Source organism: Streptomyces sp. NPDC090108 (genome assembly GCF_044747185.1).
Classification (GTDB): domain Bacteria; phylum Actinomycetota; class Actinomycetes; order Streptomycetales; family Streptomycetaceae; genus Streptomyces.
The window spans coordinates 55565-102079 of record NZ_JBIVDQ010000012.1; the positions used below are offsets into that span (position 1 = coordinate 55565).

Consider the following 46515-nt stretch of genomic DNA (forward strand, 5'->3'; position numbering starts at 1 on the left):
GGGGGCGGCGGCCAGGGATCGAGGTCGGACGAGTCGGAGCCTGGAGTCGCGCGGGATACGGGACGTCACGGGTGCAGTCTTCCGGTTGACGGTCCGAAAACCCAAACGGAATGTCACGGGCGGCTACAGAGGTGGCCAACGCACGGGGTCCGGAACGGGTGGGAAGGCATGATCAGGCCAGCCCCGCGACCGCCGACGGCCTGAGCGGAACGACGGGCGGCGGCGGGGAACGGGCGGGCGGACGGTGTCCCGGCGGACCGGCACGACCGGTGCGGCCAGTGCGGCCAGTGCGACCGGTGCGGCCGGTGCCGCCGGCACAACAGGCACGACCGGTGCGGCCGGTGCAGCCGGCACAACAGGCGGTACAGGCACGGCGGCCGCGACCGTATGCCGCCGTGCCTGCGGCAGGGCCTCACATCAGCGGGATCAGGAAGCGCCGCAGGCGTTCCTCGTACTCCTCGGGGTCGACGTTCCACATCGCCGCGTGCGGGGCCTTCGGCACGGTGTGCAGGGACACGAGGTCGGGACGGCTCTCCGCGAGGCGGCGGGAGTACTCCCAGGGGGCCACCTGGTCGTCCGGACCGTGGAAGATCAGCGTGGGCACGTCGAGCAGCTCGGGGTCGGTGTTCTCGGTGATCTGCTCGGCCGTCAGCCCCGCGCGGCCCTGCGCCGCCCGCACCGCCAGCGGCAGCAGCGGGCCCGGGGTGTGGCGGGCCCGGGCGAGGGCGCGGAGCGTGGCCTCCCAGTCGAGCACCGGCGAGTCGAGGACGAGGCCGGCGATGCGGTCGCGCACGGGAGAGTGCTCGGCGGCGCGCAGGGCCATGGTGGCGCCGGTGGACCAGCCGAGCAGGACGACGCGGCGGGCGCCGTAGCGGACGGCGTAGCGGATCGCCGCGTCCACGTCGCGCCACTCGGTCTCGCCGAGGTGGCTCAGGCCGTCCGGCGGCGCTGGGGCGCCGAGGTCACCGCGGTAGGCGAGGGCGAGGACCGGCACATGGCGCTCGTGCAGGAAGCGCATGACGTTCATGGCCTGCTCGCGGGTGGTGCCCAGACCGTGCACCGCGATCACCCAGGTGTCGCGCGCCCCGGGGACGAACCAGGCGGGCAGCGCGCCCAGCTCGCCGGGCACGTCGATGTCGGCGTGGTCGAGGCCGAGGGCGGTGCCCGGGTTGCCGACGTACACGTTCGGGGTGAGCCAGACGTCGTCGCCGGCGGCCAGGGATCCGTGGGTGACGCGTTCGAGCCGCCGTACGACGGTGTCGGCGGTCTGTCCCGCCTCGGGCACCACGGGGCCGACGACCGCGTGGGAGCCGTCGCCGGCCAGGCCGTAGGTGCCGGGGCGCAGGGAGGCCAGGTCGCGGGTGAGCGTGATCCGGCCGGGCGCCGTCGCGTGCACGGTGAGCCGTGGCTCGGTGGGCAGCGGGCGTCCCGCGGGCGCCTTCAGCGCGGCGGCGCTCGCCAGCCGTCCGGCGGCCACGGACGCCGCCCCGGCGGCCAGCACGGTGGTGAGCGCGGCGGCGGCCGCTCTGGCTGTACGCACCCGTCCAGTGTCGTGGCGCTCGCCGGTCCCGGCCAGCGGAGGGGACGGGCGGGGCCGCGGGAGGACCGGGCGGGGCGGCCCGGTGGGCGGAACGGACCGGCGGGCGGAACGGACCGGCGGGCGGAACGGACCGGCGGGCGGAACGGACCGGCGGGCGGGCCGGTGTCAGGGGCGCTGCCCGTACCCCTTGAGGCGCTCGGCGGCCTGTGCCAGCTGCTCCCCGGTCAGCAGGGACGGGGTGAGGCCCGGCACCGAGGAGGCGGTGAGCCACAGGCGGCACATCCACTCCAGCTGGGCGGTGTGGTCGTAGGCGCGGCCGAGGCCGTCCGCGTGGGTGATGGTGCCGTGGTTCTGCAGGAGGCAGGCGGAGCGGCCGGCGAGGGCGCGCAGCATGTTCCCGGCCAGTTCGGCGGTGCCGTACGTGGCGTAGGGGGCGACCCGTACGGGGCCGCCGAGGGCGGCGGTCATGTAGTGGACCGCGGGCAGCTCGGTGACGAGGGTGGAGACGGCGGTGGCGTGCACGGCGTGGGTGTGGACGACCGCGCGGGCGTCGGTGGTGCGGTAGACGGCGAGGTGCAGGGGCAGTTCGCTGGTCGGCACGAGCGTGCCGAGCACCTGGCGGCCGTCGAGATCCACGCCGGTGATGTCCGCGGGGGTCAGCCGGTCGTACGGCACGCCCGAGGGCGTGACCAGCACGGTGTCCCCGACGCGCGCCGAGACGTTCCCGGAGGTGCCGACCACCAGGCCGTCGGCGACGGTCCGCCGGGCGGTCCCGACCAGTTCCGCCCAGACCCGCCTGAGCTCCCCGCCCAAGCCCTCGGCGTCCACGCCGTCCACGCCGTCCACGGCCCCGGCGTTGGCGCCGTCCATGTCCCCGGCGTTCGGGGCGTCCGGGGCGTCCGCGACTTGCCGGGCACCCCGCTCCTCTTCGGTTTCCTCGTCCGCGTGCCACCGCTGTTCGGCCATGCGGCGATCCTGCCAGGCGCCCCGCCCGGCGGGGAGGGGTCCGCCCGCCCGACCCGGCCCGCCGCCGTGCCCGGCGGGCCCCCTGCCGCGGCACGGCCCCGCCGCCCCGACGGTCGGCGGCCCTCGCGGCACGGCCCGCCCCCGCTCAAGGGGCCACATGTGCGACGGCCGTACCACCGAACGAGCGGACACGGTCACGGAGCAGGCGGAAATCGGCCACCCCGCGCACGCTCGCGCGTTCAATGATCCTTCTCGCCCGCTGGACCCCGCTCCGCCGCCGCCCCGGGGGGACGCATGGCCCGTGACCGCACACCGTCCCGCCGCCGCGTGGCGCTCCTCGCGGCGGCCACCGCGGTGCTCGCCCTCGCGGGTCCCCGCACGGCCGCCGCCGGACCGCCGGCCGCCCTCGCGGGTTCAGGCGCGGCCGCTTCCGGGCCGCCGGCCGCCCTCGCGGGCCTTCCCCGGGGGCACGACGTGTCGTCCCACCAGGAGCGGGTCGACTGGGACGCCGTCCGGTCCCTGGGCGCGCGGTTCGTCTACGTCAAGGCGACCGAGTCCACGGACTACCGCAACCCCTACTTCGGCCGGCAGTACGGCGGCGCGCACGAGGCGGGCCTGATCCGGGGCGCGTACCACTTCGCCCGGCCGGACCGGTCCTCCGGCGCCCGCCAGGCCGCCTTCTTCCTGCGGCACGGCGGCCGAGGGCGGGCGGACGGGCGGACCCTGCCGCCCGCGCTCGACATCGAATACAACCCGTACGACGAGCACCACAAGTGCTATGGCCTGAACCGGACGCGGATGGTGCGCTGGATCCGGTCCTTCACCGACGAGGTCAGGCGGGAGACGGGCCGCGACCCCGTCGTCTACACGACCGCCCACTGGTGGCGGGCGTGCACCGGCGACAGCCACGACTTCGCCCGGGACACCGCGCTCTGGATCGCCAGCCACGGCACACCGGACCCGGGAGAACTGCCCGGCGGCTGGCGGGACTGGACGTTCTGGCAGTACGGCACCGAGGGCGCCCTGCCGGGTGACCAGAATCTCTTCAACGGCTCCCCCGACCGGCTGCGGGCCCTCGCGCACGGGCGCGGGCCAAGGGGCGACTGAGGAGTCAGGCCCCAGCGGAATGCCGGCCACCCGATCCGGACACCACCATGCCCGCCCCAGTTCACCTTCCGTTCACTCAGGTTGCCTACGGTCCAACAGCCAACGACCTCGAACGATTGCCTGGGTAAATGGAAAACTTCTCGCTGATCCTCGCGATTGTGGTGGTAACCGCACTCGCGTTCGATTTCACGAACGGTTTTCACGACACCGCCAACGCGATGGCCACGACCATCTCGACCGGTGCACTCAAGCCCAAGGTCGCGGTGGCCATGTCCGCCGCACTCAACCTTGTGGGCGCTTTCCTCTCCGTGGAGGTCGCCAACACGATCTCCAAGGGTCTCGTCGATGAGAACGGCATCCGTCCCGAGGTCATCTTCGCGGCCCTGACCGGCGCGATCCTCTGGAACCTGGTGACCTGGCTGGTGGGCCTGCCCTCCAGTTCCTCGCACGCCCTGATGGGCGGCCTGATCGGCGCCACCGTGGCCTCCGCCGGCTTCGGCGCCGTCCACGGCGACATCCTCGTCACCAAGGTGCTGCTCCCCGCGGTCGCCGCGCCGATCGTGGCCGGGCTCGCCGCGATGCTCTCCACCCGCTTCTCCTACGGCATCGGCAAGAACGCCGACGGCGAGGCCACCCGCAAGGGCTACCGCGCCGGGCAGATAGCCTCCGCCGGCCTGGTCTCGCTGGCCCACGGCACCAACGACGCCCAGAAGACGATGGGCATCATCACCCTCGCGCTGGTCGCGGGCGGTGCCGTCGCTCCCGGCTCGAACCCTCCCACCTGGGTGATCCTCTCCGCCGGCCTGGCCATCGCGCTCGGCACCTACATCGGCGGCTGGCGGATCATCCGCACCATGGGCAAGGGCCTGACCGACCTGGAGCCGCGCCAGGGCTTCGCCGCGCAGACCAGCGCCGCCACCGCCATCCTGGCCTCCTCCCACCTCGGCTTCTCGCTCTCCACCACCCACGTCGTCTCCGGCGCGGTGATGGGCGCGGGCGTCGGCCGCAAGGGCGGCGTGGTCCGCTGGTCCACCGCGACCCGCATGTTCGTCGCCTGGGCGCTGACCCTGCCGGCCGCCGCGCTGGTCGGCGCGGGCGCCGAGTCCGTGACGGATCTGGGCGACTGGGGCACCGCGCTCGTCGCCGTCTTCCTGATCGGGTCCAGCGCCGCGATCTGGAAGTACTCCCGCCGCGAGGTCGTCGACCACACCCACGTCACCTCCGACGAGGCCACCGAGCCGGTCGGCGCGGTCACCGCCGCCATCGCCGCGGTCGCCCCGCCGCCCACCGGCGCGGTCATCGAGGACCTGGCCGTCACCATCCCGGCCCAGACCCTCACCGAAGCGGCCCCCGTGACGCCGGCGGCCCCGCCGACCGCCGCGGCCTGACACCCGCGCCCCGGCAACTGAAGGAAGCATCCTCATGAAGATCGACTGGGCGTCCATCGGCTCCGTCTTCGGTGTCAGCCTCGCGGTGACCGTCGGCCTGGTGGCCCTCTTCACCCTCGGGGTCAACGGCCTGGCCCGCCGCGAGAAGGCCGCGGCGCAGGGCGGCTCCGCCGCACTCGCGGTGGCCGGCGCGTACGTCTGCTTCGCGGCCTGCGCGGCGGCGGTGGCCTACGGCATCAGCCTGATCGTGGTGAAGGCCTGACCCGCCCCCGCACCACCCGGCCCGCTCCGACGCGGGCCCGCACCACCTGAGACCGGCCCATGGCGCTCGCCATGGGCCGGTCTCGTCGTACCGCCCCGCCCCCTCGCCGGACCGCGCGCCGCCTCCGGAGCCACGCCAGGAGCCACGCCGGAGCCGCCCCAGGAGCCACCCCGGAGCCACGCCTGAGTCGCCCCACGAGTCACCCCGGAGTCACCCGTGGAACAGGCGTGCCCCTCGGTGCCCCTGTGGCGACTGTGGCCCAAGAAATTTCTCCGTGACGCGGCCGGTCCCACAGGAAACTCCGTGCTCCGGCGTCCCACCCGCAACTTCTGCACTCGCCCCCGCAAGGCCTTCTGCGCTGCTTGCGCGGTTTTGCCTGCATTCGACACAGCGGTGCGCGCCTGCCCAAAAGACACATGTCATACTGACGCACGCTAGCCGCCGTGGTCTAAGTCACCTACTCTCATGGGTAGTTACTGTTCCGATGGTGGCAGGCCGACGAGTCAACAACGACATGCGGCAGGGAGCACCATGCCAAGAGACACCGACCCGAGCCTCAACCGGCGAAGGCTGCGCATCGAACTGCGCAAGGCCCGTGAGAACGCCGGGATGACCCAGCGGGACGCCACGAAGGCGCTCGAATGGTCGCTCTCCAAGCTGATCAGGATCGAGGCCGGGACGGTCAGCCTGGGCGTCACCGACCTGCGGGCCCTGCTGCAGCTGTACGAGGTCACGGATCCCGCGGTGGTCGCGGAGCTCGAGGACGCGGCGCGCGGCTCGAAGGGGCAGTCGTGGTGGGCGCAGTACAGCGATGTGGTGAATCCGCAGTACGCGCTGTACCTGGGGTACGAGGGATCGGCCGACACCATCAGGATGTACAACCCGGTCATCATGCCGGGTCTCATCCAGACGGAGGACTACGCGACCGCGCTGGTGTCGGCGCAGGGGTCACCGCAGACCCTGCGCCAGATGGTGGACCTCCGGCTCACCCGGCAGGAGCGCTACTTCGACGGCGACGACGGCCCCGAGGTCGACATCGTGCTGGACGAGGCGGCTCTGCTGCGCCAGATCGGCGGACCGGCGGTGGCGCGCCGGCAGACCGACCACCTGCTGAACCTGATGGAGCTGCCGCGCGTCACGCTGCGCGTGCTGCCGCTCTCCGCGGGGGCGCACTTCAGCGTCACCGCGCCGTTCATCCTGCTCAGCTTCAAGGATGACGACGACCTGCTCTACGTGGAGGGTCCGGGCGGCGGTCTGTCGAGCCGCGACGACCTGAACCTGATGGTCCGTTACCAGGAATGCTTCGAAGAGATCAGCGCGATCGCTTACGAGGGCGACCGGGCGCGCGAACTGCTCGTCGCGGTGAGAGAGAGTCTGGACAACAGCTGACCCCGGGGTCGGACGACCCGGGCGGGAACGGGGGTGGGCCCATGGCGGTCTACGGGATACGGGCGTGGTGGCAGCGGCTGCGCGCGGTGGACGCCGGGCCGGAGAACCCGCTCGCGCCGGACGACAACGCCATCAAGATCGAGGCCATGAAGCAGCCGGAGTGGGTCCAGCGGCTCATCCAGCTGGAGCAGGCCAGGGCCTCGAACGAGATCCGGCTGCTGTCCGTGCGGCTGCTCCTGGGCACGGCGTGCGGCAGCTTCCTGCTGCTCAGCATCGCCCTGGCCGCACGGGTCGCGCCCGGCTTCACCTTCAGCGCCGGCACACCGCTGACCACCGCGGTGACCGGCGCCGTGGGCGCCTCCCTCGTCACGGCGGTGGGCGCCGGACTGGGCCGGGCGCTGCGCCGCCGTACGGAGGGTTCGGGAACGGGCGGGGTCAGCGATGAGGCGCGCTCCGGGGCTGAGCCGCCGCAAGGACACGGTTCAGGACCCGGAGCCGCTCCGTGACCGGGGCCAGCCCCCACCACAGGCCCGCCGCCAGGGCCACCAGCGTGGTGACCGCCAGCCAGACCACGCCCCGCATCGCACCGCCCGGCACCAGGAGGGCACCCAGCGCGCCCAGCCCCACCGCGACGGCTCCGCTGGCCGAGGAGAAGAGGATCAGCGGGCGCGCCCCCGAGGTGCGGCGCCCTGTCGCATCCGTGCTCCCCGTGCCGGCCGAGGTCGTACCTTCGGCTCGGTCTCGCATGTGCGTACCTCCCGTCCCCCCGGGCGGATCACGAGCCGCCCGCTCCCGGCTCCACAAGCTCCGTCAGAAAACCACACCACGCCTCCCGGCAAAAGACGAGCACGCGGTCGCCGCCGGGGCGCTTCGAATCACGCACCAGCACGCGCTCCTCCCCGAGGAACGCCTCCACGCATTCTCCCCCGCCGCCGCCGGAGTGACTGCTTCTCACCCACACGCGTCCGGACGGCTCCCTGCTTGCCAACGCCCGCCTCCTTCTGACTCGCGCACCCCCACGGGCTGCGTCGTCGGCGCCGGGCCGCCACCGATCGTGCTCGCGCTCGCCGTCTCAGGCGCGCATCCGGCCGCATCAAGGATCCTTCCCCGCCAGGCCGATCGCGAAGAGCCGAAAAGAAGTCGTTTCAAGTCACCGGTCCCACACCATCGCTATGAGCCTCGGCACACCGGCCCGCCGCAGGTCAACGGCAGGTTGACGGCCCTTCCGGGCGCGTGGTGGACTTCCGGAGCCATGTACGGCGGCAGCAGAGGAAGTCCGGTGCGAATCCGGCGCGGTCCCGCCACTGTCACCGGGGTAGTGATCCCCGGGAGCCAGGAACTCTCGCCGCCGGTCTCGTCGAACCAGGGCGTGGACACCCTGAGTGAGGACAAACCGCCATGCTCGGCTGCCCGTTGAGGACCAGTACCAGGACCGCCCCCGCGCCCACGGCCGGCTGAGCCGATGGGTGCCGACCGCACCTACGCGTACGGCGCCGCCGCCGGCCTCCTGGGCGACCTGCTCCTCGGCGATCCGCGCCGCGGGCATCCCGTCGCCGCGTTCGGCCGGGCCGCCGGAGCGGTGGAGCGCGTGCTGTGGCACGACCACCGCGGCTGGGGCGCGCTGCACACCGCCGTGTGCGCCGGTGGCGCCGTCGCGCTGGGCGCCGCGGCCGAACACGCCGTACGCCGCTCCCCCGCCGCCCGGCTCGCGCTGACCGCCGCCGCCGTCTGGTCCGTCGTCGGCGGAACCTCGCTGGTCAGGGAGGCCGAGGCCGTCGGACGCGCCCTGGAGGCGGGTGACGTGCCCGCCGCCCGTGCCCGGCTGCCGCATCTGTGCGGCCGCGATCCCGAGGCCCTGGACGCCGACGGGATCGCCCGCGCGGTCGTCGAGTCGGTCGCCGAGAACACCTCCGACGCCGTCGTGGGCGCGCTGGTGTGGGGCGCCGTGGCCGGGGTGCCGGGGCTGCTGGGTTTCCGCGCGGTCAACACCCTCGACGCGATGGTGGGCCACAGGTCGCCCCGCCACCGCCGCTACGGCTGGGCCTCCGCCCGCCTGGACGACGTGGCCGGCTGGCCCGGCGCCCGGCTGACCGCCGTGCTCGCCACGCTCGCCGGGCCCGACCCGCGCGGCGCCGTGCGGGCCTGGCGCGCGGACGCGGGGCGGCACCCGAGCCCCAACGCCGGTCCGGTCGAGGCCTCGTTCGCGGGCGCCCTCGGCGTGCGGCTCGGCGGAACGCTGTCCTACGGCGGCCGCGTCGAGCACCGGCCGGTGCTCAACGGGGCCGGCGGCCGGCCCGTCCGCGTGGCCGACATCGACCGGGCCGCACGGCTCTCCCGCCGTGTCGGTCTGCTCGCGCTCGGCGTGACGGCCGCCGCGCGCCTCCTTCTGAAGGGACAGGGCAAGTGAACGGTGGTCTTCTCGTCGCCGGCACCACCTCCGACGCCGGCAAGAGCGTCGTGACGGCCGGGATCTGCCGGTGGCTGGTGCGCCAGGGCGTGAAGGTGGCGCCCTTCAAGGCGCAGAACATGTCCCTCAACTCCTTCGTCACCCGCGAGGGCGCGGAGATCGGGCGGGCGCAGGCCATGCAGGCCCAGGCGTGCCGGACCGAGCCGACCGCGCTGATGAACCCGGTGCTGCTCAAGCCGGGCGGCGAGCAGAGCAGCCAAGTGGTGCTGCTGGGCCGGGCGGTGGGCGAGATGAGCGCGCGCGGCTACCACGGAGGACGGCAGCAGCGGCTGCTCGGCACGGTGCTGGACTGCCTGGCCGAACTGCGGAGCACGTACGACGCGGTGATCTGCGAAGGGGCCGGTTCGCCGGCCGAGATCAATCTGCGGCGCACCGACATCGTCAACATGGGCGTCGCGCGCGGGGCGCGGCTGCCCGTGCTCGTCGTCGGCGACATCGACCGCGGCGGCGTCTTCGCCTCCTTCTACGGCACGCTCGCCCTGCTCTCGCCCGAGGACCAGGAGCTGGTCGCCGGGTTCCTGGTGAACAAGTTCCGCGGGGACGTCTCGCTGCTGGAGCCCGGCCTGGACATGCTGCACGGGCTCACCGGCCGCGGCACCTACGGCGTGCTGCCGTTCCGGCACGGCCTCGGCATCGACGAGGAGGACGGCCTCAGGGTCTCCCTGCGCGGCACGGTACGGGAGTCGACGGTGGCTCCCCCGCACGGCGAGGACGTGCTGCGGGTCGCGGTCTGCGCGATCCCGCTGATGTCGAACTTCACCGACGTGGACGCGCTGGCCGCCGAACCGGGCGTGGTCGTGCGGTTCGTGGACCGGCCCGAGGAACTCGCCGACGCCGACCTCGTGGTGGTGCCGGGCACCCGCGGGACCGTTCGGGCCCTTCAGTGGCTGCGCGAGCGGGGCCTCGCCGACGCGCTCGTGCGCAGGGCCGCCGAGGGGCGCCCGGTGCTGGGCGTCTGCGGCGGCTATCAGCTGCTCGGCGAGCACATCGACGACGAGGTCGAGTCGCGCGCCGGCGCGGTCCCCGGGCTCGGCGTCCTTCCCGTGCGGGTGCGCTTCGCCCGCGAGAAGACCCTGGCCCGGCCGGCCGGTCTCGCCCTCGGCGAGCGGGTCGAGGGGTACGAGATCCACCACGGGGTCGCCGAGGTCCTCGGCGGCGAGGGGTTCATGACCGACGACCGGGGGCGGAGCCTGGACGGCTGCCGGGTGGGCCACACCTGGGGCACGCACTGGCACGGCTCCCTGGAGTCGGACGGCTTCCGCCGGGCCTTCCTGCGCGAGGTGGCCGCCGCCGCGGGGCGCCGCTTCGTACCGGCCCCCGACACCTCCTTCGCCGCGCTGCGCGAGGAGCAGCTCGACCGGCTCGGCGACCTGATCGAACAGCACGCGGACACCGGCGCGCTCTGGCGGCTCATCGAGTCGGGCGCGCCGCAAGGACTGCCTTTCATCCCACCGGGAGCGCCCGCATGAGCACAGTGTTGTTGTTGTCGACCGCCGACACCGATCTGCTGGCGGCCCGGGCCTCCGGCGCCGGATACCGCATCGGCAACCCGGTCCGGGTGGACGTCGCCGCCGAACTGCCCGGCCTGGTCGAGGGCGCGGACATCGCGGTCGTACGGCTGCTGGGCGGCAAGCGCGCCTGGGAGGACGGTCTGGCCGCGCTGCGCGCGTCCGGCGTGCCGACCGTGCTGCTGGGCGGCGAGAGCGTGCCGGACGCCGAGCTGATGGCCGAGTCGTCGGTGCCCGCCGGCGTGGTGGCCGAGGCGCTGAGGTACCTGGTCGAGGGCGGCCCGGGCAATCTGCTGGAGCTGTCCCGGTTCCTGTCCGACACCGTGCTGCTGACCGGCGAGGGCTTCGAGGAGCCGCGCCAAATGCCGGAGTTCGGGGTGCGCGGCGAGCGGGCGCTCGTGCCGGGCCGGCCGACCGTGGGCGTGCTCTTCTACCGGGCCCACCAGCTCGGCGGCAACACCGCCTTCGTGGACACCCTGTGCGACGCGATCGAGGCGCGCGGCGCCAACGCCCTTCCCGTGTACTGCGGTTCGCTGCGCGGCGCGGACGCCGGACTGTACGAGCTGCTGGGGCGGGCGGACGTCCTGGTCGCCACCGTGCTGGCCGCGGGCGGCACGCACGCCTCGCAGGCCTCGGCGGGCGGTGACGAGGAGGCGTGGGACATCGGGGCGCTCGCCGACCTCGGCGTCCCGGTGCTGCAGGGGCTCTGTCTCACCTCCTCGCGTGCCGCGTGGCAGGAGTCGGACGCCGCGCTGTCCCCCATGGACGCGGCGATGCAGGTCGCGATCCCGGAGTTCGACGGACGGCTGATCACCGTGCCGTTCTCCTTCAAGGAGCAGGGCCCCGACGAGGTCCCGGTGTACGTCGCCGACCCCGAGCGGGCCGCACGGGTGGCCGGGATCGCCGTACGGCACGCCGTGCTGCGGCACAAGCCGAACGCGGAGAAGCGGATCGCGCTGGTCTTCACCGCCTACCCGACGAAGCACTCCCGGGTCGGCAACGCGGTCGGCCTGGACACGCCCGCCTCGGCGGTCCGGGTGCTGGACGCGCTGCGGGACGCCGGGTACGGGGTCACCGGGCACCCCGCCGAGGGCGACGAGCTGATCCACCGGCTCATCGCCGCCGGCGGCCACGACGTCGAGTGGCTGACCGAGGAGCAGCTCGCGGCGGCGCCCGCGCGGGTGCCGCTCGCGGACTACCGGGCCTGGTTCGACCGGCTCGACCCCGCGCTGCGGGACGCCATGCTGGAGGCCTGGGGCGAACCGCCGGGCGGTCTCTACGTGGACGGCGACGACATCGTCCTCGCCTCGCTGCGGTTCGGGAACGCCGTCGTGATGATCCAGCCGCCGCGCGGCTTCGGCGAGAACCCGATCGCGATCTACCACGACCCCGACATGCCGCCCTCCCACCACTACATGGCCGCCTACCGCTGGCTGGAGAACAGCTTCGGCGCGGACGCGATCGTGCACATGGGCAAGCACGGCACCATGGAGTGGCTGCCCGGCAAGGGGCTGGGGCTGTCCCGCGGGTGCGCCCCGGACGCCGTGCAGGGCGAACTCCCCCTCGTCTACCCGTTCATCGTCAACGACCCCGGCGAGGGCACCCAGGCCAAGCGGCGCGGGCACGCCACCGTGGTGGACCACCTGGTGCCGCCGATGGCACGCGCCGACACCTACGGGGACCTGGCCAAGCTGGAGCAGCTCCTCGACGAGTACGCGCTCGTCTCCGACCTGGACCCGGCGAAGGCACCGGCCGTGCGCGCCCAGATCTGGACGCTGGTCAAGGCCGCCGAGCTCCACCACGACCTGCACGTGGCCGAGCAGCCGGACGACGGCGACTTCGACGAGTTCGTCATGCACATCGACGGCTATCTGTGCGAGATCAAGGACGTGCAGATCCGGGACGGCCTGCACATCCTGGGCGGCGGCCCGGTGGGCGAGCCGCGGGTGAACCTGGTGCTGGCGGTGCTGCGCGCCTCGCAGGTGTGGGGCGGACAGGCGAACGCGCTGCCGGGTCTGCGGGCCTCGCTCGCGGAGCGTTTCGGGCTGGTGGAGAAGGAGTTGCTGGCCGAGCCGGGCGCGCCGGTGAAGGTGCCGGTGGAGCTGACGGACCTGGCGCCGGGCCCCTCGCGTACGGCGTCCGACGCGATCGACCTGCTGGAACACCTGTGCCGGCGGATCGCGGAGGCCATGGAGGCGCGGGAGTGGGACGGTTCGGCGGTGCCGGGCGTCCTGCGCGAGGTGCTCGGCTTCGGGCTCGCCGACGCGGAGGCGGTGCTGGACTTCGCCTGCGCGGAGGTCGTGCCCCGGCTCGCGCGGACCACCGACGAGATCGGGCACATCCTGCGCGCGCTGGACGGCGGTTACGTCCCGGCGGGTCCGTCGGGATCCCCGACGCGCGGGCTCGTCAACGTGCTGCCGACGGGGCGCAACTTCTACTCGGTCGACCCCAAGGCCATTCCCTCCCGGCTGAGCTGGGAGGTCGGGCAGGCCCTCGCGGACTCGCTCGTGCGGCGTCATCTGAAGGACACCGGGTCCTACCCGAAGTCGGTCGGCCTGACCGTGTGGGGCACCTCGGCCATGCGCACCCAGGGCGACGACATCGCCGAGATCCTCGCGCTGCTGGGCTGCCGCCCGGTCTGGGACGACGCCTCGCGCCGGGTGACCGGGTTCGAGGTGGTCCCCCTGGCGGAGCTGGGCCGCCCGCGCATCGACGTCACGGTCCGCATCTCCGGCTTCTTCCGGGACGCGTTCCCGCACGTGGTCGCGCTGATCGACGACGCGGTGCGGGCGGTGGCGGAGCTGGAGGAGCCGGCCGGGTCCAACTACGTGCGGGCGCACGTGGAGGAGGACACCGCCGGGCACGGCGACCGGCGGCGGGCGACCGCCCGCATCTTCGGCTCCAAGCCGGGGGCGTACGGCGCGGGCCTGCTGCCGCTGATCGACGCCCGCAACTGGCGCTCCGACGCCGACCTCGCCGAGGTGTACGCGGTGTGGGGCGGCTACGCCTACGGGCGCGGGCTCGACGGGCGGGCGGCGCGCGGGGACATGGAGACGGCGTTCCGGCGGATCGCGGTGGCGGCGAAGAACGTGGACACCAGAGAGCATGACATCGCGGATGCCGACGACTATTTCCAGTACCACGGCGGCATGGTCGCCATGGTGCGGCATCTGACCGGGGACAACCCCGAGGCATACGTGGGTGATTCGGCCGTGCCGGATCAGGTGAGGACGAGGACTCTCGGCGAGGAGACCCACCGCGTTTTCCGAGCCCGCGTGGTCAACCCCCGCTGGATGGCGGCGATGCGCAGACACGGCTACAAGGGCGCCTTCGAGATGGCGGCGACCGTGGACTACCTGTTCGGGTACGACGCGACCGCGGGCGTGGTCGACGACTGGATGTACGAGAAGCTCAGCGCCGAGTACGTGTTCTCGCCGGAGAACCAGGACTTCATGCGGAAGTCCAACCCCTGGGCGCTGCGCGGCATCACCGAACGCCTGCTGGAGGCGGCGGACCGGGGCCTGTGGGCGGAGCCGGACCCGGACACGCTGGAACGGCTGCGCGCCACCTATCTGGAACTCGAAGGCGACCTGGAGGGCGACGAGAAGTGACCACCCCCTTTCCGTTCACGGCCGTCGTCGGCCAGGACGACCTGCGGCTCGCGCTGCTGCTGAACGCCGTGTCCCCGGCGGTCGGTGGTGTACTGGTGCGCGGCGAGAAGGGCACCGCCAAGTCGACCGCGGTGCGGGCGCTGTCCGCGCTGCTGCCGGCCGTGGACGTCGTCTCCGGCTGCCGGTTCTCCTGCGATCCCGGCGCCCCCGACCCGGCCTGCCCGGACGGCCCGCACGCGCCGGAGGCCTCCGGTTCCCGTCCGGCGCGGCTGGTCGAACTCCCCGTCGGCGCCTCCGAGGACCGGCTCGTCGGGTCGCTCGACATCGAACGCGCCCTGGCCGACGGCGTGAAGTCCTTCGAGCCGGGCCTCCTGGCACAGGCCCACCGGGGCATCCTCTACGTCGACGAGGTCAACCTCCTCCACGACCACCTCATTGACGCTCTGCTGGACGCGGCCGCCATGGGCGCCTCCTATGTGGAGCGCGAGGGCGTGTCCGTACGGCACGCGGCGCGGTTCCTGCTGGTCGGGACCATGAACCCCGAGGAGGGCGAGCTGCGGCCGCAACTGCTGGACCGGTTCGGTCTGACGGTGGAGGTCGCGGCCTCGCGCGAACCGGACCAGCGGGTGGAGGTGGTGCGGCGCAGGCTGGCGTACGACGACGACCCGGCGGGCTTCGCCGCGCGGTGGGCCGCCGAGGAGGCCGCCGTACGGCAGCGGATCGCGGCGGCGCGGGCGGTGCTGCCGCGGGTGCGGCTGGGCGACGCGGCGCTCAGGCAGATCGCGGCGACCTGCGCGGCCTTCGAGGTCGACGGCATGCGGGCCGACATCGTGATGGCGCGGACCGCCACCGCGCTGGCCGCGTGGGCGGGGCGGACCGACGTGCTCGCCGAGGACGTGCGGCAGGCCGCGCTGCTGGCGCTGCCGCACCGGCGGCGGCGCAACCCGTTCGACGCGCCGGGGCTGGACGAGGACAAGCTGGACGAGACGCTGGAGGAGTTCTCCGGGGACGACGACCCCGACCCTGACGGCCCTGACGGCGGTGGCGGGCAGCCGTCGCCGGACGAGGGACCGGCCGGCGGTGACACGGGCGCCCCGGACGGGACCGGCGAAAACGGTGAGGGCGGCGAGGGCGGCGAGCCGCAGGCGGCCGGTGCCGGCGCGGGCGAGCAGGCGCCCGTACGGGCGGCCGAGCCGTTCCGGGCCCGGGTGCTGAGCGTGCCGGGTCTCGGCGAGGGAGCCGCCGGGCGGCGCTCACGGGCGCGCACCGAGCACGGGCGGACCACGGGGGCCCGGCGTCCCCAGGGCGCGCTGACCAGGCTGCACCTGGCCGCCACCGTGCAGGCCGCCGCACCGCACCAGCGGGCGCGCGGGCGCTCGGGTCCGGGGCTGGTGCTGCGCCGGGACGATCTGCGGCAGGCGACGCGCGAGGGCCGCGAGTCCAACCTCGTGCTGTTCGTGGTCGACGCCTCCGGGTCGATGGCGGCGCGGCAGCGGATGAGCGCCGTGAAGGGTGCCGTGCTGTCGCTGCTCCTCGACGCCTACCAGCGGCGGGACAAGGTGGGGCTGGTGACCTTCCGGGGGGCCTCGGCCGAGGTCGCGCTGCCGCCGACCTCCTCCGTGGACGCCGCGGCCGCGCGCCTGGAGTCGCTGCCGACCGGTGGCCGTACCCCGCTCGCGGCGGGGCTGCTCAAGGCGCACGAGGTGCTGCGGGTGGAGCGGCTGCGGGATCCGGCGCGGCGGGCGCTGCTCGTGGTGGTGACCGACGGGCGGGCCACCGGTGGCCCGGAGCCGGTCGCGCTGGCCGGGCGGGCGGCGGGGCTGTTCGCGGCCGGGGACACGGCCTCCGTGGTCGTGGACTGCGAGTCGGGTCCGGTGCGGCTCGGGCTCGCGGGGCGGCTCGCGGACGGGCTGGGCGGCACGGCGGTGACGCTGGAGGAGCTGCGGGCGGACGCGATCGCCGGGCTGGTCAGGGATGTGCAGGGGACGTCGAGGAGGGCCGCGTGATGCCGCAGGGACAGCCGAGTGTCGTACCCGACGACGGACTGACGACACGCCAGCGGCGCAACCGGCCGCTCGTGGTCGTGCACACGGGCGTCGGCAAGGGCAAGTCGACCGCCGCGTTCGGTCTCGCGCTCAGGGCGTGGAACCAGGGGTGGCCGGTCGGGGTGTTCCAGTTCGTCAAGTCGGCGAAGTGGAAGGTCGGCGAGGAACGGGCGCTGCGGGTGCTCGGGGACTCCGGCGAGGGCGGCAGCGTCGCCTGGCACAAGATGGGCGAGGGCTGGTCCTGGGTCCAGCGTGATCTCCAGGGCGACAACGCGACCAACGAGGAGAAGGCCCGGGAGGGCTGGGAGCAGGTCAAGCGGGACCTGGCCGCCGAGACCTACCGGCTCTACGTGCTGGACGAGTTCGCGTACCCGATGCACTGGGGATGGATCGACACCGACGAGGTGGTCTCGGTGCTGCGGGACCGGCCGGGCACCCAGCACGTGGTGATCACCGGGCGGAACGCGCCGGAGAAGCTGGTGGACTTCGCGGACCTCGTGACGGACATGTCCAAGGTGAAGCACCCCATGGACACGGGCCAGAAGGGCCAGAGGGGCATCGAGTGGTGAGCACCTCCGCCTCCGTGCCCCGGCTGGTCGTCGCCGCGCCGTCGTCCGGCAGCGGCAAGACCACCGTCGCGACCGGGCTGATGGCCGCGTTCGCCGCGCGGGGGCTCGCCGTGTCCCCGCACAAGGTCGGGCCGGACTACATCGACCCGGGCTACCACGCGCTCGCCACGGGCCGTACGGGCCGCAATCTCGACGCGTACCTGTGCGGCCCCGGGCTGGTCGCCCCGCTGTTCCTGCACGGGGCGCGGGGCTGCGACATCGCCGTCGTCGAGGGCGTGATGGGGCTGTACGACGGGGCCGCGGGCGAGGGGGAACTCGCGTCCACGGCGCATGTCGCCAAGCTGCTGCGGGCACCGGTGGTGCTGGTCGTGGACGCCTCCTCGCAGTCGCGGTCGGTCGCGGCGCTGGTGCACGGGTTCGCCTCGTGGGACCCGCAGGTGCGGGTCGGGGGCGTGATCCTGAACAAGGTCGGGTCGGACCGGCACGAGTCCCTGCTCAGGGAGGCGCTGGACTCGGCCGGGGTGCCGGTGCTGGGTGTGCTGCGGCGCACGGCCCAGGTGGACACGCCGTCGCGGCACCTGGGGCTGGTGCCGGTGGCCGAGCGGCGCTCCTCCGCGGTCGACGCCGTCGCGGCGATGGCCGCGCAGGTCGAGGCGGGCTGCGACCTGGAGGCGCTGGCCGCGCTGGCGCGCGGCGCCGGCACGCTGACCGGTCCCGCCTGGGACCCGGCCGAGGCCCTCGCGGCCCTGCCCGGGCCGCCGTCCCAGGCGGGGCCGCGGCCGGTCGTCGCGGTCGCCGGCGGTCCCGCCTTCACGTTCTCCTACGCCGAGCACGCCGAGCTGCTCGCCGCGGCCGGTGCCGAGGTCGTCACGTTCGACCCGCTGCGGGACGAGGGGCTGCCGGAGGGCACGGCGGGGCTGGTCGTCGGCGGCGGGTTCCCCGAGGTGTACGCCGGTGAGCTGTCCGCCAACAAGGCGCTGCGGGAGGAGATCGCCGCGCTGGCCCTCGGCGGGTCCCCCGTGGCCGCCGAGTGCGCCGGGCTGCTCTATCTGTGCCGGGAGCTGGACGGGCGCCCCATGTGCGGGGTGCTGGACGCCACCGCGCGGATGACCGAGCGGCTGACGCTCGGCTACCGGGACGCCGTGGCGGTCGGGGACAGCGTGCTGGCCGCCGCCGGGACCCGGACGCGGGGCCACGAGTTCCACCGCACGGTCGTGGAGCCCGGCGCCGGTGCCGCTCCCGCCTGGGGGCTGACGGCGCCGGAGCGGCGGGTCGAGGGGTTCGTGCAGGGGGGCGTGCACGCGAGTTATCTGCACACGCACTGGGCGGCCGAGCCCGGTGCGGCCCGAAGGTTCGTGGAGAGGTGCCGGACGTCATGAGCAGCAGGCTGGTCGGAGTCGGGATGGGTCCCGGTGACCCGGAGCTGGTGACCGTGAAGGGGGTCGGGGCGCTGCGCGCGGCCGAGGTCGTCGTCGTCCCGGTGATGGACACCGGCGAGCGGGGCCGGGCCGAGGCGACGGTGGCGCACTACGTGGCGCCGGAGAAGATCGTCCGGGTGGTGTTCGCGCTGAACGAGCGGACGGACCGGGCGCGCCGGGAGGCCGCGTGGGACGCGGCGGGCGCCCGGGTCGCCGCGCTGCTCACCGAACACCGGTCGGTGGCCTTCGCGACCATCGGGGACCCCAACGTGTACTCGACGTTCACGTACCTGGCGCAGACCGTCGCGGAGCTGGTGCCGGACGCGGTGATCGAGACGGTGCCCGGGATCACCGCGATGCAGGATCTCGCGGCGCGGTCGGGCGCCGTGCTGACCGAGGGGACCGAGCCGCTGACCCTGGTGCCGGTGACGGCGGGCGCGGCGGCGCTCAAGGAGGCGCTGGCCGGGCCGGGGACGGTGGTGGCGTACAAGTTCGGGCGGCAGGCCGCCGAGGTCGCCGAGGCGCTGCGGGAGACCGGGCGGATCGACGACGCGGTGTGGGGGTCGGCGCTCGGCCTCGCGGAGGAGTCGGTGCGTCCGGCGGCGGAGCTGGACGGGGCGCCCCTGCCGTACCTCTCCACGCTGATCGCGCCCCCGCGGCGCGAGGGCGGACGGGGCGGGAAGCTGTGAGGCGGACGCGGGGCTCAGCCGCCGGAGACGCCGACCACCAGCCAGATGAACGCGGCGCCGGCGATCGTGAACAACAGGGTGGAGCGGGCCGGGTGCTCGTGGTGGGCCTCGGGGAGGATCTCGGCGGCCGCCAGGTAGAGCAGCACGCCCCCGAAGAGGCCGAGATAGCCGCCGAGCAGCGCTTCCGGGATGTGGAAGAAGATCGTCGACAGGGCGCCCAGCAGGGGGGCGACGGCGTCGGCCAGCAGCATCGCCAGGGCCCGGCGGCGGTCGTTGCCGTACAGGCTCGTGAGCGTGAAGGTGTTGAAGCCGTCGGCGAAGTCGTGCGCGATCACGGCGAGCGCGACGGACGCGCCCATGCCGCCGCCCACCTGGAAGGCCGCGCCGATCGCCACGCCGTCCATGGCGCTGTGGCCCACCATCGCCGCGGCGGCCGTCAGGCCCACTTCGGGCGCCCGGTGGTCGTGCTCGTCCCCGCCGTGCGCGGCCTGGCGTGCGGCCAGGGTGCGTTCGACGAGGTGGGCCAGGAGGAATCCGGCCACGAAGAGCAGCAGGGCGGCGGGTACGCCGAAGATCTCGTCGCCGGCCGCGCGCAGCGCCTCCGGCAGCAGGTCGAGGCCGACCACGCCCAGCATCAGGCCGCCCGCGAGGCCCAGGACCAGGTGGCGACGGTCGGTCACACGCTGTGCCGTCCAGCCGCCGGCCAGCGTCATCAGGAACGCGCCGAGCGCGACGAAGACCGCCATAGGGACTTGCTATCCGATGGAGGCCCCTTTGCGCACATCCAGCGCCTCACAAAACACACCAGATTCTGACTTTCCTCCCATCCCATCACCGTATTCACGCCATCCCCGAGGTGCCGTCCGGCACCCCACGTCCCCCTTCCGAGAGGACCTTCTTCCCATGGCCGATGCCCCCACCGGCAAGGTGACGTTCGTCGGTGCCGGTCCCGGCGCCGCCGATCTGCTGACGTTCCGTGCCGCGCGCGCGATCGCCGAGGCGGACGTGGTGATCTGGGCGGCCAGCCTGGTGCAGGCGGACGTGCTCGACCACGCGCGCGAGGGCGCCGAGATCCTCGACTCGGCGGTGATGTCCCTGGAGGACGTCGTGGCCGTCTACCGGCGGGCGCACGACACGGGCCTGCGGGTGGCGCGGATCCACTCCGGCGACCCGGCGCTGTGGGGCGGGACGCAGGAGCAGGTGGACCGGTGCGCGGAGATCGGGATCGCCACGGAGATCGTGCCGGGCGTCTCCTCCTTCTCCGCCGTCGCGGCGCTCGCCCAGCGGGAGCTGACCGTCCCGGAGGTGGCCCAGTCCGTGATCCTCACCCGGCTCGGCGGCGGCAAGACGCCGATGCCGCCCGGTGAGGAGGTGCGGGAGTTCGCCCGGCACGGCACCACCATGGCGGTCTTCCTCTCGGCGGCGCGCAGCGGCCAGCTGGTGCGCGAGCTGCTGGAGGGCGGCTACCCGACCTCCACCCCCGTCGTCGTCGCCCACCAGGCGACCTGGCCGGAGGAGCTGATCGTGCGGTGCACGGTCGGGACGCTGGAGGAGACGGTCAAGGAGCACAAGCTCTGGAAGCACACCCTCTTCCTGGTCGGCGCGGCCCTGGACGCCCACGGCACCCGTTCGCACCTCTACCACCCCGGTCACTTCCACGGCCATCGCAAGGCCGACCCCGAGGCGCGGCGGGCGCTGCGCGAGCGGGGGGCGAGCAGTTGATCACGGTCGTCGGCACGGGGACGGGCGCGCCGGTTCCCGGTGACGCGCTCGCCGGGGCCGCGCTGGTGGTCGGCGGGCGGCGGCATCTGGACGCCGCGGAGCTGCCCGCGGGTGCGGAGCGGATCGTGCTCGGTCCGCTGGCGCCGGCCCTGGACGCGATCGCGGAGCGGGTGGCCGAGAAGCGGCCGGTGACCGTGCTGGCCTCCGGCGATCCCGGGTTCTTCGGGATCGTGCGGGCGCTGGCCGAACGGTTCGGGGCGGGGCTGCTGGACGTGCGGCCGGGGGTGTCGTCGGTGTCCGGCGCGTTCGCGCGGATCGGGCTGCCCTGGGACGACGCGGTCGTGGTCAGCGCGCACGGGCGCGCGCTGCGGACGGCCGTCAACCTGTGCCGGGCGCACCCGAAGGTGGCCGTGCTGACCGGGCCCGGCTCCGGCCCGGCCGAGCTGGGCGCCGCGCTGGCCGCCGACACGGAGGACACGGGACCGGGGCCGGGCACGGGCACCGGGACCGGGACCGGGACCGACATGGGCGTCGGCACGGACACGGACACGGACACGGACACGGACAGCGGCACCGGAACCGGCAGGGGCGTCGGTGCCAACACCGGCACCGGCATAGGCGTCGGCATGGGCACAGGCACCAGCACAGGCACAGGCACAGGCACCCACACCGGCACCGGCACCGGCGCGGACATCAGCGCGGGCACCGGCGTCGGTCACGACGGCGGTGGGGGCGCGCACGGCCCTGCGCGGCGGACGCTCGTCGTGGTGCGCGCGCTCGGCGATCCGGAGCACGAGCGGGTGGAGCGGGTGACGCCCGCCGAGGCCGCCGCCCGCGACTGGGGCACGGCGGTGAGCGTCGTGCTCTGCCTGGACGAGGCACGGGAGGCGGACGGCATGCGCACGGTCGCCGGGCTTCCCGGCCGGCCCTCCCGCTGGGCCCTGGAGGAGAGCGCGTTCGCGCACCGGGACTCGATGATCACGAAGTTCGAGGTGCGGGCGCTGGCGCTGGCCCGGCTCGGGCCCGGCCCGGGCGACCTGGTGTGGGACGTCGGCGCGGGCTCGGGCTCGGTGGCCGTGGAGTGCGCGCGGCTCGGCGCGGCCGTGGTCGCCGTGGAGAAGGCCCCGGACGGCGTGGAGCGGATCAGCGCCAACGCGCGGGCGCACGGCGTCGGCGTGCGCGTGGTGCACGGCACCGCGCCGGACGCGCTGTCCGGCCTCGCCGACGACCCCGACGCCGTGTTCGTCGGCGGCGGCGGACGCGAGCTGCCCGCCGTGGTCGGCGCGTGCGCGCGGCGGGCCCGGCGGACCGTGGTCGTCGCCATGGCCGCGCTGGACCGGGTGCCCGCGGCGCGCGAGGCGCTGACCCGCGCCGGGTTCACCTGCGACGGCGTGCTGCTGCAGTCGTCGCGGCTGGCGCCGCTGCCCGGGGACGTGACCCGGCTGGCCGCCACCAATCCCGTTTTCCTGCTGTGGGGCGTGAGAACCCCCGCACCCGATGAAGGAGTTGCCCAGTGATCGGCCTCATTTCCGCCACCGCGGCGGGGGCGGCGGCGCGCGACCGGCTGGCCGCGGCCTGGCCGGACCGGACCCGTGTGTACGACGCTCCCGTCGGGGAGGCCGTGCGGCTCGCCTTCGCGGAGTGCGAGCAGCTGGTGTGCTTCCTGGCGACGGGCGCGGTGGTACGGCTGCTCGCGCCACTGCTCGCCGGCAAGGCGTCCGACCCGGGCGTGGTGTGCGTGGACGAGTCCGGCCGGTTCGCGGTGTCGCTGCTCGGCGGGCACGGCGGCGGGGCCAACGAACTCGCCCGTGAGGTGGGCGCGTTGCTCGGCGCCGAGCCGGTGGTGACGACCGCGACGGACGCCGTGGGCCTGCCGGGTCTGGACACCCTCGGATTCCCCTTCGAAGGCGCGGTCGCCACGGTGTCGCGTGCCCTGCTGGACGGCGAACCCGTCGCCCTGGAGGCCGACTTCGCGTGGCCGCTGCCCGCGCTGCCGGTCTCGGAGCACGGGTCGTACACCGTCCGGCTCACCGACCGGGCCGTCGAACCGGGTGCGCGCGAGGTGCTGTTGCGGCCGCCGTCGCTGGTCGTCGGGGTGGGCGCCTCCAAGGGGGCGCCGGCCGAGGAGGTGCTCGCGCTGATCGAGGAGGCGCTGCGGGACGCCGGCCTGTCGGCCGCGTCGGTGGCCGAACTCGCCACCGTGGAGGCCAAGTCGGAGGAGCCGGGCATCGTGTCGGCGGCCGCACGGCTGGGGGTTCCCCTGGTGGTGCACCCGGCGCGGGAGCTGGCGGCCGTCGAGGTGCCGAACCCGTCCGGGGCGCCCCTCGCGGCCGTCGGGACGCCGTCGGTGGCGGAGGCCGCGGCGCTCGCGCGCGGCGGTGAACTCCTCGTGCCCAAGCGGAAGTCCGCGCGTGCCGACGGCCGGCCCGCGATGGCGACCTGTGCCGTCGTACGGCGTCCGGGGCGCGGGCGGCTCGCGGTGGTGGGGCTCGGGCCGGGCGCCCGGGACCTGCTGACCCCGCGCGCGGCCGGCGAACTGCGGCGGGCCTCGGTGGTGGTGGGGCTCGACCAGTACGTCGACCAGATCCGCGATCTGCTGCGGCCGGGCACCCGGGTGCTGGAGTCCGGGCTGGGGGCCGAGGAGGAACGGGCCCGTACGGCGGTCGCGGAGGCCCGCGCGGGCCACGCGGTGGCGCTGATCGGCAGCGGGGACGCGGGGGTGTACGCGATGGCGTCGCCCGCGCTCGCGGAGGCCTCGGACGACATCGACGTGGTCGGGGTGCCGGGCGTGACGGCGGCGCTGGCCGCCGGGGCGGTCCTGGGCGCGCCGCTGGGCCACGACCACGTGTCGATCAGCCTGTCCGACCTGCACACGCCGTGGGAGGTCATCGAGCGGCGGGTACGGGCGGCGGCCGAGGCGGACATCGTCGTCACCTTCTACAACCCGCGTTCCCGGGGCCGCGACTGGCAGTTGCCGAAGGCGCTCGCGATCCTCGCGGAGCACCGGGAGCCGGAGACCCCGGCCGGGGTCGTGCGCAACGCCTCGCGCCCCGACGAGTCGAGCCGGCTGACCACACTGGCCGCGCTGGACCCGGCGACCGTCGACATGATGACGGTGGTCACCGTGGGCAACACCGCGACCCGGAACATCGCCGGGCGGATGGTGACCCCGCGCGGCTACCGCTGGCAGGCGAGCGGCACACGGGAGGACGCCCGATGAACCCCGCGATCCCTCCGAGCCCCGCGCCTGCGGCGGCCGCGCCCGGGTTCTCGGACCCCGCGGACCGTGTGGTCCACCCCATCGAGCAGGAGTCGTTCCGGCGGCTGCGCGCCCGCCTGGACACCTCGCACCTGCCGCCGCTCACCCGGGCCGTGGTGGAGCGGGTCATCCACTCCGCGGCCGACCTGGAGTACGCGGACGACCTCGTCCTGGCCGAGGGCGACCTGGAGCGGGCGCACGCCGCGCTGCACGCCGGGGCGCCGGTGGTCGTGGACGTGGAGATGGTCGCGGCCGGCATCACCCGCCGCCGGACCGTGTGCCGGCTGAAGGACGCCCGGTCGGGACCCGGGCTGACCCGCTCGGCCCACGCGGTCCGGCTCGCCCATGAGCAGGTCGGGCCCGGCGCCCTGTGGGTGATCGGCTGTGCGCCGACCGCCCTGGAGGAACTGCTGACCCTGGACGCCTCCCCCGCGCTCGTCATCGGTCTGCCCGTCGGCTTCGTCGGCGCGGCCGAGTCCAAGGAGGCGCTGCGCGCGAGCGGGCTGCCCGCCGTGAGCAACGTCTCCGAGAAGGGCGGTTCGGCGGTCGCCGCCGCCGCGCTCAACGCCCTGCTGTACCACCCGATCACTCCGAAGGAGACCCCGTGACCCCCCAGCCGCCCGCCCTGCTCGTCGCCGGCCACGGCACCCGGGACGAGGCCGGAGCCGAGGCGTTCCGCGACTTCGTACGGGAACTCGGCCGCCGCAATCCCCAGCTGCCCGTCGCGGGAGGCTTCATCGAGCTGTCCCCGCCGCCGCTCGGCGACGCCGTCGCCGAGCTGGTCGAACGGGGTGTGCGGCGGTTCGCCGCGGTCCCGCTGATGCTGGTGTCCGCCGGGCACGCCAAGGGCGACATACCGGCGGCGCTGTCCCGCGAGAAGGACCGGCACCCGGGCATCTCGTACACCTACGGCCGGCCGCTGGGCCCGCATCCGGCGCTGCTGAGCGTGCTGGAGCGGCGCCTCGACGAGGCCCTCGGTTCCGCCGCCACGCCCGAGGAGCGCGCGGAGGTGACGGTGCTGCTGGTGGGGCGCGGTTCCACCGACCCGGACGCCAACGCCGAGGTGCACAAGGCGGCCCGGCTGCTGTGGGAGGGGCGCGGGTACGCCGGTGTGGAGACGGCGTTCGTGTCGCTGGCGGCACCGGACGTGCCGAGCGGACTGGACCGCTGCGCGCGGCTCGGGGCGCGGCGGATCGTGGTGCTGCCGTACTTCCTGTTCACCGGGATCCTGCCGGAGCGGGTGCGGCGGCAGACGGAGGAGTGGGCCGCCGCGCACCCGGAGACCGAGGTGCGCTCGGCGGACGTCATCGGTCCGGAGCCGGAGCTGCTGGACCTGGTGATGGAGCGGTACGAGGAGGCCGTCAAGGGCGACGTACGCATGAACTGCGACTCGTGCGTGTACCGGATCGCGCTGCCGGGGTTCGCGGACAAGGTGGGGCTGCCGCAGCAGCCGCACTTCCACCCCGACGACGACGGCCACCACCACGGGTCCGGGCACGGGCACCACCCTCACGGGGGGCACTCGCACAGCCATGCGCACTGATCGCACCGGGCGCGGAGCGGACGGCGGACACGGCCAGGACGGCGCGGGAGACGGCGTGGCGGACTGCGTGGGGGACTGCGTGGGGGGCGGGGACGGCGGCCCGGACCTGCGGCACCACGGGGACGCCGAGGTGCGGGACGACGGCGCCGCGCTGACCGATCTCGCCGTCAACGTCCGCGCGGACACGCCGCCGGCCTGGCTGCGGGACCGGATCGCCGCGTCGCTGTCCTCGCTCGCCGCCTACCCGGACGGGCGGGCGGCCCGCGCGGCGGTGGCGGCGCGGCACGGGCTGCCGGTGGAGCGGGTGCTGCTGACGGCGGGGGCGGCGGAGGCGTTCGTCCTGCTGGCGCGGGCGCTGAAGGTGCGCCGGCCGGTCGTCGTGCACCCGCAGTTCACCGAGCCCGAGGCGGCGCTGCGGGACGCCGGGCACACGGTGGACCGGGTGCTGCTGCGGGCGGAGGACGGCTTCCGGCTGGACCCGGCGGCCGTGCCCGGGGACGCGGACCTGGTGGTGGCCGGCAACCCGACGAACCCCACCTCCGTGCTGCATCCCGCGAAGAGCCTGGTCCGGCTCGCCCGTCCCGGGCGGACGCTCGTGGTCGACGAGGCGTTCATGGACGCGGTGCCCGGCGAGCGGGAGTCGCTGGCCGGGCGGACGGACGTGCCCGGCCTCGTGGTGCTCCGCAGTCTGACCAAGACGTGGGGGCTGGCGGGGCTGCGCATCGGGTACGTGCTGGCCGCCCCCGAGACCGTCGCGGCACTGGAGCGGGCGCAGCCGCTGTGGCCCGTCTCCACGCCCGCCCTGGCCGCCGCCGAGGCGTGCGTGGCGCCGCGCGCGCTGGCGGAGGCGGCGCACGCGGCGCACCGGATCGCGGCGGACCGGGACCGGCTGGTCGCCGGGCTCGCCGCGTTCGCGCCGTACGGGGTGCGGGTGGCGGAGCCGGCGCGGGGGCCGTTCGTGCTCGTGCGGATCCCCGGGGCCGCCTCGGTGCGGCGGCGGCTGCGCGAGCTGGGCTACGCGGTGCGGCGCGGGGACACGTTCCCGGGACTGGGCGAGGAGTGGGTACGGATCGCGGTGCGGGACAGGGCCACGGTCAGGGGCTTCCTGCGGGCCCTGTCCGCCGTGCTGACCTGACCGGGGCTCAGCTCCTGCGCCTGCGCATCACCGTGAGCACTCCCCCGCCGACCAGCAGCAGGGCCAGCGCGCCGCCCGCGAGGTAGGGGGTCGCCGAGGGGGAACCGGTGTCCGCGAGGCCGGCGTTCGCCGCCTGGGGCCTGAGGTCGGGGGCCGCGTCGGGAGTTGCGTCGGGAGCCGCGTCGGCGGCCGGCGCCGGGGAGGCGGCTCCGGCCTCCTCCTGGAGCGGGGAGGCCGCCGGGTCGTGGCTCGGCACCGGATGGCCGGCGGGGCGGTGCCCCGGGGACTCGCAGGTGGCCCGGGCGAGGGTCAGGGTGCCCTCGACGTCCGCCACGTTGAGCTTCAGCGGGTCGACGGACACCTTGAGTTCGAGGGCGGTCGCGGCGGCCGTGCGGCTCGTCGTGCGGTGCTCGGCGTAGGCGACGGCGACCTCGCCCACCCCGGGGACCCTCACCCGGGTCGGGCCGCCCGCGGTGAGGGTGACGCGCTTGCCGAGGACGGTGACCGCGCCGAGGACGTTCGCGGCGGCGGTGGGTGCCTTGCCGGCCTCGCAGGTGGCGTCGGCGGTGACCGTGCCGATCTCGACGAGGGAGAGCAGCGGCAGCCCCGGCATGTGGACGCGGGCGTCGACGAGGCGGACCGATCCCTGGGCGCGCGCGGCGGTCGCCGTGGCCTTCGCGGAGGCGACGTCCGCCGCCAGCATGGCGAAGGGCCTGCCCCCGTTCACACCGTCCAGCCGGGCCGAGAGGGCCGTGCGGTCGGCGCTGTCCGGGGCATGGACCTCGTTGAGGGAGGCCGTGAGCGGGACGTGCACGGTCTTGTCGAGCAGGGAGACGTCGAGCCCGGCGCGCAGGACGACGGCGGAGGCTCGGCCCTTCTCCCCGGACGGCTCACCGGCGGCCTTCCCGGTCGCGTGCGCCGCGCTCGCGCCGAGGAGCAGAGGAGCCGCGGTGAGCGCGGCGACGGTCGCGAGGGTGACGGGACGGCGTGCGGGCATGCGGAAGTTGTTGCTGTTCAAGGCGGTGGGACCCCCAGACGGGACTGCTTGGGACCCGACCACCCTTACGCACTGTGGGTGAACGGTCAGCGATCCTGAGTTACTTCACTCGTTCGTGAATATTCCGCACGCCTCTTCGAATCAGCAGGCACACGCGTTCCAGCCACTCCGCCTTGCGCCGGGGTCCTCTGCTCCCTCTACTCCACCACGCGCCCGTTCAGCACCACCCGCCGCGGCGCCGCCAGGACGCGTACGTCCGCCCGGGGGTCGGACTCGTAGACGACGAGGTCGGCCGGTGCGCCCTCCTCCAGGCCGGGGCGGCCGAGCCAGGCGCGGGCCGCCCAGGTGGTGGCCGCGAGCGCGTCCACCGGGGGGATGCCCGCGGTGACCAGTTCGGCGACCTCGGCCGCGACCAGGCCGTGGGCCAGTGAGCCGCCGGCGTCCGTGCCGACGTACACCGGGATCCCGGCGTCGTAGGCCCCGCGGACGGTGTCGTAGCGGCGTTCGTGCAGCCGGCGCATGTGGGCGGACCAGCGGGGGAACTTGCTGTCGCCGCCGGCCGCGAGCCGCGGGAAGGTGGCGATGTTGACCAGGGTCGGGACGATCGCCACGCCCCGGTCCGCGAAGAGCGGGACGAGGTCCTCGGTCAGGCCGGTGGCGTGTTCCACGCAGTCGATGCCCGCCTCGACCAGGTCGCGCAGCGAGCTCTCGGCGAAGCAGTGCGCGGTGACGCGGGCGCCGAGCCGGTGGGCCTCGGCGATGGCGGCCTCGACCGACTCGCGGGGCCAGCAGGGCGACAGGTCGCCGAGGTCGCGGTCGATCCAGTCGCCGACGAGCTTGACCCAGCCGTCACCGCGCCGGGCCTCCTGGGCGACGTGGCGGACGAGGTCGTCCGGTTCGACCTCGTGGGCGTAGTTGCGGATGTAGCGGCGGGGGCGGGCGATGTGCCGGCCGGCCCGGATGATCTTCGGGAGGTCCTCGCGGCTGTCGGTCCAGCGGGTGTCGGAGGGCGAGCCCGCGTCGCGGATGAGCAGGGTGCCGGCCTCCCGGTCGGTCAGCGCCTGCTTCTCGGCGGTGTCCGCGTCGACCGGGCCGTGCGCGTCGAGCCCGACGTGGCAGTGGGCGTCGACGAGGCCGGGCAGCGCCCAGCCCTCGACGGTACGGACGTCGCCGGCGCCGGCGGGGCGGTCGTAGGAGATCCGGCCCCCGACCACCCACAGCTCGTCGCGGACGTCCTCGGGTCCCGCCAGGACCCGGCCCCTCACGTGCAGCACCGCGTGATCGCTCATGCACCGCACCTTAGTGAGCGGCCGGGCGGCACCGACAGGGCACCGGGGGACGTTCCCTAGGGCTTCTTCTCCGGGGAGCCGGGAGTGCCGGGGGCGCCCTCCTCCACCTCGGCCATGGCCGGGTCGAGGACGCGGGAGAGGAAGTGACGGGTGCGCTCGTGCCGCGGGTCGCCGATGACCTGCTCGGGGCTGCCCTCCTCGACGATCACGCCGCCGTCCATGAAGACGACCCGGTCGGCGACCTCGCGGGCGAAGCTCATCTCGTGCGTGACGACCATCATGGTCATGCCCTCCTCGGCGAGCCCGCGCATGACCGCGAGGACGTCGCCGACGAGTTCCGGGTCGAGCGCGGAGGTCGGCTCGTCGAACAGCATGACCTCGGGCCCCATGGCGAGCGCGCGGGCGATGGCCACGCGCTGCTGCTGGCCGCCGGAGAGCGAGCCGGGGTGGGCGTCGGCCTTCTCGGACAGGCCCACGCGGGCCAGGTTCTCGGCGGCGATCCGCCCGGCCGTCGCCTTGTCCCGCCCGAGGACCCGGCGCTGCGGGAGCGTGAGGTTCTCGGTGACGCTGAGGTGCGGGAAGAGGTTGAACTGCTGGAAGACCATGCCGATGCGGCGGCGTACGGCGTCGATGTCGACGTTGGGGTCGGTCACCTCGGTGCCGCCGACGAACACCTTGCCGCCGGTGGGCTCCTCCAGGAGGTTCACGCAGCGCAGCAGGGTGGACTTGCCGGAACCGGACGGGCCGATCACACAGACGACCTCGCCCTGGCGGATCTCCAGGTCGATGCCGCGCAGGACCTGGTTGTCGCCGAAGGACTTGTGCAGACCCTCGACCTGGATTTCGGGGCGGCTCACCGGATCTCCTTCCGGGCCTTGGCCTCCATGCGGCGCGCGAGGAAACCGAGCGGGATCGTGATCAGCAGGTAGCACAGGCCCGCGACCAGGATCGGCGTGGAGTTGGCGGTGGTGCTGGCCAGGTCGTTGCCGAACTTGGACAGTTCGCGCTCCTCCAGCGTGACACCGAGGAAGAGCACGAGCGAGGAGTCCTTGACGAGCTGGACGAGTTCGTTGGTCAGGGGCGGCAGGATGATGCGGAAGGCCTGCGGGATGACGACGGAGACCATGGCGCGGGCGGGTGAGAAGCCCAGCGAACGGGCCGCCTCCATCTGCCCCTTGGGCACCGCCTGGATGCCGGCGCGGATCGTCTCGGCCATGTAGGCGGCGGAGACGAGGCCGAGCGCGACGGCGACCTTGCCGTAGGTGCCGCCCGGGTACTCGATGTCCGGGAAGGCCAGGGGTACGCCCACGCCGACGAAGATGAAGATCAGCAGGGCGGGCAGGCCGCGGAAGATCTCGATGTAGATGCCGGCGACCCAGCGGTAGGGCCCCACGGACGACAGCCGCATCAGGGCGACGACCATGCCGAGCGCCAGACCGACGGCGAAGCCGGACACCGTGTAGAGGACGGTGTTCTTCAGCGCCAGGGTGATGACGTCCGGGAACATCTGCCCGGCGATGGAGACCTGGGCGAACTGGTTCTTCAGGCGTCCCCAGTCGGCCGAGGCGGCGAAGGCGGCCACGGCGGCGATGAAGACGGCGTACTGCGCCCCGCGGGACAGCCTGCGCCGCTGCCGGCGTGTCAGGCCTGTCTTCCTGGGCTGTATGCGGGTGTCGGTGTCGGTCATCTGGTCAGGGTGTCCGTAGGGGTCGGGTGCGTGGGGGGAAGTGAACGGAACCGCACGGGAACGGCCGGAACCGGCCCACCGGGGGGACACCCCCGGGGGCCGGGGAGGCCGGTCCCCGCGGGTGTCAGGAGGCCGGGGAGGCCGCGGCGGCGTCGTACGGGCCGATCCACTGCTCGTAGATCTTCTTGTACGTGCCGTCGGCCTTGGCGGTCTTCAGGGCCTTGTCGATCGCGGCGAGGAGCTTGGTGTTGCCCTTCTTCACCGTGAAGCCGTACTGCTCGCCGGTCTTCATGTTGTCGACGACCGTGAAGGCGCTGGAGTTGGCCTTGTCCTTCAGCCAGCCCTGGACCACCGGGTAGTCGATGATGATCCCCTGGACCTGGCCGGTGCGCAGGCCGTTGAGCAGCGCGTCGGAGGAGTGGAAGGAGACCGGGTCGAGGCCCTTGCTCTTGGCGAAGTCCTCCCCCGTGGTCTGCGCCTGGGCGCCGAGCTTCTTGCCCTTGGCCTTGAGGTCGGCCAGGGAGTGGATGCCGCTCTTCTTGTCCACGAGGACGGCCTGGGTGGCCTCGAAGTACGGGTCGGAGAAGTCGACGTTCTTCTTGCGCTCGGGGGTGATCGTCATGCCCGCGGCGGCCAGGTCGCACTGGCCGGAGTTGAGGAACGCGCCGGTCTTGAAGTTCTCGAACGGCGTGTCGAGGGTCTGCTGCTTGACGCCCAGGTCCTTCGCGACGAGGTCGATCAGGGAGACGTCGAAGCCCTGCACCTTGCCGCCGATCTCCGACTGGAACGGCGGGTAGGGCAGGTGGGTGCAGACGGTGAGCTGGCCGGCCTTGACGAGGTGGACCCCGCCCGCGGTGGTCTTGCCGCCTCCGCCGCCCGACGAGCAGCCGGCCACGAGCGCGAGCCCGCCCGTCACGGCGACTGCGACGAGCAGACGGGTCCTGCGTCCGAGGATCGTGTTCATGGGCGGATCTCCCTGTGGGGGGAATGCGGCGACTGTGGGGGACTGCGTGGAACTGCGGGTCCGATTATAAGGAGATGTTTGAGGCTCTCAAATCAAACCCATGGCCCCAGGGCCGTCCGGCCTAAGAAGTCGCCGGTCCAGGGCGTCCGGAGGGCGGGAGTTACTCTCGTCTCGGCCGGCCGTCCGGACCGGCCTCCGTGGCCCCTCGTGAGCGAAGAGAGCACCGCCGTGACCCACCCCCTCCTCGATCTGCCCCCGCTGGACGCCGCGCGGTTCGCCGCGATCGAGGACCGGGTGGCCCGGCTGCTGGACACCCGGCAGGACGTCGTGATCACCCAGGGCGAGGCGCTGCTGCCCCTGGAGGGCGCGATCCGCGCCGCGGCGGGCCCCGGGACCGTGGCCCTGAACGTGATCACCGGCCCCTACGGGCAGACCTTCGGCGACTGGCTGCGGGACTGCGGCGCGACCGTGCACGATCTGGCCGTCCCCTTCCACACGGCCGTGACGGCCGCGCAGATCCGGCAGGCGTTCGCCGAGCACCCGGAGATCGACTTCGTCTCGCTCGTCCACGCGGAGGCCGCGACCGGCAACACCAACCCGGTCGCGGAGATCGGCGAGGCGGTCCGGGAGCAGGGCGCGCTGTTCTACCTGGACGCGGTCGCCTCGGTCGGGGCGGAGCCGGTGCTGCCGGACGCGTGGGGCGTGGACCTGTGCGTGATCGGGGCGCAGAAGGCGATGGGCGGCCCGGCGGGCGTGTCGGCGATCTCGGTGAGCGAGCGGGCCTGGGCCCGGATGGCGGCGAACCCGCACGCCCCGCGCCGCTCCTACCTGTCCCTGCTGGACTGGAAGGAGCGCTGGATCGACGGCGGCCGCAGGGCGCTGCTGCACGCTCCGGCGCAGTTGGAGATGCTGGCGCTGGAGGCGTGCCTGGAGCGCATCGAGGCGGCGGGCCTTCCGGCCGTGATGGACCGGCACCGCTCCGCCGCGCTGGCGGTGCGCGCGGGCACCTCGGCCCTGGGCGGCGGCCTGGAGCCCTATGTGTACGAGGAGCGGGACGCGGCGCCGGTCGCGACGACCCTGCGGGTGCCGTCCGGTCTGGTGGCCTCCGAGCTGGTGGCGCGGGCCCTGGCGAGCGACCCCTCGGCGCCGCTGACGGCCGGGGGCGGGGCGCTGGCCAAGGAGATGATCCGGGTCAACCACTACGGGCCCGAAGCGAGCCCGGAGACCGTGCACCGCTGCCTGGCGGCCCTCGGCACCGCGCTCGCCGGGCACGGCCTGACGGTGGACCCGGAGGCGGCGCGCCGCGCGGCGGACGGCGCGTGGCGCTGACGGCGGACGCCCGGAGAAAAGCGGCTCGCACGGAAGGCGCGGGCCGCTTTTCGTTTCCCTGCCACGAATTCCGATGGGCTTCAGCATTCTCACGAATTCATCGAGGATGGCTTCCGCTCTTCGTCTTCCCGCTTTTTGCAGGACTAAACAGGGCGGGTTTCCGCGGCGTTTCGATGTTGTGACGGACCCCACAACGGGATGCATTTGCCCCGTTTTGGGCTAGGTCAATCCAGGCATAACGACGGGTGCTGCCATGCCGGTCGCGATCTTCGCCGTGCATTTATGAATTTGCCTCGCTAAATTCCTGCCGCATGACTGCCGCACAAGCAGACCTGCTCATCGACCGACCGGCACCCGCCGACGGGGCCGCCCTGTGGCGGCTCGCCAGGGACTCGAAAACCCTCGACCTGAACTCCTCCTACAGCTATCTGCTGTGGTGCCGGGACTTCGCCGGCACCTCGGCCGTGGCGCGGGACGCGGACGGTGAACCGGTCGGCTTCGTCACCGGGTACGTGCGGCCCGAACGCCCCCGGACCCTGCTCGTCTGGCAGGTGGCCGTCGATCCCGCCCACCGGGGGCGCGGCATCGCCGCCGCGCTCCTGGACGGACTGGTCGCACGGCTCGCCTCCGAGCGCGGGATCACCGGTGTGGAGACCACCATCACCCCCGGCAACGCCGCCTCCGAGCGTCTGTTCGCCTCGTTCGCCGCCCGGCACGGGGCGGAACTCACCCACGAGGTGCTGTTCCCCGCCTACCTCTTCCCCGACGGGCCGCACGATCCCGAGATCCTGCACCGCATCGGCCCGCTGACCCGGATCCCGGCGCGCTGACCGCGCCCCACCGCACAGACGCCGCACAGACGCCGTACCGACGCCGCACCGAGGAGCGATTCACGTGACCATCACCCAGCCCGACCTCAGCGTCTTCGAGACCGTGGAATCCGAGGTGCGCAGCTACTGCCGCAGCTGGCCCGCCGTGTTCGACCGCGCCCGGGGCAGCCGCATGTACGACGAGGACGGGCACGCCTACCTCGACTTCTTCGCCGGCGCCGGCTCGCTCAACTACGGCCACAACAACCCGGTCCTGAAACGGGCGCTGATCGACTACCTGTCCCGGGACGGGGTGACCCACGGCCTGGACATGTCGACCACGGCCAAGCGGTCCTTCCTGCAGACGTTCCAGGACCTGGTGCTGCGCCCGCGCGATCTGCCGTACAAGGTGATGTTCCCCGGGCCGACGGGCACCAACGCCGTCGAGTCGGCGCTCAAGCTCGCCCGCAAGGTGAAGGGGCGGGAGGCGATCGTGTCCTTCACCAACGCCTTCCACGGCATGTCGCTCGGCTCCCTCGCCGTGACCGGCAACGCGTTCAAGCGGGCCGGTGCCGGCATCCCGCTGGTGCACGGCACGCCGATGCCGTTCGACAACTACTTCGCGGGGCAGATACCCGACTTCCTGTGGTTCGAGCGGCTGCTGGAGGACCAGGGCTCCGGCCTGAACAAGCCCGCCGCCGTGATCGTGGAGACCGTGCAGGGCGAGGGCGGCATCAACGTCGCCCGGCCCGAATGGCTGCGCGCGCTCAAGGAGCTGTGCGAGCGCCAGGACATGCTGCTGATCGTCGACGACATCCAGATGGGCTGCGGCCGCACGGGCGCCTTCTTCTCCTTCGAGGAGGCCGGCATCACGCCCGACATCGTCACCGTGTCGAAGTCGATCAGCGGCTACGGCCTGCCGATGTCGCTGTGCCTGTTCAAGCCGGAGCTCGACATCTGGGAGCCCGGCGAGCACAACGGCACCTTCCGCGGCAACAACCCCGCGTTCGTCACCGCCACCGCGGCCCTGGAGGCCTACTGGACCGACGGCGCCGCGATGGAGAAGCAGACCCGCGCCCGGGGCGAGCAGATCGAGCGCGAGCTGATCTCGATCACCGAGGAGAACCTCGCCGACGTGAAGGACTACCGCGGCCGCGGCCTGGTGTGGGGCCTGGAGTTCCACGAGAAGGCGCGGGCCTCGCGGGTCGCCGCGCGGGCGTTCGAGCTCGGTCTGCTGATCGAGACGTCAGGACCGGAGAGCGAGGTGGTCAAACTGCTGCCCGCCCTCACCATCACCCCCGACGAGCTGGACGAGGGTCTGAGCATCCTCGCCCGCGCCGTCCGGGAAACCGTCTAGCGAGGAGGAGACACCCCATGATCGTCCGTTCGTTCAAGGACATCGAAGGCACCGACCGGCACGTCAGGGCGAAGTCCGGCACCTGGGAGAGCAAGCGGATCGTCCTCGCCAAGGAGCGCGTCGGCTTCTCCCTGCACGAGACGATCCTGTACGCCGGGACCGAGACGTCCATGTGGTACGCCAACCACATCGAGGCCGTCGTCTGCACCCGGGGCGAGGCCGAACTCACCGACCACGAGACCGGGCTGACGCACACCATCACGCCCGGCACCATGTACCTCCTCGACGGCCACGAGCGGCACACACTGCGGGTCAAGGAGGACTTCCACTGCCTGTGCGTGTTCAACCCGCCCGTGACCGGACGGGAGGACCACGACGAGAACGGCGTCTACCCGCTGCTCACCGAGCCCGAGGAGGTCTGAGCCATGACCACCGTCACCGACCTGTACCCGAGCCGCGGCACGAGCGAGGCGGCCCTGCCGCGCCAGGACCCCGTCGTCTGGGGCGCGCCGGACACCCCGGGGCCGATCACGGCCGCCTCGCTCCAGGCCTACGAGCGGGACGGCTTCCTGACCGTCGACCAGCTGATCAACCCGACCGAGGTCGAGGCCTGCCGGCGTGAGCTGGACCGGCTCGTCGCCGACCCGGCGATCCGGGCCGACGAGCGGGCGGTCGTCGAGCCGCACTCGAAGGAGATCCGCTCGGTCTTCGAGGTGCACCGGATCAGCCAGGTCTTCGCGGACCTGGTGCGCGACGAGCGGGTCGTGGGCATGGCCCGGCAGATCCTCGGCTCGGACGTGTACGTCCACCAGTCCCGGATCAACATCAAGCCGGGCTTCGGCGCGAGCGGCTTCTACTGGCACTCGGACTTCGAGACCTGGCACGCCGAGGACGGCCTGCCGAACATGCGCACGGTCTCGGTGTCGATCGCGCTGACCGAGAACCACGACACCAACGGCGGCCTCATGATCATGCCGGGCTCGCACCGGACGTTCCTGGGGTGCGCCGGGGCCACGCCCGAGGACAACTACCGCAGGTCGCTGCAGATGCAGGACGCCGGCACGCCGTCCGACGAGGCGCTGACCGAGCTGGCCGGCGAGCACGGCATCCGGCTGTTCACCGGCCGGGCGGGTTCGGCGACCTGGTTCGACTGCAACTGCATGCACGGTTCGGGCGACAACATCACGCCGTTCCCGCGCAGCAACGTGTTCATCGTGTTCAACAGCGTGGAGAACGCGGCGGTGGAGCCGTTCGCGGCGCCCGTCAGGCGTCCTGAGTTCATCGGCGCGCGGGACTTCACTCCGGTGAGGTAGCCGCCGGGTGGCCCCCTCGGGCCACTCCCCCGGTCCCGGGCCGGGCCTCCTCGTGGGACGGGAGGCCCGGCCCGGTCATGTCAGCGGGCGAGCGCCTCCAGCAGGCGGTCGACGTCCGCGGCGGTGTTGTACAGGTGGAAGGACGCGCGGAGGTTGCCCGCGCGGTCGGAGACCTCGATCCCGGCCCTGCTCAACTCCGGCTGCCGGGAGCCGAGTCCGGGCACCGAGACGATCGCCGAGCCGGGGGCGGGCAGGGGTGCGTGACCGAGGCCGGCGAGGCCTGCGCGGAAGCGGTCGGCCAGAGCGAGGTCGTGCGCCTGTACGGCGGGCACCCCGAGTTCCTCGACGAGTTCCAGCGAGCGGCGCACCCCGGCATAGGTGAACAGGGCCGGGCTCACGTCGAACCGCCGTGCGGAGTGGGCCAGTTCGGCGACGGGGCCGTAGCAGGAGTCCCACGGCCGCTCGGCCGCGACCCAGCTCGCCAGCAGCGGGGTGAGGCCGCCGAAGTCCTCCGGGACGACCAGGAACGCCGCGCCGTGCGGGCCGAGCAGCCACTTGAAGGTGGTGGAGACGGTGAAGTCGTCGGCACCGGCGTCCATCGGCAGCCAGCCCGCGGCCTGGGAGAAGTCGACGTAGGTGCGTGCGCCGTGGGCGCGGGCCGCCTCGCGCAGGGCGGGCAGCCCGGCGAGGCGACCGTCGGCGGACTGCGCGGCGCTGACCGCGACGAGCGCGGTGCCCGGCCGGACGGACTCGGCGAGGCGTTCCAGCGGCACCGCGCGGACCTTGAGGTCTCCGCGGGTGTGGAAGGGCGTCACGACCGAGGCGAAGTCGTCCTCGGCGGTGAGGACTTCGGAGCCCGCGGGCAGGGCCGCGGCGACCAGCGCGGTCTGGGCCGCGACGGAGGGTCCGGCCGCGACCCGGGAGGCCGGGACCCCCGCCAGCCGGGCGAACACCGCCCGGGCGGCCTCCACGTCCTCGAACAGCGTGTCGAGGGGGCGGCCCTCCGCACGGATCTCCGCCGCCTCGCGCAGGGCACCGACGGTACGGGCCGGGAGCAGGCCGCTGCTCGCGGTGTTCAGGTAGGTGTTCTTCGGGGCGAACTCGGCGCGGACGAGGCTCTCGAACGTCTCCGTGGTCTCCATGGGACCACTCTGCGGCCCCGCCGGGGCCCCGTCCATCGCGCGTTCCCGTATGGATCCGCTCAGGGATCCTTATACATGGGCGCCCGCCTGGGGTTCTCAGCCGTGCTGCGGGACCGCGCAGCCGTCGGGGCCGCAGACCCCGGAGTCACCCTGGTCGACCAGCTTCAGCGGGGAGCGCTCGCCCCACGCCTGGGTGAGGGCCTGGGCGAAGACCTCGGAGGGCTGGGCGCCGGACACGCCGTACTTGCGGTCCACGACGAAGAAGGGCACGCCGTTCGCGCCGAGCTGGGCGGCCTCGCGCTCGTCGGCGCGGACCTCGTCGGCGTAGGCGGCGGGGTCGGCGAGGACCGCGCGGACCTCGCCGGCGTCCAGTCCGGCCTCGGTGGCCAGCTCGACCAGCCGGTCGTCACCCTCGGAGAAGACGGACCGCTCCTCGGCGAAGTTGGCCCGGTACAGGATCTGGATCAGCTCGTCCTGGCGTCCGCGCTCCTTGGCGAGGTGCAGCAGGCGGTGCATGTCGAAGGTGTTGCCGTGGTCGCGGCCCCGGGTGCGGTAGTCCAGGCCCTCGGCGGCGGCCTGGGCGCCCAGATTGTCCTCGCCCGCCTCGGCCTGCGCCTCGCTCATGCCGTACTTGCGGGTGAGCATGGTGATCACCGGCTGGACGTCGCCCTTGGCGCGGCCGGGGTCCAGCTCGAAGGAGCGGTGGACCACCTCGACGTCCTCGCGGTGCGGGAAGGCCTCCAGCGCCTTGTCGAAGCGGGCCTTTCCGACGTAGCACCAGGGGCAGGCGATGTCGGTCCAGATTTCGACGCGCATGGTTTCGGCTCTTTCCGGTTCGTACGGGGGCGGAGCAGCTCTCCGCCGAGTGCGTGAACGTTCAAGCAGCCGGGTTCATTCCCGGGCCCGGTCCGCCCGCCCGGCCCACCCGGCCCACCCGGTCCCGCGGGCCTTCCCGGCCTTCCCCGGCGCGGGGCCTTCCCGGCGCGGCGGCCTTCCCGGCGTGGCGGCCTCCCCGGCTTCCCCGGCGCGGCGGTCAGGCACCGGGCACGGCGTAGCGCAGCCGCAGCCGGCTGCCGCCCCGGGCGGGCGGGTCGGCGGGGTCCGGGACCCAGCCCTGCCGGGCGCAGAAGGCGCGGGTGCGGAGGTTGTCCGCGTGCAGTTCGAGTACGGCCGAGCGCCTGCCGTCGGCCCGCCACTGCTCCACGCAGGCGGCGTGCAGCGCCGTGCCGATGCCCGCCCGCCAGCGGCCCGGGTCCACATGGAGCTGGAACAGGCCGACGGTGTCCGCGGCCGAGCCGTCCGGGGTCCGGAAGGACGCGGCTCCCACGATCCGCGCCTTCTCCACGGCGCACAGCACCTGGCCGTCGGCCCTCGCCATGACGTCGAGCCAGGCCCGGGCCAGGCCGGCGCCGTCCTGCGGGGCGCCGTCCGGGCAGTAGGCCGAGCGGGCCCGCTGGTGCAGGCCGGCGACGGCCTCCGCCTCGGCGGGCAGGGCGGTGCGGATCACCAGAACGCCGGTCACGCGGTCGTCGGTCATGCCGCCGAGGACGCGGCGCCGCCGTCGGCGGTTCCCCGCCGGCTGAACTGGGTGCGGTAGGCGCTCGGGGTGAGGCCGGTCCGGCGGACCAGGTGGGCGCGCAGGGAGTCCGCGGTGCCGAGGCCGCAGGCACCGGCCACCCGGTCCATCGGCAGGGTGGTGGTCTCCAGCAGTTCCTTCGCGCGTTCGACGCGCTGGTGCAGCAGCCACTGCAGGGGGCTGACCCCGCTCTCGGCGTGGAAGCGGCGGGTGAGGGTGCGCACGCTGACCCCGGCGTGCCGGGCGAGGTCGGTGAGGGTGAGGGGCTTGTCGAGGTTGCGCATGGCCCAGCCCCGGGTGTCGGCGCAGGCCTGGCCGCGCTCGGGCGGCAGGGGGGTGAGGGTGAACTGGGTCTGACCGCCGGGGCGGACCGGTGCGACCAGGGCGAGCCGGGCGACCTCGTTGGCGACGGCGGCGCCGTGGTCGGTGCGGATGAGGTGCAGGCACAGGTCGATGCCGGCGGCGTAGCCGGAGGAGGTGAGGAACTGGCCGTCCTGGGCGTAGAGGACGTCGCCCTGGACCTGGACGTCCGGGTGGCGCCGGCGCAGTTCCTCGGCGTGCGCCCAGTAGGTGGTCGCGGTGCGCCCCTTGAGCAGGCCGGCCTCGGCGAGCGCGAAGGCGCCGGTGCAGATGGAGGCGATGCGCGTCCCCTCGGCGGCGGTCTCGCGCAGGGCCGCGAGCACCCGGGGGTCCGGGGCGAAGGGCACGCCGGTGCCCGCCACGATGACGGTGTCGGCGCCCCGCAGCGCCTCCAGGCCGCGGGGCACGTACAGGTCGAGCGAGCCGGTGGTGGTCACGGGGCCGGGATCCGGCGCACAGATCACCACCTCGTAGCCGGGACGTCCGCCGATCTCGACCTTGCCGAAGAGGAGTTCGGGGATGGCGAGGTTGAACATCGACACGGGCGGCGACGCGACGACCGCGACACGGAGCATGGCCAGAACCTCCGGATGCATGGCATTCAGGCCACTACTGTACGCCGGACGGGCTCCGCAGCATGGGGACATGCCCACAGAACCGACCCTCACCGATTCCCAACCAGCCGTGTCCCGAGCCGAGTTGGAACCCGCATCGGCGCCGCGCCCCCCGGCGCCCGCGCGGGCGCCCGTCCCGGCGCTCACGCTGGCGGCCGCCATGCTCGGCTCCGCGCTCATCACCCTCGACGCGACCGTGGTCAACGTGGCCCTGCCGGCGATCGGTTCGTCGCTCGGCGGCGGAATGTCCGGGCTCCAGTGGGTGGTCGACGCCTACACCGTCGCCCTGGCCGCGCTGATGCTGTCCACGGGCGCCTTCTCGGACCGGGCCGGGGCGAGCCGGGCGTACGCCCTCGGGGTCGCCGTCTTCACCCTCGCCTCGGCGGCCTGCGGGCTGGCGCCCGGTCTCGCGACGCTGATCGCGGCGCGGGTGGTGCAGGGCGTGGCCGCGGCCGTGGTCCTGCCCGCGTCGCTGGCCCTGGTGCGGCAGGCGTACCCCGATCCGGGCCGGCGCGGCCGCGCGGTGGCGGCCTGGGCGGCCGGCGGGTCGACGGCGCTGGCCCTGGGGCCGGTGGCGGGCGGGGCGCTGACGACGGTCTGGGACTGGCGGGGGATCTTCTTCGTCAACCTCCCGCTGGGTGCCGCGGCCCTCGTCCTGCTGCTGCGCGCGCCCCGCTCGGAGCGCCGGCCCGCACCGCTGGACCTGCCGGGCCAGGCCACGGCCGTAATCGCCCTGACGGCGCTGACGTTCGCGGTGATCGAGGACGGCACGACGTCGGCCGCGGCCTGGGCGGTGGCCGTCGCCGCGGCCGCGCTGTTCGTGCGGATCGAGTCGCGGCAGCCGCACCCCGTGGTCCCGCCCGGACTGTTCCGTGACCGGGCGGTACGGGTGGCCGTCGCCGCGGGGGCGGCGTGCAGCGTGGCGTTCTACGGGACGATCTTCCTCTTCTCGCTCTTCCTCCAGCAGGTGCAGGGCCGTTCGGCGCTGTACGCCGGGCTGCTGTTCCTGCCGATGACCGGGGTGATCCCGGTGACCAACGTGGTGGCGGGCAAGCTCGCGGGACGTCATGGCCCCCGGCTGCCGCTGCTGCTCGGGCAGGCGCTCGCGGTGGCGGGCCTGGCCGCCCTGTTCGGGGTCGGCCCCCGCACGCCCGCCGCCGTGGTGGCCCTGCTCCTGGTCCCGATGGCCCTCGGTGTGGCGCTGTCGATCCCGACCCTGACGGCCGTGATGCTGGACGCCGTGCCGGACGAGCGGGCGGGGCTGGCGGCGGGGGTGCTCAACTCGGCACGGCAGGTGTCCGGCGGGCTGGGGATCGCGGTGTTCGGGGCGCTGGTGCCGGGCGGGTTCACCGCGGGGATGCGGGCGAGCCTGTCCGTGGCGGCGGCCCTCCTGACGCTGACCCTCTGGCTCAGCTTCCGTCTCGCAGGTCGCCCGGCCACGCGGGCCTGAACTCGATGTGGTCGTAGGTGACCACGCACCCCTCCCCCAGCGGCGACTGGGTCATGAAGCCGACCAGGGCGGCGTCGGTCTCCTTCTCCTCGCCCAGGGTGAAGAGCCGGACGAAGGTCCAGCGCTCACCGTCCCGGGAGGCGTGGAAGGCGAGGGCCCGTCCGGTCCGGCTGATCCGCAGCCACACGGAACTGCCGTCCACGGTGAAGGAGTTGGCATCGTCCGAGTGGCCGCGGGTGACCACGGTGCAGACGGTGGGCGTGTCCGGGGAGTACTCCAGGCAGAGCTTGGCCCAGGCCCGGTCGCCGACGTGGACGTAGAGCACGCCGGCGTCGAAGGCGGCGGTGAAGCCCACGGTGACCCGGGCGATCAGCTGGAAGTCGCCCTCGGGCGCCCCGAGCAGCCGGGGCGCGTCGGAGGCCGGGTCCAGGGCCTCCCCGGTCGGCGTCACGAACCGGTCCTGCCGGGGGCCGGCCCAGCCGCTGAGCACACCGCCCTCGTAGGACCAGTGGCCGTCGGGTCCGTACGTCCGCAGTGGGAAGGGGAGTTCGGGAAGTTCGAGATCCATTGCCGGATTCTCGCAGCAGGCCCTGTGCGCCCGCCCGGCGACGGCGGAACCCGGCCCGGGGGGACCGCGTGGCCGGGCGGACCGGCCAGGCCCCGCGGTCGCGGCGACCGCGGTGACGGTGGCGACGGCGGCGACGGCGACGGCGACGGCGGAACCCGGCCCCGGGGACCCGCGCGGGCTACCGCTCCAGCACTCCGTCGACCCGCCGGGGCAGTCCGAGGGGGTTGCCGTCGCGGAGCTCGCCGGGCAGCAGCGCCTCGGGCGCGTTCTGGTAGACGACCGGCCGCAGCCAGCGCTCGATCGCGGTGCCGCCCACGGAGGTCGAGGTGGAGGTCGTCGCGGGGTAGGGCCCGCCGTGATGCTGGGCCGGTGCGACCGCCACACCGGTCGGCCACCCGTTCACCACCACACGCCCGGCCAACGGGGAGAGCCGGGCCAGGAGTTCCGGCGCCCCCGAGCCCCCCGCGGCCTCCTCGCCGGACAGCTGGACGGTCGCGGTGAGGCTGCCCGGCAGGCGTCCCAGCACCGCCGACACCTCGGTCTCGTCCTCGTACCGCACCACCACGGTGACCGGCCCGAAGCACTCCTCCAGGAGCAGGTCGCAGGGCCCCTCCCCGGCCAGCCGGCCGGCCGGCACCGTCAGGAATCCCGCGCTGACCGTGTGCTCGCCGCCCGCGCCCGGGGTGACGGGCGACTCCACGCCCGGCAGCGCGGCCCGCTCGGCGACCCCGGCGACGAAGGCGTCGCGCATCCGGTGGTCGAGCAGCACACCGGCCTCGGTGTCGCTGACCGCGTCGGTGAGGGCCTTGACCAGTCCGTCCCCGGCCGCGCCGGACGGCACCAGCACCAGTCCGGGCTTCACGCAGAACTGGCCGACGCCGAGGGTCATGGACCCGGCGAGTCCGGCGCCTATCTCCTCGGCGCGCTCGGCGGCGGCCGCCTCGGTCACCAGGACCGGGTTCAGCGAGCCCAGTTCGCCGTGGAAGGGGATCGGCACCGGGCGCGCGGCGGCCGCGTCGAACAGGGCCCGCCCGCCCCGCACCGAACCGGTGAATCCGGCGGCGGCGACCCGCGGGTGCCGGATCAGCCCGACCCCCGCGTCGAAGCCGTGCACCAGGCCGACGACGCCCCCGGGGATCCCGTGCAGGGCGGCGGCCCGGCGCAGCACCTTGGCGACCAGCTCGGACAGGGCCGGATGGCCGGGGTGGGCCTTGACGACGACCGGGCACCCGGCGGCCAGCGCGCTCGCGGTGTCGCCGCCGGCGACGGAGAAGGCGAAGGGGAAGTTGGAGGCGCCGAAGACGGCCACGACCCCGAGCGGGATCTTGTAGCGGCGCAGGTCCGGGACGGGCGGGGTGGCGGTGCCGTCGGGGTGGTCGACGACGACGTCCAGGAAGGCGCCCTCGTCGACGATGCCGGCGAAGGCCCGCAACTGGTAGGCCGTCCGGGCCAGTTCACCGGTGAGCCGGACCGGCCCGAGGGCGGTCTCGGCGTCCGCGGCCTCGATCAGGTGGTCCCGGGCCGCTTCCAGGCCCTCGGCGGCCGAGCGCAGGAAGGCGGCACGGACCGCGCGGTCGGCCAGGGCGCCGCGGGCGGCGTGCGCCGCCGAGACGGCCGCGTCCACCTCCTCGGCCGTGGCCTCCACCGCGACCTGTTCCCGCCGCTTCCCGGTGCGGGGGTCGACACTCCAGACTGGTGCTGCTGCCACCGCGGGTACCTCCAGACAAGGCCGCATTTCCCGGTCCCCCATCAGGCGCGTTCGATATGCTGAACACGGTCTCCGATGGTGAATGAGCTGCTCGGAGACTACCTATCCGGACCCTCGGATATCCAGATGCTCCGTCCGGATATCCGGGTCCTCCGATCAGGTTCCGCGCGCACGAAGGCGCACGAACGCGAACGAAGGGATCACGGGCGATGTCGGCAGGCGAGGCAGGCGGCGCGCAGGTCAAGTCCGCGGTGCGGACCGTGGAGCTGCTGGAGTACTTCGCGGGCCGTCCCGGCATGCATTCCCTGGCGGCCGTCCAGGAGGCCGTGGGCTACCCCAAGTCCAGCCTGTACATGCTGCTGCGCACGCTCGTGGAGCTGGGCTGGGTGGAGACGGACGCGACGGGCACGCGGTACGGCATCGGGGTGCGGGCGCTGCTGGTCGGCACCTCCTACATCGACGGCGACGAGGTGGTGGCCGCGGCCCGGGCGACCCTGGACCGGCTCTCCGACGACACCACCGAGACCATCCACCTGGCCCGCCTCGACGGCACGAACGTGGTCTACCTGGCCACCCGCCAGTCCCAGCACTATCTGCGGCCCTTCACCCGCGTCGGCCGCCGGCTGCCCGCGCACTCCACCTCGCTCGGCAAGGCGCTGCTCGCCACGCACACCGACGAGCAGGTGCGCGCACTGCTGCCCGAGAAGCTGCCCGCGCTCACCGAGCACACGCTCACCGACCGGGAGCGGCTGATCGAGGAGCTGCGCGAGATCCGCGAGCAGGGCTTCGCCGTGGACCGCGAGGAGAACACCCTCGGCCTGCGCTGCTTCGGCGTCGCCGTCCCGTACCGCACCCCGGCCCGCGACGCCATCAGCTGCTCGGTGCCGGTCGCCCGGCTGACCCCGGCCCACGAGCAGCTGATCAAGGACGCCCTCCTCGACGCGCGGGACCGTCTGACCCTGGCGACGCGGCACCTCTGACGCGTCCCGCCCCACGCGCCGCGCCCTGCGGGCTCTCGGGGCTCTCCGCGCCCGCCCGGGCGGCGCACACCGGCGGGCCCGGACTGAATGTGTGATGAGAATTCCGGTCGCACGGGAACGATCGCACCCGCTCCGGTCGTCCTCACGGACGGTATGAACAACACGATCAGGCGGGCGTCCGTATTCACACTGCTGCTCGTGCTCGCCCTGCTGGTGAGGGCGACCTGGGTGCAGTTCTACGACGGGCAGGCACTCGCGGAAGACACCAACAACCGCCGGAACGCGATCGAGACGTACTCCCGGCCGCTGGGCAACATCATCGTGGCCGGCGACTCGATCACCGGATCGGCACGGACGAAGGGCGGCGATCTCGCCTACAAACGCACGTACAAGCAGGGTGAGCTCTACGCGGCGGTGACCGGATACGCCTCGCAGGCCTACGCCCCCACCCTGCTGGAGGGCGTCTACAAGGACGTGCTCAACGGCACGGACCCCCGGCTGCAGACGGTGCTGAACACCATCACCGGCAAGCACACCGAACCCGGCGACGTGGTCACCACGGTCGACCCGGCCGTGCAGAAGGCCGGGTACGCGGCCCTGGCCGGCAAGAAGGGCGGCGCCATCGCGATCGACCCGAAGACCGGGAAGATCCTCGCGATGGTCTCGACCCCGTCGTACGACCCCACCGAGCTGACCGACGCGAACACCGCCGGGAAGGGCTGGACGCAGCTGAACAAGGACGGGGACAAGCCGCTCGTCAACCGCGCGATGCGCCAGCCGCTGCCGCCGGGCTCGACGTTCAAGCTGGTCGTGGCCGCGGCCGCGCTGGAGAACGGGCTGTACAGCGACGTGGACGAGCACACCGACAGCCCCGACCCGTACACCCCGCCGGGCACGACCCGGGTGCTGGTCAACGAGAACAAGGCCGCGCCCTGCGGGAACGCCTCGATCCGGGTGGCCCTGGAGTACTCCTGCAACAACGTCTTCGGTCACATGGCGGTGCAGCTCGGCCAGGACAAGGTGCGGGCCATGGCGGAGAAGTTCGGGTTCGACGACGACAAGCTGGACGTTCCGGCGCGCGCCTACGCCAGTGTGTACCCCAAGGACATGGACCAGCCGCAGACCGCGTACTCCGGCATCGGCCAGTTCGACGTCACCGCGACGCCGCTCCAGATGGCGATGGTGTCCTCCGCCATAGCCAACGACGGTGAGCTGGTCTCGCCGCACATGGTGTCGCAGATCACCGACAGCGGCGGCGAGGTGCTCGATGACGACGGCCATCCGAAGACCACCCAGGTCGTCAGCTCGCACACCGCCGAGCTGCTGCGGTCGGCCATGGAGTCGGTGGTGAAGGACGGCACCGGCACGAACGCGCTGATCGACGGGGTGACCGTCGGCGGCAAGACCGGTACCGCCCAGCACGGCGAGAACAACAGCAAGACGCCGTACGCCTGGTTCACCTCGTACGGCAGGTCGGACAGCACCGGCAAGGAGGTCGCCGTCGCGGTCCTGGTCGAGCAGTCGGACGCGGCCCGCTCGGAGGTCAGCGGCAACGGTCTGGCCGCGCCGGTCGCCAAGGCGATGATGAAGGCCGCTCTGAAGTGACCGCGCCGGCGTGGGGGGGGGGGGGGGGGGCCCCCCGCCCCCCCCCCCCCCCCCCCCCCCCCAAAAAAACCCCCCCCCCCCCCCCCCCCCCGCCACCCCCCCCCCCCCCCCCAAAAAAAAGAACCCCCCCACAACGCCCCGCACCAAAA

At 74.0% G+C, this 46515-nt stretch carries 42 protein-coding genes and 1 riboswitch (1 of these 43 running past the window's edge); of the genes, 26 read left to right on the forward strand and 16 right to left on the reverse strand.

Annotated elements, in window-relative coordinates; genetic code table 11:
• The 3 genes from ACIPRD_RS31845 to ACIPRD_RS31855 all read right to left on the reverse strand — a co-directional run.
• Positions 1–69 carry the 5' portion of a hypothetical protein gene (locus tag ACIPRD_RS31845; protein WP_356398979.1) on the reverse strand. 1341 nt of this gene lie to the left of the window's left edge, so the window shows 69 of its 1410 coding nt (coding positions 1–69); its start codon is at positions 67–69; its stop codon lies beyond the left edge, outside the window.
• 343 nt (positions 70–412) lie between these two features.
• Positions 413–1540: an alpha/beta hydrolase gene (locus ACIPRD_RS31850; RefSeq protein ID WP_401568115.1), complete on the reverse strand. Its 1128-nt coding sequence runs from the start codon at positions 1538–1540 to the stop codon at positions 413–415.
• 165 nt (positions 1541–1705) lie between these two features.
• A complete protein-coding gene (locus tag ACIPRD_RS31855) occupies positions 1706–2410 on the reverse strand; it encodes a class II aldolase/adducin family protein (protein ID WP_401568186.1) in 705 nt (234 codons plus the stop codon).
• Positions 2411–2800: 390 nt separating this feature from the next.
• On the opposite strand from ACIPRD_RS31855, the gene ACIPRD_RS31860 reads away from it, so the two are divergent.
• The 5 genes from ACIPRD_RS31860 (at position 2801) to ACIPRD_RS31880 (ending at position 7158) form a co-directional block, all read left to right on the forward strand.
• The gene (locus tag ACIPRD_RS31860) at positions 2801–3613 is read left to right on the forward strand and encodes a lysozyme (RefSeq protein WP_401568118.1); all 813 of its coding nucleotides are present in this window, start codon (positions 2801–2803) and stop codon (positions 3611–3613) included.
• Positions 3614–3741: 128 nt separating this feature from the next.
• Entirely contained in the window at positions 3742–5001 is a 1260-nt protein-coding gene (locus ACIPRD_RS31865; protein ID WP_401568121.1) for an anion permease, read from the forward strand.
• A 34-nt stretch (positions 5002–5035) separates the two neighbouring features.
• Entirely contained in the window at positions 5036–5263 is a 228-nt protein-coding gene (locus tag ACIPRD_RS31870; protein ID WP_356398971.1) for a hypothetical protein, read from the forward strand.
• Positions 5264–5794: 531 nt separating this feature from the next.
• Positions 5795–6652 carry a helix-turn-helix transcriptional regulator gene (locus tag ACIPRD_RS31875; protein ID WP_356398969.1) on the forward strand — a complete coding sequence of 286 codons (858 nt, stop codon included), beginning with the start codon at positions 5795–5797 and terminating at the stop codon, positions 6650–6652.
• A 41-nt stretch (positions 6653–6693) separates the two neighbouring features.
• Positions 6694–7158: a hypothetical protein gene (locus ACIPRD_RS31880; protein ID WP_401568125.1), complete on the forward strand. Its 465-nt coding sequence runs from the start codon at positions 6694–6696 to the stop codon at positions 7156–7158.
• 269 nt (positions 7159–7427) lie between these two features.
• Here the strand turns inward: ACIPRD_RS31880 and ACIPRD_RS31885 are convergent, their stop codons facing one another.
• Positions 7428–7613 carry a DUF397 domain-containing protein gene (locus ACIPRD_RS31885; protein WP_401568188.1) on the reverse strand — a complete coding sequence of 62 codons (186 nt, stop codon included), beginning with the start codon at positions 7611–7613 and terminating at the stop codon, positions 7428–7430.
• Positions 7614–7919: 306 nt separating this feature from the next.
• A riboswitch (cobalamin riboswitch) is annotated at positions 7920–7994 on the forward strand.
• Positions 7995–8114: 120 nt separating this feature from the next.
• Here ACIPRD_RS31885 and ACIPRD_RS31890 point away from each other — a divergent pair.
• From ACIPRD_RS31890 to cobI, 7 genes are read left to right on the forward strand one after another with little or no spacing between them, the layout of a single operon-like run.
• A complete protein-coding gene (locus ACIPRD_RS31890; RefSeq protein ID WP_356398965.1) occupies positions 8115–9059 on the forward strand; it encodes a cobalamin biosynthesis protein in 945 nt (314 codons plus the stop codon).
• Positions 9056–10588, forward strand: a complete 1533-nt coding sequence (locus ACIPRD_RS31895; RefSeq protein WP_356398963.1) for a cobyric acid synthase — start codon at positions 9056–9058, stop codon at positions 10586–10588. Before ACIPRD_RS31890 ends, ACIPRD_RS31895 begins: the two co-directional genes overlap by 4 nt.
• On the forward strand, positions 10585–14238 hold the full coding sequence (gene cobN / locus ACIPRD_RS31900; protein WP_401568128.1) for a cobaltochelatase subunit CobN: 3654 nt from the start codon (positions 10585–10587) through the stop codon (positions 14236–14238). Before ACIPRD_RS31895 ends, cobN begins: the two co-directional genes overlap by 4 nt.
• Positions 14235–16244 (forward strand): putative cobaltochelatase, encoded by a 2010-nt coding sequence (locus tag ACIPRD_RS31905; RefSeq protein ID WP_401568131.1) that lies wholly within the window; start codon positions 14235–14237, stop codon positions 16242–16244. Before cobN ends, ACIPRD_RS31905 begins: the two co-directional genes overlap by 4 nt.
• The gene (gene cobO, locus ACIPRD_RS31910) at positions 16244–16852 is read left to right on the forward strand and encodes a cob(I)yrinic acid a,c-diamide adenosyltransferase (protein ID WP_356398957.1); all 609 of its coding nucleotides are present in this window, start codon (positions 16244–16246) and stop codon (positions 16850–16852) included. The genes ACIPRD_RS31905 and cobO overlap by 1 nt, the downstream gene beginning before the upstream one ends.
• Entirely contained in the window at positions 16849–18231 is a 1383-nt protein-coding gene (locus tag ACIPRD_RS31915; protein WP_401568134.1) for a cobyrinate a,c-diamide synthase, read from the forward strand. The genes cobO and ACIPRD_RS31915 overlap by 4 nt, the downstream gene beginning before the upstream one ends.
• The gene (gene cobI, locus ACIPRD_RS31920; protein WP_401568137.1) at positions 18228–18959 is read left to right on the forward strand and encodes a precorrin-2 C(20)-methyltransferase; all 732 of its coding nucleotides are present in this window, start codon (positions 18228–18230) and stop codon (positions 18957–18959) included. Before ACIPRD_RS31915 ends, cobI begins: the two co-directional genes overlap by 4 nt.
• A 14-nt stretch (positions 18960–18973) precedes the next feature.
• Here cobI and ACIPRD_RS31925 read toward each other — a convergent pair whose 3' ends face one another.
• Positions 18974–19705, reverse strand: a complete 732-nt coding sequence (locus ACIPRD_RS31925) for a ZIP family metal transporter (protein ID WP_356398951.1) — start codon at positions 19703–19705, stop codon at positions 18974–18976.
• Between the two features lie 157 nt (positions 19706–19862).
• Between ACIPRD_RS31925 and cobM the strand changes: the two genes are divergently transcribed.
• Genes cobM through cobC form a run of 6 tightly spaced genes read left to right on the forward strand, consistent with a single transcriptional unit; the run spans position 19863 to position 26618 of the window.
• Positions 19863–20681, forward strand: coding sequence for a precorrin-4 C(11)-methyltransferase (gene cobM, locus ACIPRD_RS31930; protein ID WP_356398949.1), 819 nt, complete (start codon positions 19863–19865; stop codon positions 20679–20681).
• Positions 20678–22198 carry a precorrin-6y C5,15-methyltransferase (decarboxylating) subunit CbiE gene (cbiE, locus tag ACIPRD_RS31935; protein WP_401568141.1) on the forward strand — a complete coding sequence of 507 codons (1521 nt, stop codon included), beginning with the start codon at positions 20678–20680 and terminating at the stop codon, positions 22196–22198. The genes cobM and cbiE overlap by 4 nt, the downstream gene beginning before the upstream one ends.
• On the forward strand, positions 22195–23901 hold the full coding sequence (cobJ, locus tag ACIPRD_RS31940; RefSeq protein WP_401568144.1) for a precorrin-3B C(17)-methyltransferase: 1707 nt from the start codon (positions 22195–22197) through the stop codon (positions 23899–23901). Before cbiE ends, cobJ begins: the two co-directional genes overlap by 4 nt.
• A complete protein-coding gene (locus tag ACIPRD_RS31945; protein WP_401568147.1) occupies positions 23898–24548 on the forward strand; it encodes a precorrin-8X methylmutase in 651 nt (216 codons plus the stop codon). The genes cobJ and ACIPRD_RS31945 overlap by 4 nt, the downstream gene beginning before the upstream one ends.
• The gene (locus ACIPRD_RS31950; RefSeq protein ID WP_401568150.1) at positions 24545–25483 is read left to right on the forward strand and encodes a sirohydrochlorin chelatase; all 939 of its coding nucleotides are present in this window, start codon (positions 24545–24547) and stop codon (positions 25481–25483) included. Before ACIPRD_RS31945 ends, ACIPRD_RS31950 begins: the two co-directional genes overlap by 4 nt.
• Positions 25473–26618: an Rv2231c family pyridoxal phosphate-dependent protein CobC gene (cobC, locus tag ACIPRD_RS31955; RefSeq protein WP_401568153.1), complete on the forward strand. Its 1146-nt coding sequence runs from the start codon at positions 25473–25475 to the stop codon at positions 26616–26618. The genes ACIPRD_RS31950 and cobC overlap by 11 nt, the downstream gene beginning before the upstream one ends.
• A 7-nt stretch (positions 26619–26625) precedes the next feature.
• Here the strand turns inward: cobC and ACIPRD_RS31960 are convergent, their stop codons facing one another.
• From ACIPRD_RS31960 to ACIPRD_RS31980, 5 genes are all read right to left on the reverse strand, one after another.
• Positions 26626–27636, reverse strand: coding sequence for an SCO1860 family LAETG-anchored protein (locus ACIPRD_RS31960; RefSeq protein ID WP_401568155.1), 1011 nt, complete (start codon positions 27634–27636; stop codon positions 26626–26628).
• Between the two features lie 176 nt (positions 27637–27812).
• Entirely contained in the window at positions 27813–28904 is a 1092-nt protein-coding gene (locus ACIPRD_RS31965; protein ID WP_401568158.1) for an amidohydrolase family protein, read from the reverse strand.
• 56 nt (positions 28905–28960) lie between these two features.
• Positions 28961–29761 carry an amino acid ABC transporter ATP-binding protein gene (locus ACIPRD_RS31970; RefSeq protein ID WP_401568161.1) on the reverse strand — a complete coding sequence of 267 codons (801 nt, stop codon included), beginning with the start codon at positions 29759–29761 and terminating at the stop codon, positions 28961–28963.
• The gene (locus tag ACIPRD_RS31975; protein ID WP_356398931.1) at positions 29758–30591 is read right to left on the reverse strand and encodes an amino acid ABC transporter permease; all 834 of its coding nucleotides are present in this window, start codon (positions 30589–30591) and stop codon (positions 29758–29760) included. The genes ACIPRD_RS31970 and ACIPRD_RS31975 overlap by 4 nt, the downstream gene beginning before the upstream one ends.
• A gap of 124 nt (positions 30592–30715) precedes the next feature.
• Entirely contained in the window at positions 30716–31555 is an 840-nt protein-coding gene (locus ACIPRD_RS31980; RefSeq protein WP_356398929.1) for a transporter substrate-binding domain-containing protein, read from the reverse strand.
• A 228-nt stretch (positions 31556–31783) separates the two neighbouring features.
• Here ACIPRD_RS31980 and ACIPRD_RS31985 point away from each other — a divergent pair, with 228 nt between their 5' ends.
• The 5 genes from ACIPRD_RS31985 (at position 31784) to thpD (ending at position 36363) form a co-directional block, all read left to right on the forward strand.
• Complete coding sequence (locus ACIPRD_RS31985) at positions 31784–32884, forward strand: pyridoxal-phosphate-dependent aminotransferase family protein (protein WP_401568190.1); 1101 nt, start codon at positions 31784–31786, stop codon at positions 32882–32884.
• Between the two features lie 311 nt (positions 32885–33195).
• Entirely contained in the window at positions 33196–33714 is a 519-nt protein-coding gene (ectA, locus tag ACIPRD_RS31990) for a diaminobutyrate acetyltransferase (RefSeq protein WP_401568165.1), read from the forward strand.
• A gap of 64 nt (positions 33715–33778) precedes the next feature.
• On the forward strand, positions 33779–35050 hold the full coding sequence (gene ectB / locus ACIPRD_RS31995; protein WP_356398925.1) for a diaminobutyrate--2-oxoglutarate transaminase: 1272 nt from the start codon (positions 33779–33781) through the stop codon (positions 35048–35050).
• A 17-nt stretch (positions 35051–35067) separates the two neighbouring features.
• Positions 35068–35472 (forward strand): ectoine synthase, encoded by a 405-nt coding sequence (locus tag ACIPRD_RS32000; protein ID WP_401568169.1) that lies wholly within the window; start codon positions 35068–35070, stop codon positions 35470–35472.
• A 3-nt stretch (positions 35473–35475) separates the two neighbouring features.
• Entirely contained in the window at positions 35476–36363 is an 888-nt protein-coding gene (gene thpD / locus ACIPRD_RS32005; RefSeq protein ID WP_401568172.1) for an ectoine hydroxylase, read from the forward strand.
• An 80-nt stretch (positions 36364–36443) separates the two neighbouring features.
• Here the strand turns inward: thpD and ACIPRD_RS32010 are convergent, their stop codons facing one another.
• From ACIPRD_RS32010 to ACIPRD_RS32025, 4 genes are all read right to left on the reverse strand, one after another.
• Positions 36444–37505 (reverse strand): aminotransferase class V-fold PLP-dependent enzyme, encoded by a 1062-nt coding sequence (locus ACIPRD_RS32010; protein ID WP_401568174.1) that lies wholly within the window; start codon positions 37503–37505, stop codon positions 36444–36446.
• Positions 37506–37601: 96 nt separating this feature from the next.
• Complete coding sequence (locus tag ACIPRD_RS32015; RefSeq protein WP_356398917.1) at positions 37602–38321, reverse strand: DsbA family oxidoreductase; 720 nt, start codon at positions 38319–38321, stop codon at positions 37602–37604.
• A 217-nt stretch (positions 38322–38538) separates the two neighbouring features.
• Positions 38539–39042 carry a GNAT family N-acetyltransferase gene (locus ACIPRD_RS32020; RefSeq protein WP_356398915.1) on the reverse strand — a complete coding sequence of 168 codons (504 nt, stop codon included), beginning with the start codon at positions 39040–39042 and terminating at the stop codon, positions 38539–38541.
• On the reverse strand, positions 39039–40037 hold the full coding sequence (locus tag ACIPRD_RS32025) for a helix-turn-helix domain-containing protein (protein ID WP_356398913.1): 999 nt from the start codon (positions 40035–40037) through the stop codon (positions 39039–39041). Before ACIPRD_RS32025 ends, ACIPRD_RS32020 begins: the two co-directional genes overlap by 4 nt.
• Positions 40038–40086: 49 nt before the next feature.
• Between ACIPRD_RS32025 and ACIPRD_RS32030 the strand changes: the two genes are divergently transcribed.
• Entirely contained in the window at positions 40087–41505 is a 1419-nt protein-coding gene (locus ACIPRD_RS32030; RefSeq protein ID WP_401568178.1) for an MFS transporter, read from the forward strand.
• Here the strand turns inward: ACIPRD_RS32030 and ACIPRD_RS32035 are convergent.
• Together ACIPRD_RS32035 and ACIPRD_RS32040 are read right to left on the reverse strand one after the other, a co-directional pair.
• Entirely contained in the window at positions 41465–42073 is a 609-nt protein-coding gene (locus ACIPRD_RS32035) for a DUF1349 domain-containing protein (protein WP_356398909.1), read from the reverse strand. The two genes, ACIPRD_RS32030 and ACIPRD_RS32035, sit on opposite strands and share 41 nt — an antisense overlap.
• A gap of 178 nt (positions 42074–42251) precedes the next feature.
• Entirely contained in the window at positions 42252–43781 is a 1530-nt protein-coding gene (locus tag ACIPRD_RS32040; protein ID WP_356398907.1) for an aldehyde dehydrogenase (NADP(+)), read from the reverse strand.
• Positions 43782–43990: 209 nt separating this feature from the next.
• On the opposite strand from ACIPRD_RS32040, the gene ACIPRD_RS32045 reads away from it, so the two are divergent.
• Positions 43991–44761 (forward strand): IclR family transcriptional regulator, encoded by a 771-nt coding sequence (locus ACIPRD_RS32045; RefSeq protein WP_356398905.1) that lies wholly within the window; start codon positions 43991–43993, stop codon positions 44759–44761.
• 153 nt (positions 44762–44914) lie between these two features.
• Positions 44915–46366 carry a peptidoglycan D,D-transpeptidase FtsI family protein gene (locus tag ACIPRD_RS32050; protein ID WP_401568181.1) on the forward strand — a complete coding sequence of 484 codons (1452 nt, stop codon included), beginning with the start codon at positions 44915–44917 and terminating at the stop codon, positions 46364–46366.
• Positions 46367–46515: the final 149 nt, after the last annotated feature.

Coding starts and splice junctions, on each gene's coding strand:
- ACIPRD_RS31855 (WP_401568186.1), bottom strand. CDS start 2,410: ATGGACGGCGCCAACGCCGGGGCCGTGGACGGCGTGGACGGCGTGGAC.
- ACIPRD_RS31860 (WP_401568118.1), top strand. CDS start 2,801: ATGGCCCGTGACCGCACACCGTCCCGCCGCCGCGTGGCGCTCCTCGCG.
- ACIPRD_RS31865 (WP_401568121.1), top strand. CDS start 3,742: ATGGAAAACTTCTCGCTGATCCTCGCGATTGTGGTGGTAACCGCACTC.
- ACIPRD_RS31870 (WP_356398971.1), top strand. CDS start 5,036: ATGAAGATCGACTGGGCGTCCATCGGCTCCGTCTTCGGTGTCAGCCTC.
- ACIPRD_RS31875 (WP_356398969.1), top strand. CDS start 5,795: ATGCCAAGAGACACCGACCCGAGCCTCAACCGGCGAAGGCTGCGCATC.
- ACIPRD_RS31880 (WP_401568125.1), top strand. CDS start 6,694: ATGGCGGTCTACGGGATACGGGCGTGGTGGCAGCGGCTGCGCGCGGTG.
- ACIPRD_RS31890 (WP_356398965.1), top strand. CDS start 8,115: ATGGGTGCCGACCGCACCTACGCGTACGGCGCCGCCGCCGGCCTCCTG.
- cobN (WP_401568128.1), top strand. CDS start 10,585: ATGAGCACAGTGTTGTTGTTGTCGACCGCCGACACCGATCTGCTGGCG.
- cobO (WP_356398957.1), top strand. CDS start 16,244: ATGCCGCAGGGACAGCCGAGTGTCGTACCCGACGACGGACTGACGACA.
- cobI (WP_401568137.1), top strand. CDS start 18,228: ATGAGCAGCAGGCTGGTCGGAGTCGGGATGGGTCCCGGTGACCCGGAG.
- ACIPRD_RS31925 (WP_356398951.1), bottom strand. CDS start 19,705: ATGGCGGTCTTCGTCGCGCTCGGCGCGTTCCTGATGACGCTGGCCGGC.
- cobM (WP_356398949.1), top strand. CDS start 19,863: ATGGCCGATGCCCCCACCGGCAAGGTGACGTTCGTCGGTGCCGGTCCC.
- ACIPRD_RS31945 (WP_401568147.1), top strand. CDS start 23,898: ATGAACCCCGCGATCCCTCCGAGCCCCGCGCCTGCGGCGGCCGCGCCC.
- cobC (WP_401568153.1), top strand. CDS start 25,473: ATGCGCACTGATCGCACCGGGCGCGGAGCGGACGGCGGACACGGCCAG.
- ACIPRD_RS31965 (WP_401568158.1), bottom strand. CDS start 28,904: ATGAGCGATCACGCGGTGCTGCACGTGAGGGGCCGGGTCCTGGCGGGA.
- ACIPRD_RS31975 (WP_356398931.1), bottom strand. CDS start 30,591: ATGACCGACACCGACACCCGCATACAGCCCAGGAAGACAGGCCTGACA.
- ACIPRD_RS31980 (WP_356398929.1), bottom strand. CDS start 31,555: ATGAACACGATCCTCGGACGCAGGACCCGTCTGCTCGTCGCAGTCGCC.
- ectA (WP_401568165.1), top strand. CDS start 33,196: ATGACTGCCGCACAAGCAGACCTGCTCATCGACCGACCGGCACCCGCC.
- ACIPRD_RS32000 (WP_401568169.1), top strand. CDS start 35,068: ATGATCGTCCGTTCGTTCAAGGACATCGAAGGCACCGACCGGCACGTC.
- thpD (WP_401568172.1), top strand. CDS start 35,476: ATGACCACCGTCACCGACCTGTACCCGAGCCGCGGCACGAGCGAGGCG.
- ACIPRD_RS32010 (WP_401568174.1), bottom strand. CDS start 37,505: ATGGAGACCACGGAGACGTTCGAGAGCCTCGTCCGCGCCGAGTTCGCC.
- ACIPRD_RS32015 (WP_356398917.1), bottom strand. CDS start 38,321: ATGCGCGTCGAAATCTGGACCGACATCGCCTGCCCCTGGTGCTACGTC.
- ACIPRD_RS32020 (WP_356398915.1), bottom strand. CDS start 39,042: ATGACCGACGACCGCGTGACCGGCGTTCTGGTGATCCGCACCGCCCTG.
- ACIPRD_RS32025 (WP_356398913.1), bottom strand. CDS start 40,037: ATGCATCCGGAGGTTCTGGCCATGCTCCGTGTCGCGGTCGTCGCGTCG.
- ACIPRD_RS32030 (WP_401568178.1), top strand. CDS start 40,087: ATGCCCACAGAACCGACCCTCACCGATTCCCAACCAGCCGTGTCCCGA.
- ACIPRD_RS32035 (WP_356398909.1), bottom strand. CDS start 42,073: ATGGATCTCGAACTTCCCGAACTCCCCTTCCCACTGCGGACGTACGGA.
- ACIPRD_RS32045 (WP_356398905.1), top strand. CDS start 43,991: ATGTCGGCAGGCGAGGCAGGCGGCGCGCAGGTCAAGTCCGCGGTGCGG.
- ACIPRD_RS32050 (WP_401568181.1), top strand. CDS start 44,915: ATGAACAACACGATCAGGCGGGCGTCCGTATTCACACTGCTGCTCGTG.